At 73.4% G+C, this 56,200-nt stretch carries 50 protein-coding genes (2 of these 50 running past the window's edge); 16 read left to right on the top strand and 34 right to left on the bottom strand.

The annotated features are described in order from the left end of the window. On the bottom strand, positions 1-139 hold the beginning of the coding sequence (locus ACSUPT_RS17615) for an NADH-quinone oxidoreductase subunit A (protein WP_351963254.1). Its footprint begins 254 nt before the window's first position; the window shows 139 of its 393 coding nt (coding positions 1-139); its start codon is at positions 137-139; its stop codon lies beyond the left edge, outside the window. Positions 140-414: 275 nt separating this feature from the next. Here ACSUPT_RS17615 and ACSUPT_RS17610 point away from each other — a divergent pair, with 275 nt between their 5' ends. From ACSUPT_RS17610 to rarD, 6 genes are all read left to right on the top strand, one after another. After that, positions 415-1,524: a sensor histidine kinase gene (locus ACSUPT_RS17610; protein WP_361658297.1), complete on the top strand. Its 1,110-nt coding sequence runs from the start codon at positions 415-417 to the stop codon at positions 1,522-1,524. Positions 1,525-1,726: 202 nt separating this feature from the next. After that, positions 1,727-3,052, top strand: a complete 1,326-nt coding sequence (locus ACSUPT_RS17605) for a sensor histidine kinase (RefSeq protein WP_436944900.1) — start codon at positions 1,727-1,729, stop codon at positions 3,050-3,052. Between the two features lie 108 nt (positions 3,053-3,160). Further along, positions 3,161-3,832 (top strand): response regulator transcription factor, encoded by a 672-nt coding sequence (locus tag ACSUPT_RS17600; protein ID WP_361658294.1) that lies wholly within the window; start codon positions 3,161-3,163, stop codon positions 3,830-3,832. 319 nt (positions 3,833-4,151) lie between these two features. Then, complete coding sequence (locus ACSUPT_RS17595; RefSeq protein WP_436944898.1) at positions 4,152-6,206, top strand: 2-oxoacid:acceptor oxidoreductase subunit alpha; 2,055 nt, start codon at positions 4,152-4,154, stop codon at positions 6,204-6,206. Further along, positions 6,196-7,248, top strand: a complete 1,053-nt coding sequence (locus ACSUPT_RS17590) for a 2-oxoacid:ferredoxin oxidoreductase subunit beta (RefSeq protein WP_351963251.1) — start codon at positions 6,196-6,198, stop codon at positions 7,246-7,248. Before ACSUPT_RS17595 ends, ACSUPT_RS17590 begins: the two co-directional genes overlap by 11 nt. A gap of 208 nt (positions 7,249-7,456) precedes the next feature. Next, positions 7,457-8,518: an EamA family transporter RarD gene (gene rarD, locus ACSUPT_RS17585; RefSeq protein ID WP_365726635.1), complete on the top strand. Its 1,062-nt coding sequence runs from the start codon at positions 7,457-7,459 to the stop codon at positions 8,516-8,518. Between the two features lie 72 nt (positions 8,519-8,590). Here rarD and ACSUPT_RS17580 read toward each other — a convergent pair whose 3' ends face one another. After that, complete coding sequence (locus ACSUPT_RS17580; protein ID WP_351963249.1) at positions 8,591-9,184, bottom strand: CGNR zinc finger domain-containing protein; 594 nt, start codon at positions 9,182-9,184, stop codon at positions 8,591-8,593. A gap of 21 nt (positions 9,185-9,205) precedes the next feature. Between ACSUPT_RS17580 and ACSUPT_RS17575 the strand changes: the two genes are divergently transcribed. Then, entirely contained in the window at positions 9,206-9,661 is a 456-nt protein-coding gene (locus ACSUPT_RS17575; RefSeq protein ID WP_351963248.1) for a VOC family protein, read from the top strand. 208 nt (positions 9,662-9,869) lie between these two features. Continuing rightward, positions 9,870-11,219, top strand: coding sequence for a M28 family metallopeptidase (locus ACSUPT_RS17570; RefSeq protein ID WP_365726631.1), 1,350 nt, complete (start codon positions 9,870-9,872; stop codon positions 11,217-11,219). 177 nt (positions 11,220-11,396) lie between these two features. Here ACSUPT_RS17570 and ACSUPT_RS17565 read toward each other — a convergent pair whose 3' ends face one another. Beyond that, positions 11,397-12,674, bottom strand: coding sequence for a LolA family protein (locus tag ACSUPT_RS17565; protein ID WP_436944896.1), 1,278 nt, complete (start codon positions 12,672-12,674; stop codon positions 11,397-11,399). 137 nt (positions 12,675-12,811) lie between these two features. After that, the gene (locus ACSUPT_RS17560) at positions 12,812-13,822 is read right to left on the bottom strand and encodes a polyprenyl synthetase family protein (protein ID WP_351968499.1); all 1,011 of its coding nucleotides are present in this window, start codon (positions 13,820-13,822) and stop codon (positions 12,812-12,814) included. Between the two features lie 393 nt (positions 13,823-14,215). On the opposite strand from ACSUPT_RS17560, the gene fahA reads away from it, so the two are divergent. Further along, complete coding sequence (gene fahA / locus ACSUPT_RS17555; RefSeq protein WP_351968498.1) at positions 14,216-15,451, top strand: fumarylacetoacetase; 1,236 nt, start codon at positions 14,216-14,218, stop codon at positions 15,449-15,451. Positions 15,452-15,661: 210 nt separating this feature from the next. Here the strand turns inward: fahA and ACSUPT_RS17550 are convergent, their stop codons facing one another. Next, positions 15,662-16,492 carry a carbohydrate-binding protein gene (locus ACSUPT_RS17550; RefSeq protein ID WP_436944894.1) on the bottom strand — a complete coding sequence of 277 codons (831 nt, stop codon included), beginning with the start codon at positions 16,490-16,492 and terminating at the stop codon, positions 15,662-15,664. Between the two features lie 196 nt (positions 16,493-16,688). Continuing rightward, positions 16,689-17,591: an AraC family transcriptional regulator gene (locus ACSUPT_RS17545; RefSeq protein WP_436944892.1), complete on the bottom strand. Its 903-nt coding sequence runs from the start codon at positions 17,589-17,591 to the stop codon at positions 16,689-16,691. A gap of 430 nt (positions 17,592-18,021) precedes the next feature. On the opposite strand from ACSUPT_RS17545, the gene ACSUPT_RS17540 reads away from it, so the two are divergent. Continuing rightward, positions 18,022-18,570, top strand: coding sequence for a hypothetical protein (locus ACSUPT_RS17540; RefSeq protein ID WP_351968505.1), 549 nt, complete (start codon positions 18,022-18,024; stop codon positions 18,568-18,570). A gap of 112 nt (positions 18,571-18,682) precedes the next feature. Here the strand turns inward: ACSUPT_RS17540 and nuoN are convergent, their stop codons facing one another. The 14 genes from nuoN to ACSUPT_RS17470 are packed head-to-tail and all read right to left on the bottom strand — an operon-like array spanning position 18,683 to position 34,700. Continuing rightward, entirely contained in the window at positions 18,683-20,332 is a 1,650-nt protein-coding gene (gene nuoN, locus ACSUPT_RS17535; protein WP_351966742.1) for an NADH-quinone oxidoreductase subunit NuoN, read from the bottom strand. Continuing rightward, positions 20,329-21,900, bottom strand: coding sequence for an NADH-quinone oxidoreductase subunit M (locus ACSUPT_RS17530; protein ID WP_436944890.1), 1,572 nt, complete (start codon positions 21,898-21,900; stop codon positions 20,329-20,331). The genes nuoN and ACSUPT_RS17530 overlap by 4 nt, the downstream gene beginning before the upstream one ends. Positions 21,901-21,905: 5 nt before the next feature. After that, the gene (gene nuoL / locus ACSUPT_RS17525; RefSeq protein WP_361663635.1) at positions 21,906-23,846 is read right to left on the bottom strand and encodes an NADH-quinone oxidoreductase subunit L; all 1,941 of its coding nucleotides are present in this window, start codon (positions 23,844-23,846) and stop codon (positions 21,906-21,908) included. Positions 23,847-23,861: 15 nt separating this feature from the next. After that, positions 23,862-24,161, bottom strand: coding sequence for an NADH-quinone oxidoreductase subunit NuoK (gene nuoK / locus ACSUPT_RS17520; RefSeq protein ID WP_189529769.1), 300 nt, complete (start codon positions 24,159-24,161; stop codon positions 23,862-23,864). Further along, on the bottom strand, positions 24,158-24,985 hold the full coding sequence (locus tag ACSUPT_RS17515; protein ID WP_351966739.1) for an NADH-quinone oxidoreductase subunit J: 828 nt from the start codon (positions 24,983-24,985) through the stop codon (positions 24,158-24,160). The genes nuoK and ACSUPT_RS17515 overlap by 4 nt, the downstream gene beginning before the upstream one ends. Continuing rightward, positions 24,982-25,635: an NADH-quinone oxidoreductase subunit NuoI gene (gene nuoI, locus ACSUPT_RS17510; protein WP_351966738.1), complete on the bottom strand. Its 654-nt coding sequence runs from the start codon at positions 25,633-25,635 to the stop codon at positions 24,982-24,984. Before nuoI ends, ACSUPT_RS17515 begins: the two co-directional genes overlap by 4 nt. Further along, complete coding sequence (nuoH, locus tag ACSUPT_RS17505) at positions 25,625-26,995, bottom strand: NADH-quinone oxidoreductase subunit NuoH (protein ID WP_436944887.1); 1,371 nt, start codon at positions 26,993-26,995, stop codon at positions 25,625-25,627. Before nuoH ends, nuoI begins: the two co-directional genes overlap by 11 nt. Then, the gene (locus tag ACSUPT_RS17500; RefSeq protein WP_436944885.1) at positions 26,992-29,499 is read right to left on the bottom strand and encodes an NADH-quinone oxidoreductase subunit G; all 2,508 of its coding nucleotides are present in this window, start codon (positions 29,497-29,499) and stop codon (positions 26,992-26,994) included. The genes nuoH and ACSUPT_RS17500 overlap by 4 nt, the downstream gene beginning before the upstream one ends. Then, positions 29,496-30,845, bottom strand: a complete 1,350-nt coding sequence (nuoF, locus tag ACSUPT_RS17495) for an NADH-quinone oxidoreductase subunit NuoF (protein ID WP_351966735.1) — start codon at positions 30,843-30,845, stop codon at positions 29,496-29,498. The genes ACSUPT_RS17500 and nuoF overlap by 4 nt, the downstream gene beginning before the upstream one ends. Continuing rightward, complete coding sequence (gene nuoE / locus ACSUPT_RS17490; protein WP_361663672.1) at positions 30,845-31,684, bottom strand: NADH-quinone oxidoreductase subunit NuoE; 840 nt, start codon at positions 31,682-31,684, stop codon at positions 30,845-30,847. The genes nuoF and nuoE overlap by 1 nt, the downstream gene beginning before the upstream one ends. Before the next feature lie 17 nt (positions 31,685-31,701). Beyond that, on the bottom strand, positions 31,702-33,036 hold the full coding sequence (locus tag ACSUPT_RS17485; RefSeq protein ID WP_351966734.1) for an NADH-quinone oxidoreductase subunit D: 1,335 nt from the start codon (positions 33,034-33,036) through the stop codon (positions 31,702-31,704). After that, positions 33,033-33,770: an NADH-quinone oxidoreductase subunit C gene (locus ACSUPT_RS17480; protein ID WP_351966733.1), complete on the bottom strand. Its 738-nt coding sequence runs from the start codon at positions 33,768-33,770 to the stop codon at positions 33,033-33,035. The genes ACSUPT_RS17485 and ACSUPT_RS17480 overlap by 4 nt, the downstream gene beginning before the upstream one ends. Further along, positions 33,767-34,321 carry a NuoB/complex I 20 kDa subunit family protein gene (locus tag ACSUPT_RS17475; protein ID WP_351966732.1) on the bottom strand — a complete coding sequence of 185 codons (555 nt, stop codon included), beginning with the start codon at positions 34,319-34,321 and terminating at the stop codon, positions 33,767-33,769. The genes ACSUPT_RS17480 and ACSUPT_RS17475 overlap by 4 nt, the downstream gene beginning before the upstream one ends. Positions 34,322-34,340: 19 nt before the next feature. After that, a complete protein-coding gene (locus ACSUPT_RS17470) occupies positions 34,341-34,700 on the bottom strand; it encodes an NADH-quinone oxidoreductase subunit A (protein WP_010470881.1) in 360 nt (119 codons plus the stop codon). Positions 34,701-35,420: 720 nt separating this feature from the next. On the opposite strand from ACSUPT_RS17470, the gene ACSUPT_RS17465 reads away from it, so the two are divergent. Beyond that, a complete protein-coding gene (locus ACSUPT_RS17465) occupies positions 35,421-36,254 on the top strand; it encodes a C40 family peptidase (RefSeq protein ID WP_351966731.1) in 834 nt (277 codons plus the stop codon). Between the two features lie 243 nt (positions 36,255-36,497). On the opposite strand, the gene ACSUPT_RS17460 is transcribed toward ACSUPT_RS17465, so the two are convergent. Then, positions 36,498-37,373 carry an NAD(P)-dependent oxidoreductase gene (locus ACSUPT_RS17460; protein ID WP_436944882.1) on the bottom strand — a complete coding sequence of 292 codons (876 nt, stop codon included), beginning with the start codon at positions 37,371-37,373 and terminating at the stop codon, positions 36,498-36,500. A 122-nt stretch (positions 37,374-37,495) separates the two neighbouring features. On the opposite strand from ACSUPT_RS17460, the gene ACSUPT_RS17455 reads away from it, so the two are divergent. Continuing rightward, a complete protein-coding gene (locus ACSUPT_RS17455) occupies positions 37,496-38,554 on the top strand; it encodes a GlxA family transcriptional regulator (RefSeq protein ID WP_436944881.1) in 1,059 nt (352 codons plus the stop codon). 77 nt (positions 38,555-38,631) lie between these two features. Here ACSUPT_RS17455 and ACSUPT_RS17450 read toward each other — a convergent pair whose 3' ends face one another. Further along, positions 38,632-39,918, bottom strand: a complete 1,287-nt coding sequence (locus ACSUPT_RS17450; protein ID WP_351966728.1) for a geranylgeranyl reductase family protein — start codon at positions 39,916-39,918, stop codon at positions 38,632-38,634. Positions 39,919-40,014: 96 nt separating this feature from the next. On the opposite strand from ACSUPT_RS17450, the gene ACSUPT_RS17445 reads away from it, so the two are divergent. Then, positions 40,015-40,560, top strand: a complete 546-nt coding sequence (locus tag ACSUPT_RS17445) for a GNAT family N-acetyltransferase (RefSeq protein WP_351966727.1) — start codon at positions 40,015-40,017, stop codon at positions 40,558-40,560. A gap of 6 nt (positions 40,561-40,566) precedes the next feature. Here ACSUPT_RS17445 and ACSUPT_RS17440 read toward each other — a convergent pair whose 3' ends face one another. The 5 genes from ACSUPT_RS17440 to ACSUPT_RS17420 all read right to left on the bottom strand — a co-directional run bounded on the left by ACSUPT_RS17440 (position 40,567) and on the right by ACSUPT_RS17420 (position 47,902). Then, positions 40,567-43,134, bottom strand: a complete 2,568-nt coding sequence (locus ACSUPT_RS17440) for a hypothetical protein (protein ID WP_436944878.1) — start codon at positions 43,132-43,134, stop codon at positions 40,567-40,569. 128 nt (positions 43,135-43,262) lie between these two features. Continuing rightward, on the bottom strand, positions 43,263-43,964 hold the full coding sequence (locus tag ACSUPT_RS17435) for a demethylmenaquinone methyltransferase (RefSeq protein WP_436944877.1): 702 nt from the start codon (positions 43,962-43,964) through the stop codon (positions 43,263-43,265). Positions 43,965-44,205: 241 nt separating this feature from the next. Continuing rightward, positions 44,206-44,805, bottom strand: coding sequence for a hypothetical protein (locus tag ACSUPT_RS17430; RefSeq protein WP_436944875.1), 600 nt, complete (start codon positions 44,803-44,805; stop codon positions 44,206-44,208). 7 nt (positions 44,806-44,812) lie between these two features. Then, positions 44,813-46,012, bottom strand: coding sequence for a cyclic dehypoxanthinyl futalosine synthase (gene mqnC / locus ACSUPT_RS17425; protein ID WP_436944874.1), 1,200 nt, complete (start codon positions 46,010-46,012; stop codon positions 44,813-44,815). Between the two features lie 63 nt (positions 46,013-46,075). After that, the gene (locus ACSUPT_RS17420) at positions 46,076-47,902 is read right to left on the bottom strand and encodes a serine/threonine-protein kinase (RefSeq protein WP_436944873.1); all 1,827 of its coding nucleotides are present in this window, start codon (positions 47,900-47,902) and stop codon (positions 46,076-46,078) included. Between the two features lie 386 nt (positions 47,903-48,288). Here ACSUPT_RS17420 and ACSUPT_RS17415 point away from each other — a divergent pair, with 386 nt between their 5' ends. Then, positions 48,289-49,335, top strand: a complete 1,047-nt coding sequence (locus ACSUPT_RS17415; protein ID WP_351966722.1) for an alpha/beta hydrolase — start codon at positions 48,289-48,291, stop codon at positions 49,333-49,335. Between the two features lie 11 nt (positions 49,336-49,346). On the opposite strand, the gene ACSUPT_RS17410 is transcribed toward ACSUPT_RS17415, so the two are convergent. Further along, positions 49,347-50,207 (bottom strand): menaquinone biosynthetic enzyme MqnA/MqnD family protein, encoded by an 861-nt coding sequence (locus ACSUPT_RS17410; RefSeq protein ID WP_351966721.1) that lies wholly within the window; start codon positions 50,205-50,207, stop codon positions 49,347-49,349. 302 nt (positions 50,208-50,509) lie between these two features. Here ACSUPT_RS17410 and ACSUPT_RS17405 point away from each other — a divergent pair, with 302 nt between their 5' ends. Together ACSUPT_RS17405 and ACSUPT_RS17400 are read left to right on the top strand one after the other, a co-directional pair. Next, positions 50,510-50,713 (top strand): cold-shock protein, encoded by a 204-nt coding sequence (locus tag ACSUPT_RS17405; RefSeq protein ID WP_003967102.1) that lies wholly within the window; start codon positions 50,510-50,512, stop codon positions 50,711-50,713. A 141-nt stretch (positions 50,714-50,854) separates the two neighbouring features. Then, positions 50,855-51,262: a DUF1992 domain-containing protein gene (locus ACSUPT_RS17400; protein WP_436944871.1), complete on the top strand. Its 408-nt coding sequence runs from the start codon at positions 50,855-50,857 to the stop codon at positions 51,260-51,262. A gap of 137 nt (positions 51,263-51,399) precedes the next feature. Here the strand turns inward: ACSUPT_RS17400 and ACSUPT_RS17395 are convergent, their stop codons facing one another. The 6 genes from ACSUPT_RS17395 to mqnE form a co-directional block, all read right to left on the bottom strand. Next, positions 51,400-51,957, bottom strand: coding sequence for a TetR/AcrR family transcriptional regulator (locus tag ACSUPT_RS17395; RefSeq protein ID WP_351966744.1), 558 nt, complete (start codon positions 51,955-51,957; stop codon positions 51,400-51,402). Positions 51,958-52,212: 255 nt separating this feature from the next. Further along, complete coding sequence (locus ACSUPT_RS17390) at positions 52,213-53,547, bottom strand: dicarboxylate/amino acid:cation symporter (protein ID WP_436944870.1); 1,335 nt, start codon at positions 53,545-53,547, stop codon at positions 52,213-52,215. Positions 53,548-54,004: 457 nt separating this feature from the next. Further along, a complete protein-coding gene (locus tag ACSUPT_RS17385; RefSeq protein ID WP_399217126.1) occupies positions 54,005-54,253 on the bottom strand; it encodes a DUF4229 domain-containing protein in 249 nt (82 codons plus the stop codon). Between the two features lie 118 nt (positions 54,254-54,371). Next, a complete protein-coding gene (locus ACSUPT_RS17380; RefSeq protein ID WP_436944868.1) occupies positions 54,372-54,911 on the bottom strand; it encodes an N-acetyltransferase family protein in 540 nt (179 codons plus the stop codon). Between the two features lie 68 nt (positions 54,912-54,979). After that, positions 54,980-55,630: a UdgX family uracil-DNA binding protein gene (locus ACSUPT_RS17375; RefSeq protein WP_361661055.1), complete on the bottom strand. Its 651-nt coding sequence runs from the start codon at positions 55,628-55,630 to the stop codon at positions 54,980-54,982. A 168-nt stretch (positions 55,631-55,798) separates the two neighbouring features. After that, positions 55,799-56,200 carry the 3' portion of an aminofutalosine synthase MqnE gene (mqnE, locus tag ACSUPT_RS17370; protein WP_351966713.1) on the bottom strand. Its footprint extends 762 nt past the window's final position, so 402 of the gene's 1,164 nt are visible here — the last part of the coding sequence; its start codon lies off the right edge, out of view; its stop codon occupies positions 55,799-55,801.

Genomic DNA, 56,200 nt, shown 5'->3' with positions numbered 1-56,200 from the left:
CCGGCGTCGGCACGACGGGCCGCAGCAGCCGCCCGGCGGCGAACGCGACCGCGACGAAGAGCACGCCGAGCACGGCGAGGAGTCCGACGGCCGAGTAGCTCTGGAAGTAGTCGGCCGCGAGTCCGGTCTGTTCCGGCACGTCCGTCCCTCTCTCTTCCTGCCCCCGCGGGCGCCGGTCCGGCGATCCGGCGATCTGTACGCACGGGAGTCTAGGCCCTGGCAAAGGCCGGGTAATCAGCCGTGCCCGGCCCGGGGGTGGGGTTATCCCCACCGGGCGCCACCCATGTACCCCATGGCGCCGCCGGGTCACGGACCGGCAGGCTTGGCGCCATGACCACGTACAGCGACCGGCCGGGCCCGGCCTCCTCCTCCCGCACGGCGGCGTCCGCGGGCCGCGTCGGGTTCGGGGCGGCCATGTGGAAGGAGGTCGCCCATCTGCTGGCGAACCTGCCATTGTCCCTCCTCGCGTTCGTCTATGTGACGGTCGCGGTGGCCGTCGGTGTCGCCCTCTCCGTGACGGTCGTCGGACTGCCGCTGCTGGCGGCCGGGCTGGCGGGGGCGCGGCTGGTGGGGCGGGCGGAGCGGGCGCGGGCGCGCGGGCTGCTGGGCGTGCGGGTCGACGAGCCGAGCCGGCTGCCGCACCGGCCGGGCGGCGGCGCGGTGGGCGCGGTGTGGACGGCGCTGCGGGACCCGGTGGCGTGGCGGACGGTGCTGTACGGGTTCGTGCGGCTGCCGTGGGGGGTGCTGACGTTCGCGGTGACGCTGGTCGCGCTGGTGGCGCTGTGGCCGGCGCTGCCGTACCTGGTCCGGGCGATGGCCAACGCCGACCGGGCCATGGTGCGGGGGCTGCTGGGTCCCTCGGACGAGCTGGAGCGGCGGGTCGCCGAGCTGGAGTCGGACCGGGGCGTCGTGGTGGACGCGGCGGCGGCGGACCTGCGCCGCATCGAGCGGGACCTGCACGACGGGGCGCAGGCCCGGCTGGTGGCGCTGGCGATGGGGCTCGGCCTCGCGAAGGAGAAGGCGGCCGAGGACCCGGACGCCGCCGCGCGGATGGTGGAGGAGGCCCACGGGGAGGTGAAGCTCGCCCTGCAGGAGCTGCGGAACCTGGCGCGCGGCATCCACCCGGCCGTGCTCACGGACCGGGGCCTGGACGCGGCGCTGTCCGCCGTCGCGTCGCGCTGCACGGTCCCGGTGACGGTGACGGTGGACCTCCCGGAGCGGCCGGCCGAGGCGACGGAGGGCATCGCGTACTTCACCGTCTCGGAGCTGCTGCAGAACGTCTCGAAGCACGCCCGCGCCACCCGCGCCACGGTCGACGTGTGGCGCAACGGCGACCGGCTGCTCATCCAGGTCACCGACGACGGGTGCGGCGGCGCCGACCCGGCGCACGGCACGGGCCTCGCCGGGCTGGCGGAGCGCCTCGACGCCGTGGACGGGTTGTTCGACGTGTACTCGCCGCCCGGCGGCCCGACGACGGCGACCGCCGAACTGCCCTGGCGCAGCCGCACCCCGGTACGGCGCTGAAAGCCCCCGGGTACGGCGCTGAAGCCCCCGGTCCGGCGCGCTGAGCCCCCGTACGCCGCCGGACACCCCCCGACGCCCCGCCGTCCCCGTACGCCGCCCGACACCCCCTACGCCCCGCCGCCCCGTACGCCACCCGACGCCCCGGCCGCCCCCGGACCCTCCGGGGCCGCGCGCCTCACCGAGCAGAAACGGAAACCCTGCCATGGCCCTGACCCACGGCCTCGACTCCGGCCGTCCGCGTCGTGTCCCGCGCCCCCTCGCCCGGCTGGCCGTCCCGCTGGCCGGGCGGACATGGCGGGAGTTCGGCCATCTGGTCCTCGGCATGCCGCTGAGCGTCGTGTACTTCGTGCTGTCGGTGACGGCCCTCTCGGTCGGCGCCGGCCTCGTCGTCACGTTCGTCGGCATCCCCGTCCTGGCCCTGGGGCTGGCGATGTGCCGGGGGATCGGCACCGTCGAACGGGCCAGGGCGCGGGCCTTCCTGGGCGTGCGGGTCGGGGCGCCCGATCCGGCGCGCGCCGAGCCGGGCTCCGGGCTGACGGGCGCGATGTGGGCGCTCCTCAAGAGCGGCGCGTCCTGGCGGCACCTGCTGTACGCGCTGCTGCACATGCCGTGGGCGGTGCTGGCGTTCTCGCTGGCGGTGACGTTCTGGAGCCTGGCGTGGGGCCTGGCCACGTATCCGCTGTGGCAGTGGGCGCTGCCCGTGCACGCCGGTGTGCACGGCATCCAGCTGTACGGGGACGGGGCGCACAGCTACGTGCTGGACTCGGCCGGCGAGCTGGCGCTGACCGCGCTGGCGGGGGTGCTGCTGCTGTACCCGGCGGCGGCGCTGGTGCGGGGCCTCGCGGCCGTGGACCGGGCCATGGTGCGGGGCCTGCTGGGCCCCTCGCGGCTGGCCACGCGGGTGGTGGAGCTGGAGTCGGACCGGGGCGTCGTGGTGGACGCGGCCGCGGCGGACCTGCGCCGCATCGAGCGGGACCTGCACGACGGGGCGCAGGCCCGGCTGGTCGCCCTCGCCATGGACCTGGGCTTGGCCAAGGAGAAGGCCGCCGAGGACCCGGACGCCGCCGCGCGGATGGTGGAGGAGGCCCACGACGAGGTGAAGCTCGCCCTGCAGGAGCTGCGCGACCTCGCGCGCGGCATCCACCCGGCGATCCTCACGGACCGGGGCCTGGACGCGGCGCTGTCCGCCGTCGCGTCGCGGTGCGCCGTGCCGGTCGCGGTGAGCGTGGACCTGCCGTCGCGGCCGGCCGCCGCGATCGAGGGCATCGCGTACTTCACCGTCTCGGAGCTGCTGCAGAACGTCTCCAAGCACGCCCGCGCCACCCGCGCCACCGTCGACGTGTGGCGCACCGGCGACCGCCTCCTCATCCAGGTCGCCGACGACGGACACGGCGGCGCGGACCCCGCGCGCGGCACGGGCCTCGCCGGTCTGGCCGAACGCCTCGACGCCGTCGACGGGGTCCTCGCCGTCCACTCCCCCGACGGCGGGCCGACGACGGTCGCCGCCGAGCTGCCCTGGCGGGCCTGATCACACTTGGCCCGTGTCCGCCCGCGCGGCCCGCGATGCTGGGATGCTGGTGGCGACGGCGGGGCTCCGCCGTCCGAGCCGGATCGGGACATGGGGGGTCGCAGGGCCGTGGACGACAGGGTGCGGGTGGTCATCGCGGAGGATTCCGTACTGCTCAGGGAGGGGCTGACCCGGCTGCTGACCGACCGCGGGCACGAGGTCGTCGCCGGGGTGGGGGACGCGGACGCCCTGCTGAAGACGGTGGACGTGCTCGCCGCCGACGCCGCCCCGCCGGACGTGGTCGTGGCGGACGTGCGGATGCCGCCCACCCACACGGACGAGGGCGTCAGGGCCGCCGTGCGGCTGCGCAGGGACCATCCGGGCGTCGGGGTGCTGGTGCTGTCGCAGTACGTCGAGGAGCGGTACGCGACGGAGCTGCTGGCCGGCAGCAGCCGGGGCGTCGGCTACCTGCTGAAGGACCGCGTCGCGGACGTGCGGGACTTCGTGGACGCCGTCGTGCGGGTCGCGCGGGGCGGGACGGCGCTGGACCCCGAGGTGGTGGCGCAGCTGCTGGGGCGCAGCCGCCGCCAGGACGTGCTGGCGGGGCTGACGCCGCGCGAGCGGGAGGTCCTCGGTCTGATGGCGGAGGGCAGGACGAACTCGGCGATCGCGCGGCAGCTGGTGGTGAGCGACGGGGCGGTGGAGAAGCACGTCAGCAACATCTTCCTGAAGCTGGGGCTGTCCCCGAGCGAGGGCGACCACCGCCGGGTGCTCGCCGTGCTGACGTACCTGAACTCCTGATCCGCCGGCGTCCCCGCGGCCGGCCGCCCCCGCCGCCGCGGGCTCACGGGAAGGCCGGTGCCGGTGTGCCGCCCCCGGGAGGGCCTAGGACCAAAGACCGGGCTCGGGGAGTGCCGTTCCGGTGGAACACAGGGGGACGAAGCATGATGATCCAGGACAACGGGGCGTCTCATCAGGGCGTCCAATATGCGAGCTGTCCAAGGAAGGGAACCCTTACCGACGTAGGGTGGGCCTTGGGACGGCCGGTCGTCCGGCTGTCTACCGAGCGTTCTCCCGCCGACGGCGGGGAGACCCCTTGTCTCGAGGGAGGTCCAGTTCAGTGACCAGCCAGGTCAGTAGCCCGGCCGAGCAGACAGGCGAGGCGGCGCGCGGGACCCGTGGGGCCGTGGAGGCCCCGGGGGCCGACGAGGCCGCCGTCGGAGAACAGCGCGACGGGGAGAGGCACGCGTCGGTGCCGGAGGCCGGGGCGGCGGAGGCCGCCGGGCCGCACGGCGCCCCCGCGCAGCGCGTCCCCGAGAAGGAGATCCGCCGTCTGGACCGGGTGATCATCCGCTTCGCGGGTGACTCGGGTGACGGCATGCAGCTCACGGGCGACCGCTTCACGTCGGAGACGGCGTCGTTCGGCAACGATCTGTCGACGCTGCCGAACTTCCCCGCGGAGATCCGGGCGCCCGCCGGGACCCTGCCGGGTGTGTCGTCGTTCCAGCTGCATTTCGCGGACCACGACATCCTCACCCCGGGCGACGCGCCGAACGTGCTGGTCGCGATGAACCCGGCCGCCCTGAAGGCGAACATCGGGGACGTACCGCGCGGCGGCGAGATCATCGTCAACACGGACGAGTTCGCCAAGCGCGCCATGGCGAAGGTCGGCTACGAGACGTCGCCGCTGGAGGACGGCTCGCTGGACGGCTACCGCGTCCACCGCGTGCCGCTGACCACCCTCACCATCGAGGCGCTGAAGGACTTCGGCCTGTCCCGCAAGGAGGCGGAGCGGTCGAAGAACATGTTCGCGCTCGGCCTGCTGTCGTGGATGTACCACCGGCCGACCGAGGGCACCGAGCAGTTCCTGCGGCGCAAGTTCGCCAGGAAGCCGGAGATCGCGGAGGCCAATGTCGCCGCGTTCCGCGCGGGCTGGAACTTCGGCGAGACGACGGAGGACTTCGCGGTCTCGTACGAGGTCGCCCCGGCCACCGCCGCGTTCCCGCCCGGCACGTACCGGAACATCTCCGGGAACCTGGCCCTGTCGTACGGGCTGATCGCGGCCGCGCACCAGGCGGACCTGCCGCTGTTCCTCGGCTCGTACCCGATCACGCCGGCGTCGGACATCCTGCACGAGCTGTCGAAGCACAAGAACTTCGGGGTGCGGACCTTCCAGGCGGAGGACGAGATCGCGGGGATCGGCGCGGCGCTGGGCGCGGCGTTCGGCGGCGCGCTGGCGGTGACGACCACCTCGGGTCCCGGTGTGGCGCTGAAGTCCGAGACGATCGGCCTCGCGGTCTCCCTGGAGCTGCCGCTGCTGATCGTGGACATCCAGCGCGGCGGCCCCTCCACGGGCCTGCCGACCAAGACGGAGCAGGCCGACCTGCTCCAGGCGATGTACGGGCGCAACGGCGAGGCGCCGGTGCCGGTCGTCGCGCCGCGCACCCCGGCGGACTGCTTCGACGCCGCCCTGGAGGCCGCGCGGATCGCGCTCGCCTACCGGACGCCGGTGTTCCTGCTGTCGGACGGGTACCTGGCGAACGGCTCCGAGCCGTGGCGGATCCCGGACCTGGAGGACCTGCCCGACCTGGGCGTCACCTTCGCGACGGGCCCGAACCACACGCTGGAGGACGGCACGGAGGTCTTCTGGCCGTACAAGCGCGACCCGCGGACCCTGGCGCGGCCCTGGGCGGTGCCCGGCACGCCCGGCCTGGAGCACCGGATCGGTGGCATCGAGAAGCAGGACGGCACGGGCAACATCTCGTACGACCCGGCCAACCACGACTTCATGGTCCGCACCCGGCAGGCCAAGGTCGACGGGATCGACGTCCCGGACCTGGAGGTGGACGACCCGAGCGGCTCGGCGCGCACGCTGGTGCTGGGCTGGGGCTCCACCTACGGGCCGATCACCGCCGCCGTACGCCGGCTGCGCGCGGGCGGCGACGCGATCGCGCAGGCCCATCTGCGGCATCTGAACCCGTTCCCGGCGAACCTGGGCGAGGTCCTGAGGCGGTACGAGACCGTCGTCGTCCCGGAGATGAACCTGGGGCAGCTCGCCCTGATGATCCGCGCGAAGTACCTCGTCGACGCGCGCAGCCACACGCAGGTCAACGGCATGCCGTTCAAGGCGGAGCGGCTGGCCGCGGCTCTCAAGGAGGCCATCGATGCCCGGTGAAGCCCTGACCCTGGTGCCCAAGGCCGAGGGCAAGCAGTCCATGAAGGACTTCAAGTCGGACCAGGAGGTCCGCTGGTGCCCGGGCTGCGGCGACTACGCGATCCTCGCCGCCGTGCAGGGCTTCATGCCCGAGCTCGGCCTGGCGAAGGAGAACATCGTCTTCGTCTCCGGCATCGGCTGCTCCTCGCGCTTCCCGTACTACATGAACACCTACGGGATGCACTCCATCCACGGCCGCGCCCCGGCCATCGCGACGGGTCTCGCCGCGTCCCGGCGCGATCTGTCGGTGTGGGTGGTCACCGGTGACGGCGACGCGCTGTCCATCGGCGGCAACCACCTGATCCACGCGCTGCGGCGCAATGTGAACCTGAAGATCCTGCTGTTCAACAACCGGATCTACGGGCTGACGAAGGGCCAGTACTCCCCCACCTCCGAAGTCGGCAAGATCACCAAGTCGACGCCGATGGGGTCGCTGGACGCCCCGTTCAACCCGGTGTCGCTGGCGCTGGGTGCCGAGGCGAGCTTCGTCGCGCGGACCGTGGACTCGGACCGCAAGCACCTCACCGAGGTGCTGCGCCAGGCCGCCGACCACCCCGGTACGGCGCTGGTGGAGATCTACCAGAACTGCAACATCTTCAACGACGGCGCCTTCGACATCCTGAAGGACAAGGAGCAGGCGGAGAGCGCGGTGATCCGGCTGGAGCACGGCGCGCCGATCCGCTTCGGCGCCGACGGCTCGAAGGGCGTCGTGCGCGACCCGGCGACGGGCGACCTCCAGGTGGTCGCCGTGACCCCGGAGAACGAGGCGCGGGTGCTGGTGCACGACGCGCACGCCGCCTCGCCGACGACGGCGTTCGCGCTGTCCCGGCTGGCCGACCCGGACACGCTGCACCACACGCCGATCGGCGTCTTCCGCAGCGTGGAGCGGCCCGTCTACGACACGCTCATGTCCGAGCAGCTCGACACGGCCGTGGAGCAGCGCGGCAAGGGCGACCTGGCGGCCCTGCTCGCGGGCGGCGACACCTGGACGGTCGTCGGCTGACCCGTACGCGGCCCTCCCGGCGAGGCCCGGTCCCGGAACCCCGCGCGGGTCCGGGACCGGGCCTTTTGCCGCCGGGTGGCTCCCGTGACGGACGCGTCATGACCGTATGGCGATACGCGCATGACATGCCGCCCGCCCGGCGTTACCGTCGATCGGACAGGGCGGCACGGGGCGCCGGCGTCCCGGAGAGTAGGAAGTGGAGCTGCGGGTGGCGACGAGGAGCGGCGGCACGGGCGACCAGAAGACGGGACTTCTCTACGGGATCGGCGCCTACGGCATCTGGGGGCTGTTCCCCCTGTACTGGCCCCTGCTGGAACCGGCGGGCGCGGTGGAGATCCTCGCCCACCGCATGGCGTGGTCGCTGGTGGCCGTGGCGCTCGCGCTGGTCGTGGTGCGGCGCTGGGCGTGGATACCGGCGCTGCTGCGGCAGCCGCGGAAGCTGGGGCTGATCGCGCTCGCCGCCTCGGTGATCACGCTGAACTGGGGCGTCTACATCTGGGCCGTGAACGCCGGGCACGTGGTCGAGTCGTCGCTCGGCTACTTCATCAATCCGCTGGTCACCATCGCCATGGGCGTCGTCCTGCTGAAGGAGCGGCTGCGGCCCGCGCAGTGGGCGGCGGTGGGCATCGCGTTCGCCGCGGTGGTGGTGCTGGCGGTCGGATACGGCAGGCCGCCGTGGATCTCGCTGGTGCTGGCGTTCTCGTTCGCGACGTACGGGCTGGTGAAGAAGAAGGTCAACCTCGGCGGGCTGGAGTCGCTCGGCGCCGAGACGGCCATGCTGTTCCTGCCGGCCGTGGGCTACCTGGTGTGGCTGGGCTTCACCGGCAAGGCCGCGTTCGGCACGGCGGGGGTGGGGCACATGGCGCTGCTCGCCTCGACGGGCCTGGTCACGGCCGTGCCGCTGGTCTGCTTCGGGGCGGCGGCGATCCGGGTGCCGCTGTCGACGCTGGGGCTGCTGCAGTACCTGGCGCCGGTCTTCCAGTTCCTGGTGGGCGTGCTGTACTTCCGGGAGGCCATGCCGCCGGAGCGCTGGGCCGGCTTCGCGCTCGTCTGGCTGGCGCTGACGCTGCTGACGTGGGACGCCCTGCGCACGGCGCGGCGGACCCGCGCGGAGGCGCTGAGGCTGGCGGCCGTGGCCGCTTCGAAGGCCCCCGAGACGGTCGCGGCCGAGACGGCCGCCCCCGGGGCCGTGGCCGCCGAGACGGCCGTTCCGGGCCCGGTCGCGGCGGAGGCGGGCCCCGCGTCCCCGGCGGAAAAGCCCCGCCCCTGAGCCACCGGCCACCGGTGAGCCACCGGCCGCCGGCCCGGCCACCACGAGGCCGTACGGCTCCGGCGCCCGCCGTCAGGAGGCCGTACGGCCCCGGTGCGCCCGGACCTTCTCGCGGTTGCCGCACCGCTCCATGGAGCACCAGCGGCGGCGGCCCGGCCGGGAGGTGTCGACGAACAGCAGGTGGCAGTCGTGGGCGCCGCACTCGCGCACGCGGTGCCCGTACGGGCCGGTGAACAGGGCTGTCGCGTCCCGCGCCACGGTGGACAACAGGCCCGCCACCGTCGCGCCCGGCGCCCACGCGCGGCCGCCCTGCGCCGTCAGCAGCTCGACGAGCGGGGCCGCGGCCGCGGCCTCGTTCACGACGGCGACGTCCCCGGCCGGCAGCGGCCTCGTGTGCGCGCGGGCGGCCGCGAGCCCGTGCAGCGCGTCGCGCAGCCGCCGTACGGCGGGGAGGTCGTCCTCCTCGACGGCGAGCGGCAGCCCGGGGGCGAGACGGCTCGCGGCGACCCAGGCGTACAGCCCGTCGGGGGTGTCCAGCACCTCGTACCGGGCCAGCGGGCCCGGACCCCCGGTCGGCAGCAGCTCCAGGCAGAGCGCCCCCGGATCGAAGCGGTAGGGGCGGCCCTCCGGCGTGTACAGGGTGAGACCCGTTGCGGACTCCGTCATGTAACCACTATGAACAGTTACATGACCGCACTCCACTGGAAACTCGTGATCGACGCGTCCGACCCGCACGCCCAGGCCGACTTCTGGGCCGCGGCCCTGGGCTACACGGTCGAGGACAACAGCGCCTTCATCGACCGGCTCGTCGACGCGGGCCGGGCGCCGGCCGGACTGACCGTCGAGGTGCGCGGCCGGCGGGCCTGGCGGGATCTGGCCGCCGTCCGGCATCCGGACGACCCCTTCGACGAGGCCACGGGCATCGGGCACGGCCGCCGCCTGCTGTTCCAGCGCGTGCCGGAGGCCAAGACGGCCAAGAACCGGCTCCACATCGACGTCCACGCGGGCCCGGACCGGGACCGGGCGGAGGAGGTCGCCCGGCTCCGCTCCCTGGGCGCGTCCGTCCTGCGCGACGTGGACGAACCGGGTGGCCGGTGGACCGTCATGGCCGATCCCGAGGGGAACGAGTTCTGCGTGCAGTAGCCACATCGCGTCCGATATGCGGACCCCGGTGACCGGAAGGCGCCCTTGACGCGCGAATGAATTGTCGCTGTACATTCAATCCCGCACAGGCGGACGTCCGATGACTCCGGACCGTCCGACGCACCACAGCTCCAGCGCCCCGCGACCAGCCCTCGCGGGGCGTCTCGCACGTTCCGTCCCATCCCCGTACGGAATCCGGAGCCCCCACATGACACACTCCGTGTCCCGCATACCCAGACGCACCGCCGCGGCCGCCCTGCTCGCCCTCACCGGCCTGCTCGCCACCGCCGCGCCCGCGACCGCCGGCCCGGCCGCCGCACCCGCCGCGGCCCACATGGCGCCCGCCACCGCGGCCGCCGCGCCCGACATCCCCCTGGCGAGCGTCAAGGCGCACCTCACCCAGCTCCAGTCGATCGCGACGGCCAACGGCGGCAACCGGGCCCACGGCCGCCCCGGCTACAAGGCGTCCATCGACTACGTGAAGGCCAAGCTCGACGCCGCCGGCTTCACCACGACCGTCCAGCAGTTCACCTCCAACAGCGCCGTCGGCTACAACCTGATCGCCGACTGGCCCGGCGGCGACCCCGACCAGGTCCTCATGGCCGGCGCCCACCTGGACTCCGTCTCCTCCGGGCCCGGCATCAACGACAACGGCTCCGGCTCGGCCGCCGTCCTGGAGACCGCCCTCGCCGTGTCCCGGGCCGCGTACAAGCCCGCCAAGCACCTGCGGTTCGCCTGGTGGGGCGCCGAGGAGCTGGGGCTCGTCGGCTCCAAGTACTACGTGGCGAACTTGCCGGCCACCGAGCGCGCCAAGCTCGACGGGTACATGAACTTCGACATGATCGGCTCCCCCAACGCGGGCTACTTCGTCTACGACGACGACCCGGTCATCGAGAAGACCTTCAAGGACTACTTCGCCGGCATCGGCGTCCCCACCGAGATCGAGACCGAGGGCGACGGACGCTCCGACCACGCGTCGTTCAAGAACGCCGGCGTCCCCGTCGGCGGACTGTTCACCGGCGCCAGCCGTACGAAGACCAGCGCGCAGGCGCAGAAGTGGGGCGGCACGGCCGGGCAGTCCTTCGACCGCTGCTACCACTCGTCGTGCGACACGACGTCCAACATCAACGACACGGCGCTGGACCGCAACAGCGACGCCCTGGCACACGCCGTGTGGACCCTGTCCGCCGGGACGACCGAGCCGCCGGCTGGCGACACGTACGAGAACACCGCCGACGTGCCGATCCCCGACGGCGGAGCCGCCGTCACCTCGCCCGTCGCGGTCACCGGCCGCACCGGCAACGCCCCGGCAGCCCTGCGCGTCGCCGTCGACATCGTCCACACCTGGCGCGGCGACCTCGTCGTGGACCTGGTCGCGCCCGACGGGACCGCGTACCGGCTGAAGAACTCCAGCGGCAGCGACTCGGCGGACAACGTCCGCGAGACGTACACCGTGGACGCGTCGAGCGAGCCCGCGAACGGCACCTGGCTGCTGCGGGTCCAGGACGTGGCGCGGTACGACACGGGCTACATCAACAGCGTCTCGCTGACCTTCTGAGGCACCGGCCCGGCTGACCCGCAGGCCCGAACGAGGCACCGGCCCCCGACGGGGCCGCCCTCCGCGCGGCGCCCGCGCGGGGCGCCCCGGGACGGAGGCACACGTCGGAAGTACGCGTCGGAGGTACGCGTCGGGGCCCACCGCCCTGTACGGCGGTGGGCCCCGACGCGCGTCCCGCTACTCCGACGCGTCGTTCGCGGCCGCGACCAGCGCCTTCTCGGTCACCGCGCCGACGTAGACCCGGCCGTCGTCGGTCATCAGGGCGTTGACCAGGCGGGTCTTGAAGACCATGCCCGAGCCGAACTCGCCGCTGACCCGCGTGCCCAGGCCGTCCAGGAACTGCTGGGCCTCCTTCGGCAGCTCCTCCGGCGTGGCGCCGGCCTCCGGCTTCGCGCCCTGCGGCTTGCCCTTGGGCGCGTCCGCCGGGGCGCCCGGTCCGGCCAGCTCGACCACGGTGGTCCAGCCCTCGCCGATGACGTTCACGCCCTGCCCGCCGGCTCCGCCGGCCAGGTCCTCCAGGCCGCCGAGCTCCTGCTCCAGCGCCTTGCGGTCCTTCTCCTTCAGCCCGGCGGCCGGTCCTTCGTCCCCGGCGCCCTCACCCTCGACGACCTTGGCGCCCTTCGGCGGGGTGAAGGTGAACTCCGAGGCGGCCGGCTTGCCGAAGTCGACCTTGGTGAAGCCGACGTCGACCGCCGCCGCTCCCCCGGCGCTCGGGGTGAGGGTGAACTTCAACGGCACGCCGTTCTCCGCGTCCACGGCGACCTTCACCGCGCCGATGGTGGAACCGCTCTGCTCGGGCCGCACGACCAGCTGGTACGCGTCGCGCCCGGCGACCCGCGCGGAGCCCTCGACGGTGACCGACGTGGTCCCGTCCACCGCGGCCAGCGCCTGCGCCGCCAGCTCCTTGGGGGTGACCGGCAGGTCGTCGCCGCCGGTGCCGCGGCCGTGCCCGTCGCGGTCCTCCGGGGCCGTGCCGAGGCCCTTCTCGTGGTGGACCTCGCCGGACGCGGAGTCGTAGGCCCAGGCCTGGTCGCCGTTGCGTACCAGGGTGTACTCGCCGTCGCCGTCCTGGACGGTCAGCCGCTGCCGGTCCGGGCCGTCCGCCGCGACCTTCAGCGTGTGCGTGCCGGACGCGAGCCGCATCAGCTGCGCGTCGGCGGACTTCGCGGCGGCGTCGCCGCCCATCAGGTCGCCGAGGCCCGCGATCGACGGCAGGCCCAGGTCCGTGGTGACCTTGACCGTGCCGGACAGCTGCTGCACGTCCGACGCGGCGATCTTCTCGACGAGCTCCTGGGCGGTGATCTTCGGCAGGTCCGGGTCGCCGGCCGCCGCGAGGGCCGGGACGAGCCCGATGGTCGCCGCCGCCACCCCCGCCACCGCGACCGGGACCGCGTACCGCGCGAGGGTCCGGCGCGCGGGCCGCGGGGTCTGTGCGTCGCTGTCGTTCGGTGCCATGTCCGCTCTACCTCCGTGGTCTGGTGGTCCCATTCCACCCGCACGGAGCCGGAAAAGCGTCAGCCCGCGGAATCAACCGGCCGTACCTCTCTGGTATGACCCGGCATCAGGGGCTTCCCCCATGCGGAGGCGGCCGGTCAGCCCGCCCGGTGCACCACGAGGTCGCACAGCTCGGCCAGCGCCGACTTCGCGTACCCGTCCGGCAGCGGGTCCAGCATCGCCCGCGCCTCCTGCGCGTACCGCACCGTGTCGCGGCGGGCCAGCTCCAGCGCCGGGTGGACGCGCAGCCGCCGCAGCACCTCGGCGTGGCGGGCGTCGTCCGCGAGGTCGCCCTCCAGCAGCTCGACCAGCTCCACGTCCTCGGCGCGGCCGTGCTGCTCCGCCAGGGCCCGCAGGTGCAGGACCGGGAGGGTGGCGATGCCCTCGCGCAGATCCGTGCCCGGCGTCTTGCCGGACTCGTGCGAGTCGGAGGCGATGTCCAGCACGTCGTCGGCCAGCTGGAACGCGACGCCCAGCCGCTCCCCGTACTGGGTGAGCACCTCGGTGAACCGCTCTCCCGCGCCCGCCATCATCGCGCCGAAGCGGCCGGAGACGGCGACCAGCGAGCCGGTCTTGCCGGCGATGACGTCCAGGTAGTGCTCGACCGGGTCGTTCCCGTCGCGGGGGCCCGCCGTCTCCAGGATCTGCCCGGTGACCAGCCGCTCGAACGCCTCCGCCTGGATCCGCACCGCCTCGGGGCCGAGGTCGGCCAGGATGTGGGAGGCGCGCGCGAAGAGGAAGTCGCCCGTGAGGACGGCGACCGAGTTGCCCCAGCGCGTGTTGGCGCTGTCCACGCCGCGCCGCACCAGCGCCTCGTCCATCACGTCGTCGTGGTACAGCGTGGCCAGATGAGTCAGCTCGACCACCACGGCCGCCGGGACGACGCCGGGCGCGTGCGGGTCGCCGAACTGCGCCGCGAGCATCACGAGGAGCGGCCGGAACCGCTTGCCGCCCGCCCGCACCAGGTGCTGCGCCGCCTCCGTGATGAACGGCACGTCGCTCTTGGTGGCGTCGAGCAGCCCGGCCTCGACGGCCGCCAGTCCGGTCTGGACATCGGCTTCGAGAGCCTGGTCCCGCACGCTCAGCCCGAACGGCCCGACTGCGGTCACGAGGGGGTCTCCTGTCTGCGGACGATCACACGGATTGTCGATGTGTCGCTGGATTCACTCACGTCAGCGTATCCGGTCCCCTTTCGATCGCCGTGGGCACCTTCCCGCCACCCGGCGATGTTCACGGTCGGCGTGTCCGGCCGGAACGCGCCCCTCGGAAGGGCCCGCTCCGGACGGCCGGGACCCCTGCGCGTATGACCGGGATCACACGGGCCCGTCCCCGGACGACCCCGCCCCCCGCGGCCGCGGCCGCGCCTCCGGGGCGCCGCTCGCCGGGGCGTCCGGCCCCGTCCGCCGGGCCGCGGGCGGCCCCCTCGCCGACCGCACCTGGGAGAAGGGCGCGCCTCGGTCGTAACGTGTCCCCCACACACGTGGAAAGCGAGGCAAGCACCGATGCCCGAGCAGCCCGAACCGAGCCCGCTCGACCTGGCCGAGGGGGACCCCTTCGGCCCGCACAACCTCCCGTACGGCGTGTTCTCCACCGCCGGCGAACCGGACCGCCGCAGGGTCGGCGTCCGGATCGGCGGCCACGTCCTGGACGCCGGGGCGGCCGCGCACGCGCTCGGCTCTCCGTACGCGAGCCTGCTCGCCCAGCCGTCGCTCAACCCGCTGATGGCGGCGGGCCGTACGGTGTGGCGCGATGTGCGCCGGGCCCTCACGGCGTGGCTGACGTCGCCCGCGCACCGCGCGGACGTGGAGCCGCTGCTGCACCCGCTGGACGCGGTGACGCTGCACCTGCCGTACGAGGTGGCCGACTACGTCGACTTCTACGCGAGCGAGCACCACGCGTCCAACGTGGGCCGGATGTTCCGCCCGGACGGCGAGCCGCTCACGCCCAACTGGAAGCACCTGCCCATCGGTTACCACGGCCGCTCCGGCACCGTCGTGGTGTCGGGCACGGACGTGGTGCGCCCCTCCGGGCAGCGCAAGGCCCCGGCCGACCCGGCTCCGGTCTTCGGCCCCTCGACGAAGCTGGACATCGAGGCGGAGGTCGGCTTCGTCGTCGGCACGCCCTCCGAGCACGGCCGTCCGGTCGCGCTCGGCGACTACCGCGAGCACGTCTTCGGCCTGACGCTCCTCAACGACTGGTCGGCGCGCGACATCCAGGCGTGGGAGTACGTGCCGCTGGGCCCGTTCCTCGGCAAGTCCTTCGCGACCTCCGTCTCGGCGTGGGTGACCCCGCTGGAGGCGCTGGACGCGGCGCGCGTGGCCCCGCCGGCCCGCGACTTCCCGCTGCTGCCGTACCTGGACGACTCGGGCGAGGACGAGCCCGGCGGGTACGAGCTGCACATCACCGTGAGGATCAACGGCGAGGTGGTGGCCGAGCCGCCGTTCTCCACCATGTACTGGACGGCCGCGCAGCAGCTGGCGCACATGACCGTCAACGGCGCGTCCCTGCGCACCGGCGACCTGTACGGCTCCGGCACGGTCAGCGGCCCCGAGGTGCACCAGCGCGGCTCGCTGCTGGAGCTGACGTGGAACGGGCGGGACGCGCTCGACCTGTCGACCGGCAAGCGGACGTTCCTGGAGGACGGCGACGAGGTCACGCTGACCGCGTGGGCGCCGGGCCCGGACGGCGTCAAGGTCGGCCTGGGCGAGGTCACGGGCCGGATCGTCCCGGCGGTCTGACGCCCTCCTCCCGTACGGCAGGCGCCGGCCGGCCCCGCCCGTGGCTCACGGGCGGGGCCGGCCGGCGCGCGGCGGCGGAAGTCGGGGGCCCGGCACCCCGGCTCCGGGTGCCGGGCCCGTGCGGCTCCCCCTTCGGGTCGGCCGCACCACACGGTGGTCTTCGGGCCCGCCGGCGGGCGGGCTCAGGTCAGCGCGCCCGGGGCGGCGCGGTCACTCGGCGCGCCACAGGGCGGGCGCGTTCGGGGGCTCCCAGCCGGGCTGCGCGGTGTGCGCCTGGAGGCACACGTAGCCGCGGCCGCCGTACGTGGCCCGGTCGCCCGCCCGGTAGGCCGTGCCGACGGTCCAGGTGCCGCCGCCCGGCGGCGGGGTCGTCGGGGTGGGGCTGGGGCCGGGCGACTGCGGCACGTTCAGCACGAAGTCGAACGAGGCCGTCCGCGCGCCGCCCGCGTCCTGGACGGTCATCAGCAGGCGCGGGTCGAACAGGGCGTCCGTCGCGTTGCGCGGCTCGTTCGGGAAGTACAGCTGCGTGGTCAGCACCGGGCGGCCGGGCGCCTGCGCCTTGACGTGGATGTGGCGGGTGCGCCCCGGGTAGAGCCCGGGCACGATCGTGGTGAGCTGGAAGGCGCCGCGCGCGTCGGTGAACTGGTGGCCGCGGAAGCGGAACCCCGTGTTGTCGTACGCGCCGTTGTTGTCGGCCTGCCAGAAGTCGAGCAGCACCCCGGACATCGGCTGGCAGCCGAGCCCGAAGACGTACCCGGAGACGGTCAGGCGCACCCCGGGCGTGCTTCCCTCCAGCAGCGAGGTGCGGCGCGGGGAGTTGGGCTTGAAGTACGGGCCCTCCATCTGCGGCGGCGTCGGGTCGTCTCCGTCGTCGCAGGTGGGCGTCAGCTCCGGGACCGCGCCGGGGGACGCGGCGCGGGTGCGGGCCAGCGCCGGTACGCCCAGCAGCACCGCGGGGGCGGCGGCGCCGGCCGCGAGGGCCGCCCGCAGCACGGTCTTGCGCGACGGGTGGGCGGTACGGGGCTCGTCGTGGTCGTCCATGCCTGCTCCTCGTGGGGAGAGGGGGGTCAGGGGAACGCCACCGAACCTACGCACCCCGCGACGGCCGGGCGATGGACTGGACCCGGTCGTCGTGGTGAATATCCCGGACGCCTCATGCCCCTCCCCCGGCCGCGCGCGCCCGCGCGCCGGCACGCGCCGCCGGGCGGGCCCGCGCGTCCGCGCGCCGCGCGTGTGGTCAGGCGGCCCCGCCGCGCCGGAAGTCGCCGGGGCTCACCCCGGTCTCGCGGCGGAAGAAGCGGCAGAAGTACGCCGCGTCCTCGAAGCCGACCCGGCCCGCCACCTGCCGTACGGTCAGGTCGGTGCGGGCCAGGAGGCGTTTCGCCTCGTGCGCGCGGGCCTCGCGGACCAGCTGGCCCGGAGTTCGGCCGGTCGCGGCCTTGACGGCGTCGGTCAGATGGCCCGGGGTGACCCCGATGCGCGCCGCGCACGCCCGCACGGACCACAGGGCCGGGTCGCCGCGGCCGATGAGCCGGGTGAACTCCTCCGCGACGGCGCCGGGCCGGGCTCCCGGCGGCCGGGTGTGCGCTCCCGGCCCGATGCCGTAGAGGCGGGCCGCGCGGACGACGAGGACGTGCAGCAGCGCGCGGAGCACGGACGGGCAGGCGTCGGGGCCGCGCCGGTACTCGTCGTGGAGGTCGGCGACGAGCCGCCCGGCCTGGGCGGCGGCCGGCGGGTCGAGGGTGGGCCAGGGGCGTTCGGCGAGCAGCCTCAGCACGGCGCGGTCGCCGGGGTGGTCGATCAGGAAGTCCTCGGTGAACAGCACGACGAAGCCGTCCACCCCGGCCGCGTCCTCCCAGTGGTGGACCTGGCCGGGGGCGAGGAACCCCAGGTGGGGCGGGCGCAGCGGCCAGTGGGCGAGGTCGGTGACATGGGTGCCGCACCCGTGGGTGACGTGCACGATCTCGTAGAAGGTGTGGCGGTGCGGGAAGGCCGCGCGGGCCATGGGGCCGATCGTGTCGAACGTGCCGATCGCGAACGGCACCGCGCCGGGCATGGGGATCTCCAGGCGGTGCATCGGCAGCGCCCCCGGCCGTCCCGCCGCCTCGTCCTCCCCGGGTAACACCGTCGTGCCGCGCATGGTCGCCCGCGCCCTTCCTCGCTCCGCCGCCGTCCTGCCGCCGGTACCCGCCCGGCGGTCCCGCCCCGGGGACCGCCCCGGTCGGCCGGGTCGGCCCGGCCCGTCTCCGGTCCGGCCGTACGGGCCGGCGTGGTGCGGTCCTCCGGCTGGTCCGTACCGGTTACGTACGGTGCCACGGGCGCGTGCGGGAGGACAGTGCGCTTTCCGCCCGATGGCCGACTCCGGGTGCGGGCCCCGGTCCGGCGGCGGAAGCTGCTGGGGGCGGCACGAGGGGAGCGCCCGCCCGTATCCGCCGGCGCCCCGCGCGCCCGGCGGCCCCCGTCCCACCGGGCGCACGGCGCGTCCCCGGTCCCACCGGGTGCCCGACCGCGTGCCCGGCCCCGTCGGCTGTCCGGCCGGCGGGGGCCCACCGCCTCCCGAGGAGCACCGCATGACATTGAAAGGGCCCGTATCCGCCGTCGCCTTCGCCGCCCTCGTCCCGCTGGCCCTGCTGGCCGGACCCGCGGCCCCGGCCGCGGCCGGCACCCGCGACGACACGGCCGTCCGCGCGGACCTGATGACCGCGTACGCCGCCACGCTCAAGTACCACCGGCTCGAAGAGGCCCTGGAGGACGGCTATCTGCCGATGCGCGGCTGTGTCGCCCTCGCCGGCGAGGGCGCGATGGGCTACCACTACGTCAACACGGCGCACTACAACCTCACCGACCCCGCGAAGCCCGCCGCCCTCATGTACGAGAAGGCCGACGACGGGTCGATGCGGCTGGTGGGGGTGGAGTGGTTCGTCGAGGACGCCGACCAGGACCTGGCGACCGACGAGGACCGGCCGACCATGTTCGGGCAGCCGTTCCTCGGCCCCTCGCCGGGCGCGGAGGCGGGTATGAAGACCCACTACGACCTGCACGCCTGGCTGCACAAGCCCAACCCGAAGGGCATGTTCCACGAGTGGAACCCGGACGTCCGCTGCCCCTCGGAGGACTGACCGCCCCGGAGCCGGACATGGCGCGGCCGGGCGGGGCGCGCGTCGCGCCCCGCCCGGCCGTACGGCCCGCGCCCCGCCGCCCGTCCCGGGGACGGCCGGCGGGGACGGCGCCCTACCGGACGAACACCCCCGCCTGGCCCGCGAGGTCCAGGAAGTACTGCGGGGCGAGGCCCAGGACCAGGGTCACCGCGACCCCCACGCCGATCGCCGTCATCGTCAGCGGCGACGGCACGGCCACCGTCGGGCCCTCCGGGTGCGGCTCGCTGAAGAACATCAGCACGATCACCCGGACGTAGAAGAACGCGGCGATGGCGGAGGCGATCACACCGACCACGACCAGCGCGCCCGCCCCGCCCTCGGCCGCCGCCTTGAACACGGCGAACTTGCCGGAGAACCCGGAGGTCAGGGGGATGCCGGCGAAGGCCAGCAGGAACACCGCGAAGACCGCGGCGACCAGCGGCGACCGCCGCCCCAGGCCCGCCCACTTGGACAGGTGCGTGGCCTCGCCGCCCGCGTCCCGCACCAGCGTGACCACGGCGAACGCGCCGACCGTCACGAAGGAGTACGCCGCCAGGTAGAACAGCGTGGACGAGACGCCGGACGGGGTCGCGGCGATCACACCGGCCAGGATGAAGCCCGCGTGCGCGATGGACGAGTAGGCGAGGAGCCGCTTGATGTCGGTCTGCGTGATCGCGACGATCGCGCCGGCCAGCATCGTCAGGATCGCGACGCCCCACATGACGGGCCGCCAGTCCCAGCGCAGCCCCGGCAGGACGACGTACAGCAGCCGGAGCATCGCGCCGAACGCCGCGACCTTCGTGGCCGCCGCCATGAAGCCGGTGACCGGTGTCGGGGCGCCCTGGTACACGTCGGGCGTCCACATGTGGAACGGGACGGCGCCGACCTTGAACAGCAGCCCCATCAGCAGCATCGCGAAGCCGATGAGCAGCAGCACGTCATTGCCCATGGTCGCGGCGAGCGCCGGGTCGACCGAGGCGACCGCGCCGTCCACGACGTCCGCGATCCGGGCGTACGAGACGGAGCCCGCGTAGCCGTACAGCAGGGCGATGCCGAACAGCAGGAACGCGGAGGCGAACGCGCCCAGCAGGAAGTACTTGACCGCGGCCTCCTGCGACAGCATCCGCTTGCGGCGGGCGACGGCGCACAGCAGGTACAGCGGCAGCGAGAAGACCTCCAGGGCGATGAACAGCGTCAGCAGGTCGTTGGCGGCCGGGAAGACCAGCATGCCGGTGATGGCGAACAGCACCAGCGGGAAGACCTCGGTCGTGGTGAACCCGGCCTTCACGGCGGCCTTCTCGTGGTCGCTGCCGGGCACGGCCGCGGCCTCGGCGGCGAACGAGTCGACGCGGTGGCCGTGGTGGGCGGGGTCGAGGCGCCGCTCGGCGAAGGTGAACACCGCGACGAGCGAGGTCAGCAGGATCGTCCCCTGGAGGAACAGCGCCGGTCCGTCGACGGCGATGGCGCCCATCGCCGCGATCTGCGCCTTGGTCGTGCCGTGCCCGGTCAGCGCCAGGCCCACGACCGCGGCGAACGCGCAGGCCAGCGCCACGACGCTGAGGAACAGCTGGGTGGCGTAGCGGGCGCGGCGCGGGACGACGGCCTCGACGAGGACGCCGAGGACCGCCGCGCCGACCACGATGAGGACCGGGGCCAGCTGGACATACTCGATCTTCGGCGCGGGGATCCTGCCGAGCGGCTCGGCCGCCGTCGTCCACAGGCTGTGGAAGTCCGTAGTGCTCACTTGGCCGCCTCCACATCGGGCCGGGGGTCCTTCTGCTGGACGTCGGACATGGTGTGCCGCACCGCGGGGTTGACGATGTCGGTGAGCGGCTTCGGGTAGACGCCGAGGAACAGGAGGAGCGCGATCAGCGGGGTGATCACGGCCAGTTCACGCGGCCGGAGGTCGGGCATGGACCGGACCTCCTCCTTGACCGGGCCGGTCATCGTCCGCTGGTACAGCACCAGCGTGTACAGCGCGGCCAGGACGATGCCGGTGGTGGCGACGATGCCGGCGGCCGGGTAGCGGGCGAAGGTGCCGACCAGGACCAGGAACTCGCTGACGAACGGGGCGAGTCCGGGCAGCGACAGCGTGGCCAGGCCGCCGACGAGGAACGTGCCGGCGAGGACCGGGGCGACCTTCTGCACGCCGCCGTAGTCCGCGATGAGGCGCGAGCCGCGCCGGGTGATCAGGAACCCGGCGACCAGCATCAGCGCGGCCGTCGAGATGCCGTGGTTGACCATGTAGAGCGTGGCGCCGCTCTGGCCCTGGCTGGTCATCGCGAAGATGCCGAGGATGATGAAGCCGAAGTGGGAGATCGACGCGTACGCGATCAGGCGCTTGATGTCCCGCTGGCCGACCGCGAGCAGCGCACCGTAGACGATGCTGACCAGGGCGAGGACGATGATCGCGGGCGTGGCCCACCGCGACGCCTCCGGGAAGAGGCCGAGGCAGAAGCGGAGCATCGCGAACGTGCCGACCTTGTCGACGACGGCCGTGATGAGCACCGCGACGGGAGCCGTCGACTCCCCCATGGCGTTGGGCAGCCAGGTGTGCAGCGGCCACAGCGGGGCCTTCACCGCGAAGGCGAAGAAGAAGCCGAGGAACAGCAGCCGCTCGGTTTGGGTGGCCATGTCCAGCTCGCCGCTCGCGCGGGCCGCGGCGATGTCGGGGAGCGAGAAGTTCCCCGCGACGACATACAGCCCGACCACGGCGGCGAGCATGATCAGCCCGCCGGCCAGGTTGTAGAGCAGGAACTTCACCGCGGCGTACGACCGCTGCGCGGCCGCCTTGGTGTCGTCGCCCGCGTGGGCGCGGTCCCCGAAGCCGCCGATGAGGAAGTACATCGGGATCAGCATGGCTTCGAAGAGGATGTAGAAGAGGAAGACGTCGGTGGCCTCGAAGGAGAGGATCACCATCGCCTCGACCATGAGGATCAGCGCGAAGAAGCCCTGCGTGGGCCGCCAGCGCTTCGACGCGGTCTCCAGGGGGTCGGCGTCGTGCCAGCCGGCGAGGATGACGAACGGCACGAGCAGGGCGGTCAGCGCGAGCAGCGCCACACCGATGCCGTCCACGCCCAGCTCGTACCGCACGCCGAAGTCCTCGATCCAGGCGTGCGACTCGGTGAGCTGGTAGCGCTCGCCGCCCGGGTCGAAGCGGACCAGGACGGCCACGGCGAGGCCGAGCGTGCCGAGCGAGAACAGCAGGGCCAGCCACTTGGCGGCGGTGCGCCGGGCGGCGGGCACGGCGGCGGTGGCGATGGCGCCGATCGCCGGGAGCGCCGCCGTGGCGGTCAGGAGGGGAAAGGACATCGCGGTCACACCGCCCTCATCAGCAGGGTCGCGGCGATCAGCACCGCAGCACCTCCGAACATCGAGACCGCATAGGAGCGGGCAAAGCCGTTCTGCAGCTTGCGCATCCGGCCGGAGAGGCCGCCCATCGCCGCCGCCGTGCCGTTGACGACCCCGTCCACCAGGGAGTGGTCGACGTAGACCAGCGAGCGGGTCAGGTGCTCGCCGCCGCGCACCAGCACGACGTGGTTGAAGTCGTCCTGGAGGAGGTCGCGGCGGGCGGCGCGGGTGAGCAGCGAGCCGCGCGGCGCGACCACCGGCACGGGCCTGCGGCCGTACTGCGCGTACGCGATGCCGACGCCGGTCAGCAGGACGACGACGGTCGCGGCGGTGACGACCCCGGCGCTGATCGGCGGGTGGCCGTGCTCGAAGTCCGTGACGGGCTTCAGCCAGTTGACGAACGCGCTGTTCAGGGAGAACAGGCCGCCCGCGAAGACGGAGCCGAAGGCCAGCAGGATCATCGGGACGGTCATGGACTTCGGGGACTCGTGCGGATGCGGCATCGCACCGGGCGCCGCCTCGGCGCCGGGCTCGACGCTCGCCGCCTTGTCCGGGTCCGGGGCGGGCTGCCAGCGCTTCTCCCCGAAGAACGTCATGATCATCACGCGGGTCATGTAGTACGCGGTGATCCCGGCGCCCAGCAGCGTGACCGCGCCGAGGATCCAGCCCTCGGTGCCGCCCTTCGCGAAGGCCGCCTCGATGATCCGGTCCTTGGACCAGAAGCCCGACAGGCCGGGGAAGCCGATGATCGCCAGATAGCCGAGGCCGAACGTCACGAAGGTGACCGGCATGTACTTCCGCAGGCCGCCGTACTTGCGCATGTCGACCTCGTCGTTCATGCCGTGCATCACGGACCCGGCGCCGAGGAACAGCCCGGCCTTGAAGAAGCCGTGGGTCACCAGGTGCATGATCGCGAACACGTACCCGACCGGGCCGAGGCCGGCGGCGAGGATCATGTAGCCGATCTGCGACATCGTCGAGCCGGCGAGGGCCTTCTTGATGTCGTCCTTGGCGCAACCGACGATCGCACCGAACAGGAGCGTGACGGCGCCGACCACCACGACGGCGAGCTGCGCGTCCGGCGCGCCGTTGAAGATGGCGCCGGAGCGGGTGATCAGGTACACGCCCGCGGTCACCATGGTCGCCGCGTGGATGAGCGCCGACACCGGGGTCGGGCCCTCCATCGCGTCGCCGAGCCAGGACTGCAGCGGCACCTGGGCGGACTTGCCGCACGCGGCGAGCAGCAGCATCAGCCCGATCGCCGTCAGCATGCCCTCCGAGGTCTCCCCGGCGGAGCCGAGGACCGGCCCGAAGGCGAACGTCCCGAACGTGGTGAACATCAGCATGATCGCGACGGACAGGCCGATGTCGCCGACCCGGTTGACCAGGAACGCCTTCTTCGCGGCCGTCGCCGCGCTCGGCTTGTGCTGCCAGAACCCGATCAGCAGGTACGAGGCGAGGCCCACGCCCTCCCAGCCGAAGTACAGCAGCAGGTAGTTGTCGGCGAGGACCAGCAGCAGCATGGCCGCGAGGAACAGATTGAGATAGCCGAAGAAGCGGCGGCGGCGCTCGTCGTGCTCCATGTACCCGATGGAGTAGACGTGGATGAGCGTGCCGACACCGGTGATGAGCAGGACGAACGTCATCGACAACTGGTCCAGCTGGAAGGCGACGTCCGCCTGGAAGCCCTCGACGGGCACCCAGCTGAACAGGTGCTGGTGCAGGGCCCGGTCCTCCGCGCCCTTGCCCAGCATGTCGGCGAAGAGCACCGCGCCGACGGCGAAGGAGACGGCGGCGAGCAGCGTGCCGAGCCAGTGCCCGGCCCGGTCCAGCCGCCGGCCGCCGCACAGCAGGACGGCCGCTCCGAGCAGAGGCGCCGCGACGAGCAGCGCGATCAGATTCTCCACGATTCTCCCGACCCCCTACAGCTTCATCAGGCTGGCGTCGTCGACCGAGGCCGAATGGCGGGCACGGAAGAGGGACACGATGATCGCCAGTCCGACCACGACCTCCGCCGCGGCGACGACCATCGTGAAGAAGGCGATGATCTGGCCGTCCAGGTTCCCGTGCATCCGGGAGAACGCGACCAGCGCCAGATTGCAGGCGTTGAGCATCAGCTCCACGCACATGAACAGGATGATCGCGTTGCGCCTGATCAGCACCCCGGCGGCGCCGATGGTGAACAACAGGGCGGCGAGATACAGGTAGTTGACGGGATTCACTTGGCCGCCTCCTCTCCGTCCCGCGGGCGGCCCAGCCGCTCGTCGGCGCGCTGCTCCAGCGCCCGCAGGTCCTCCAGGGCCCGCGCCGACACATCACGGATCTGGCCGCGCGCCCGCAGCGTGCGGTTCACGGTCAGCTCGGACGGGGTGCCGTCCGGCAGCAGGCCGGGGATGTCCACGGCGTTGTGCCGGGCGTACACACCGGGTGCGGGCAGCGGCGGGATCTGCTTGCCCTCGCGCACCCGCTGCTCCGCCAGCTCCCGCTGGGTGCGGGCGCGTTCGGTGCGCTCCCGGTGGGTGAGCACCATCGCGCCGACCGCCGCCGTGATGAGCAGCGCGCCGGTGATCTCGAACGCGAAGACGTACTTGGTGAACAGCAGCGTCGCGATGCCCTGGACGTTGCCCCCGGCGTTCGCCGCGCCGAGCCCGTTGAACGTGTCCAGCGAGGCCCGGCCGATCCCGGCGATCAGCAGCGCGCCGAACCCGAGCCCGCACAGCAGGGCCAGCCACCGCTGGCCCTTGATGGTCTCCTTCAGCGAGTCGGCGGCGGTGACGCCGACGAGCATCACGACGAAGAGGAACAGCATCATGATCGCGCCCGTGTAGACGACGACCTGCACGATGCCCAGGAAGTAGGCGCCGTTGGCGAGGTAGAAGATCGCCAGGATGACCATCGTCCCGGCCAGGCACAGCGCGCTGTGCACGGCCTTGCGCATCAGTACGGTGCACAGCGCGCCGATCACCGCGACCGTGCCGAGCAGCCAGAATTGCACGGCCTCGCCGGTCGACGTGGTGTAGGCGGCGGCCAGTGTGCTCGCGGTCATGCCCCGACCACCTTCCCGGACGCGGGTTCGCTCTCCCCGAAGTCCGACGCGGCCTCCTGCGGGGGCTGCTCGCCCTTGCTGACCGCGGTCTGCCGGACCGTCCCGGGCGCCGCCTCGTGGACCAGGCCCCGGTAGTAGTCCTGCTCGTCCATGCCCGGGTGGATGGCGTGGGGCGTGTCGACCATGCCCTCCGTCAGGCCCGCGAGGAGCTGCTCCTTGGTGTAGATCAGGTTCTCGCGGGAGCTGTCGGCGAGCTCGAACTCGTTCGTCATCGTCAGCGCCCGCGTCGGGCACGCCTCGATGCACAGCCCGCACAGGATGCAGCGGGCGTAGTTGATCTGGTAGACGCGGCCGTACCGCTCGCCGGGCGAGTAGCGCTCCTCGTCGGTGTTGTCCGCGCCCTCCACGTAGATGGCGTCGGCGGGGCAGGCCCAGGCGCACAGCTCGCAGCCGACGCACTTCTCCAGCCCGTCCGGGTGGCGGTTGAGCTGGTGCCTGCCGTGGAAGCGGGGCGCCGTCGTCTTGCGCTGCTCCGGGTACTGCTCCGTCAGCCGCTTCTTGAACATGGCCTTGAAGGTCACGCCGAAGCCGGCCACCGGGTTCTGGAAGGGGGTCCGTGGGGTGTCCCCCCGGGATGACTCAGTAGACACCGTCCGTCTCCTTTCCTTCACTCGCCGCGTCCCCGGGGCCGCTGGCGATCAGCTCGCGCTCGCCGCGCGGCCGCCGCCTGGGCACCGGGGGCAGGGTCTGTCCGGGCAGCGGCGGCACCGGGAACCCGCCGGCCATCGGGTCGAACTCGCCGGTCCCCGCGCTCTCCGGGGGCGCGGCCGCGGCCTCCTTCGCCTTCCGGTCGCGGAACATGTCGGCGACGAAGGAGAGCAGCAGCACCGCGAGGACGGCACCGGCGACGTACAGGACGATCGACTGGAACTCCACGTTCTCGTTGCGCAGCGCGCGCACGGTGGCGACGAGCATCAGCCACACGACCGAGACGGGGATGAGGACCTTCCAGCCGAGCTTCATCAGCTGGTCGTAGCGGACGCGGGGCAGCGTGCCGCGCAGCCAGACGAAGAGGAACAGCAGGGCGACGACCTTGCCGATGAACCAGAGCATCGGCCACCAGCCGTGGTTCGCGCCCTCCCAGAACGCCGAGACCGGGTACGGGGCGCGCCAGCCGCCGAGGAACAGCGTGACGGAGACGACCGAGACGGTGACCATGTTGACGTACTCGGCCAGCATGAACATCGCGAACTTGATCGAGCTGTACTCGGTGTTGAAGCCGCCGACCAGGTCGCCCTCGGACTCCGGCATGTCGAACGGGGCCCGGTTGGTCTCGCCGACCATCGTCACCATGTAGATCAGGAACGACACCGGGAGCAGCACCACGAACCAGCGGTCCGCCTGCGCGTCCACGATCGCCGAGGTCGACATGGACCCGGAGTAGAGGAAGACCGAGGCGAAGGCCGCGCCCATGGCGATCTCGTACGAGATCATCTGCGCGCAGGCGCGCAGGCCGCCCAGGAGCGGGTAGGTGGAGCCGGACGACCAGCCGGCGAGGACGATGCCGTAGATGCCGACCGAGGCGACCGCGAGGATGTAGAGCATCGCGATCGGCAGGTCGGTCAGCTGCATCGTGGTCCGCTGGCCGAAGATCGAGATCTCGTTGCCCGCGGGGCCGAAGGGGATCACGGCGATGGCCATGAACGCGGGGACGGCGGCGACGATCGGGGCCAGGACGTAGACGACCTTGTCGGCCCGCTTGACGACGACGTCCTCCTTCAGCATCAGCTTGACGCCGTCCGCGAGGGACTGCAGGAGGCCCCAGGGGCCGTGCCGGTTGGGGCCGATGCGCAGCTGCATCCACGCGACGACCTTGCGCTCCATGACGATGGAGATCAGCACGGTGACCATGAGGAAGGCGAAGCAGAAGACCGCCTTGATCAGCACGAGCCACCAGGGGTCGCGGCCGAACAGCGAGAGGTCCTCGGCCGCGAGGAGGGCCGTGTTCATGCGCGCACCTCCGACGAGTCCGTCGAGTCCGTCGAATGGGGGGAAGCGGCCGGGGCGATGCGGACCAGGCGGCCGGGCACGGTGCCCAGGTCGGACAGGACGCCGTCGCCGGTGGACCGCAGCGGCAGCCACACCACGCGGTCCGGCATCGCGGTCACCCGCAGCGGCAGCGTCACGGACCCGGCCGGTCCGGTCACCCGCAGCGGGTCGCCTTCCTTGACGCCCGCCTCGGCGGCCGTCGCGGGCGAGAGGCGGGCCACGGCGGCGTGCCGGGTCCCGGCCAGCGCCTCGTCGCCCTCCTGCAGCCGGCCCAGGTCGAGCAGCATCCGGTGACCGGCCAGCACGGCCTCGCCCTCGCCGGCCCGGGGCAGCGGCAGCCGCGCCTCGGCCGGGTCGTCGGCCCGCTCGCCGTCCCACGCGCCGAGCCGGTCCATCTCGCGCCGCACGGCCCGTACGTCCGGCAGCCCGAAGTGCACGTCCATCGCGTCGGCGAGCATGTGCAGCACCCGCGCGTCGGACGGCGGCAGGGCACTGGTCATGTGCTGCGGCTTCAGCGCCGCCTCGAACATCCGGACCCGCCCCTCCCAGTTGAGGAACGTGCCCGCCTTCTCGGCGACCGCGGCGACCGGGAGGACCACGTCGGCCCGCTCGGTGACCTCGCCGGGGCGCAGCTCCAGCGACACGACGAACGCCGTGTCCAGCGCCTCGCGGGCCCGCGCGGGGTCCGGGAGGTCCGCCACGTCCACGCCGCCGACCAGCAGCGCGGTCAGCTCGCCGGTCGCGGCGTCCTCCACGATCCGGCCGGTGTCGCGCCCGTAGCGGTGCGGCAGTTCCCGTACGCCCCACACGGTGGCGACCTCGTCGCGGGCGCGCGGGTCGGTGGCGGGGCGCCCGCCGGGCAGCAGCGACGGCAGCGCGCCCGCCCAGACGGCGCCCGGCTCACCGGCCCTGCGCGGCACCCACACCAGGAGGGCGCCGGTCGCCGTGGCGGCGCGCACGGCGGCGGTCAGCGCGCCCGGCACGGCGGCCAGGCGCTCGCCGACGACGATGACCGCGCCCTCGGCGCGCAGGGCCTCAGCGGCCGCGGCTCCCGGCCCGTCGAGCCCGGCGCCCGCGGCGAGCGCGTCCAGCCACTCGGTCTCCGTGCCGGGCGCGGCGGGCAGCAGCGTGCCGCCCGCCTTCTCCAGGCCGCGCGTGGCGTACGGGGCGATGGCGTACGTGCGCTGCCCGTGCTTGCGCCAGGCCTTGCGCAGCCGCAGGAAGACGCCGGGCGCCTCCTCCTCGGCCTCGAATCCGGCGAGCAGCACGGCGGGCGCCTGCTCCAGGGACGTGTACGTGACGCCCGTACCGTCCAGGTCCCGGCCGCGCCCGGCGACGCGGGCGGCCAGGAAGTCGGCCTCCTCGGCGCTGTGGAGGCGCGCGCGGAAGTCGATGTCGTTCGTGGCGAGGGCCACGCGCGCGAACTTGGCGTACGCGTAGGCGTCCTCCACGGTGAGCCGCCCGCCGGTCAGCACACCGGTGCGGCCGCGGGCCAGCCCGCGCGCCGCCGCCTCCAGCGCCTCGGGCCAGGACGCGGCATGCAGCGCCCCGTCGTCGCCGCGCACCAGGGGCGTGGCGAGCCGGTCGCGGGCCTGTGCGTACCGGAACGCGAAGCGCCCCTTGTCGCACAGCCACTCCTCGTTGACCTCCGGGTCGTTGGCGGCGAGGCGGCGCATGACCTTGCCGCGCCGGTGGTCGGTGCGGGTGGCGCAGCCGCCGGCGCAGTGCTCGCACACCGACGGGCTGGAGACCAGGTCGAAGGGGCGGGAGCGGAACCGGTACGCGGCGGAGGTGAGCGCCCCGACCGGGCAGATCTGGATGGTGTTCCCGGAGAAGTACGACTCGAAGGGGTCGCCCTCGCCGGTGCCGACCTGCTGGAGGGCGCCCCGCTCGACCAGTTCGATCATCGGGTCGCCGGCGATCTGCGTGGAGAAGCGGGTGCAGCGGGCGCACAGCACGCACCGCTCGCGGTCGAGGAGGACCTGCGTGGAGAGGGGGACGGGCTTCTCGTAGGTGCGCTTGCGGCCCTCGAAGCGGGATTCGGCCTGCCCGTGCGAGACGGCCTGGTTCTGCAGGGGGCACTCGCCGCCCTTGTCGCAGACGGGGCAGTCCAGGGGGTGGTTGATGAGCAGCAGCTCCATCACGCCGACCTGGGCCTTCTCGGCGACCTTGGAGGTGAGTTGAGTCCTCACCACCATCCCGTCCGTACAGGTGATCGTGCAGGAGGCCATGGGCTTGCGCTGGCCCTCGACCTCGACGATGCACTGCCGGCAGGCGCCGGCCGGGTCGAGGAGGGGGTGGTCGCAGAACCGGGGGATCTCGATGCCGAGCTGCTCGGCGGCGCGGATGACCAGCGTCCCCTTGGGGACGGACACCTCGATGCCGTCGATGGTCAGCGTGACCAGGTCCTCCGGCGGCACCGGGGCGGCCCCGCCGCCGGCGGGGTTCGATGCCATGACGGTCATGCCGTCACCTCCACGTGGTTGTCCGCCCAGGCGGTCGACTTGGCCGGGTCGAAGGGGCAGCCCCTGCCGGTGATGTGCTCCTCGTACTCCTCGCGGAAGTACTTCAGGGAGGAGAAGATCGGGGAGGCGGCGCCGTCGCCGAGGGCGCAGAAGGACTTGCCGTTGATGTTGTCCGCGATGTCGGCGAGCTTGTCGAGGTCGGACGGCTTGCCCTTGCCCGCCTCGATGTCGCGCAGCAGCTGGACCAGCCAGTAGGTGCCCTCGCGGCAGGGGGTGCACTTGCCGCACGACTCGTGGGCGTAGAACTCGGTCCAGCGGGTCACGGCGCGCACCACGCAGGTGGTCTCGTCGAAGCACTGGAGCGCCTTGGTGCCGAGCATGGACCCGGCGGCGCCGACGCCCTCGTAGTCGAGGGGCACGTCGAGGTGCTCGTCGGTGAACATCGGCGTGGAGGAGCCGCCGGGCGTCCAGAACTTGAGGCGGTGCCCGGGCCGCATCCCGCCGCTCATGTCGAGCAGCTGGCGCAGGGTGATGCCGAGCGGCGCCTCGTACTGGCCGGGGGCGGCGACGTGGCCGCTGAGCGAGTACAGCGTGAAGCCGGGGGACTTCTCGCTGCCCATGGAGCGGAACCACTCCTTGCCCCGGTGGAGGATGGCGGGAACCGACGCGATGGACTCGACGTTGTTCACGACGGTGGGGCACGCGTACAGGCCGGCGACCGCGGGGAAGGGGGGCCGCAGCCGGGGCTGGCCGCGGCGGCCCTCCAGCGAGTCGAGCAGGGCGGTCTCCTCGCCGCAGATGTACGCCCCGGCTCCGGCGTGCACGGTGAGGTCGACGTCGAGTCCGCTGCCGAGGACATTCCGCCCGAGGTAGCCGGCGGCGTACGCCTCGCGGACCGCCTCGTGGAGGCGGCGCAGCACGGGGACGACCTCGCCGCGCAGGTAGACGAAGGCGTGCGAGGAGCGGATCGCGTAGCAGGCGATCACGATGCCCTCGATGAGGGAGTGCGGGTTGGCGAAGAGGAGGGGGATGTCCTTGCAGGTGCCCGGCTCGGACTCGTCGGCGTTGACGACGAGGTAGTGGGGCTTGCCGTCGCCCTGCGGGATGAACTGCCACTTCATCCCGGTCGGGAAGCCGGCGCCGCCGCGGCCGCGCAGCCCGGAGTCCTTGACGTACGCGATGACGTCGTCGGGCGACATGGCGAGGGCCTTGCGCAGCCCCTCGTACCCGTCGTGGCGCCGGTAGGTGTCCAGCGTCCAGGAGCGGGGCTCGTCCCAGAAGGCGGACAGGACCGGCGCGAGCAGCTTCTCGGGGCTGGTCTCCCCGATTTCGGGTGCCAAGGTCATCACTCCCCCTCCTCGCTGACCGGGCCCGCCGGGTGCTTCGGGTCGGACGCGGAGGTCTGTTGCGGTGCGTCGTGCGAGCTGAGGTGGCGGGCGCCCGGCGTGGGGGCGTCCTGCGGCGCAGAGCCGCGCTGGTCGCTGCCGGCCGCCCCGCCGCGCGGGTGGACGACGCGCGGCGGGAGCGCCTCGCCCTTGGCGAGCTTCAGGCCGACGAGGGAGGCCGGCCCCGCGCCGCCGCCGGCCTCGACCGCGCCGGGCCGCTCGTCGGGGAAGCCGGCGAGGATGCGGGCGGTCTCCTTGAAGGTGCACAGGGGCGCGCCGCGGGTCGGGGTGACGGGGCGGCCGGCGCGCAGGTCGTCGACGAGGCGCTTGGCGCTCTCGGGCGTCTGGTTGTCGAAGAACTCCCAGTTGACCATCACCACGGGGGCGAAGTCGCAGGCGGCGTTGCACTCGATGTGTTCGAGGGTGACCTTGCCGTCCTCGGTGGTCTCCTGGTTGCCGACGCCGAGGTGCTGCTTGAGCTCCTCGAAGATGGCGTCGCCGCCCATGACGGCGCACAGGGTGTTGGTGCAGACCCCGACCTGGTAGTCGCCGCTGGGCTTGCGCCGGTACATCGAGTAGAAGGTGGCGACGGCGGTGACCTCGGCGGTGGTCAGCCCCAGCACCTCGGCGCAGAAGCGCATTCCCGTGCGGGTGACGTGCCCTTCCTCGGACTGGACGAGGTGCAGCAGCGGCAGCAGCGCGGAGCGCGAGTCCGGGTAGCGGGCGATCACCTCCCGGGCGTCCGCTTCGAGCCGGGCGCGTACGTCGGCGGGGTAGTCGGGGGCGGGGAGTTCGGGCATCCCCAGCTGGACGTCGGTCACCGGTCGACGCCTCCCATCACGGGGTCGATGGACGCGACGGCGACGATGACGTCGGCGACCTGGCCGCCTTCGCACATCGCCGCCATGGCCTGGAGGTTGGTGAAGGACGGGTCGCGGAAGTGGACCCGGTACGGGCGGGTGCCGCCGTCGGAGACGACGTGCGCGCCCAGCTCGCCCTTGGGGGACTCGACGGCGGCGTACGCCTGGCCGGGCGGGACCCGGAAGCCCTCGGTGACCAGCTTGAAGTGGTGGATCAGGGCCTCCATGGAGGTGCCCATGATCTTCTTGATGTGGTCGAGGGAGTTGCCCAGGCCGTCGGGGCCGAGGGCCAGCTGCGCCGGCCAGGCGATCTTCTTGTCGGCGACCATGACCGGGCCGGGGGCGAGCCGGTCGAGGCACTGCTCGATGATCCGCAGCGACTGGCGCATCTCCTCCAGCCGGATCAGGAACCGGCCGTAGGCGTCGCAGGTGTCCGCGGTCGGCACGTCGAACTCGTACGTCTCGTAGCCGCAGTACGGCTCGGCGCGGCGCAGGTCGTGCGGCAGGCCGGCCGAGCGCAGGATGGGCCCGGTCGCGCCGAGGGCCATGCAGCCGGCGAGGTCCAGGTAGCCGATGTCCTGCATGCGGGCCTTGAAGATGGGGTTGCCGGTGGCGAGCTTGTCGTACTCCGGCAGGTTCTTCCGCATGGTCCGCACGAACTCGCGGATCTGCTCGACGGCGCCGGGCGGCAGGTCCTGGGCGAGGCCGCCGGGGCGGATGAACGCGTGGTTCATGCGCAGGCCGGTGATCAGCTCGTAGAGGTCCAGGATCATCTCGCGGTCCCGGAACCCGTAGATCATGATCGTGGTGGCGCCCAGCTCCATGCCGCCGGTGGCGATGCACACCAGGTGCGAGGAGAGCCGGTTGAGCTCCATGAGCAGGACGCGGACGACGGTGGCCCGGTCGGGGATCTGGTCCTCGATGCCGAGGAGCTTCTCCACGCCGAGGCAGTACGCCGTCTCGTTGAAGAACGACGTCAGGTAGTCCATGCGCGTCACGAACGTGGTGCCCTGGGTCCACGTCCGGTACTCGAGGTTCTTCTCGATGCCGGTGTGGAGGTAGCCGATGCCGCAGCGGGCCTCGGTGACGGTCTCGCCGTCGATCTCCAGGATGAGCCGGAGCACGCCGTGGGTGGACGGGTGCTGGGGGCCCATGTTGACGACGATCCGCTCGTCGTCGGCCTTCGCCGCGGACTGGACGACCTCGTCCCAGTCGCCGCCGGTGACGGTGTAGACGGTGCCCTCGGTCGTCTCCCGGGGCTCGGCCTGGGGGGTTGCCTTGGGAGTGGTCACGAGTACGACCTCCGCTGGTCCGGAGCCGGGATCTGGGCGCCCTTGTACTCGACGGGGATGCCGCCGAGGGGGTAGTCCTTGCGCTGCGGGTGGCCCTGCCAGTCGTCCGGCATCATGATCCGGGTCAGGGCGGGGTGCCCGTCGAAGACCAGCCCGAAGAAGTCGTACGTCTCGCGCTCGTGCCAGTCGTTGGTCGGGTAGACGGCGACGAGCGACGGGACGTGCGGGTCGCTGTCGGGGGCGCTGACCTCCAGGCGCAGGCGGCGCCCGTGGGTGAGCGAGCGCAGGTGGTAGACCGCGTGCAGCTCGCGGCCGGTGTCGCCGGGGTAGTGGACGCCGCTGACGCCCGTGCACAGCTCGAAGCGCAGGGCGGGGTCGTCGCGCAGGGTGCGGGCGACGCGGACGAGGTGCTCGCGCGCGATGTGGAAGGTGAGCTCGCCCCGGTCGACGACGGTCTTCTCGATCGCGTTCGAAGGGACGAGGCCCTGCTCCTCCAGGGCGCCCTCCAGCTCGTCGGCGACCTCGTCGAAGTAGCCGCCGTAGGGCCGGGTGGACGGTCCGGGGAGGCGGATGGAGCGGACGAGGCCGCCGTAGCCGGAGGTGTCCCCGCCGCTCGCGGCGCCGAACATGCCGCGCTGGACGCGGATCTCCTCCCCGAGGTCGCCGCGCTGGCCGGGGAGGTTCTGCGCGCCGAGGTCCTTCTCGGGGTTCGGCTGGCTGGACTGGTCGGTCACCGGAGCAGCCCCTTCATCTCGATCGTCGGGAGGGCCTTGAGCGCCGCCTCCTCCGCCTCGCGGGCCGCTTCGCGCGCGTTGACGCCGAGCTTGGACGACTGGATCTTCTGGTGGAGCTTGAGGATCGCGTCCAGCAGCATCTCGGGACGGGGCGGGCAGCCGGGCAGGTAGATGTCGACCGGTACGACGTGGTCGACGCCCTGCACGATCGCGTAGTTGTTGAACATGCCTCCGGAGGAGGCGCAGACGCCCATGGAGATCACCCACTTCGGGTCGGGCATCTGGTCGTAGACCTGGCGCAGCACCGGCGCCATCTTCTGGCTGACCCGGCCGGCCACGATCATCAGGTCGGCCTGGCGCGGCGAGCCGCGGAAGACCTCCATCCCGAACCGGGCCAGGTCGTACCGGCCGGCGCCGGTGGTCATCATCTCGATGGCGCAGCAGGCGAGGCCGAAGGTCGCGGGGAAGACGGACGCCTTGCGCACCCATCCCGCGGCCTGTTCGACCGTCGTCAGCAGAAATCCGCTCGGCAGCTTCTCTTCGAGTCCCATGAGTGTGCCCTTCAGCCCCTCAGTCCCATTCCAGGCCGCCGCGCCGCCATACGTACGCGTAGGCGACGAAGACCGTGAGCACGAAGAGGAGCATCTCCACGAGCCCGAAAAGCCCCAGGGCGTCGAAGGTGACGGCCCAGGGGTAGAGGAAGACGATCTCGATGTCGAAGACGATGAAGAGCATCGCCGTCAGGTAGTACTTGATCGGGAAGCGGCCACCTCCGGCCGGCGTCGGGGTCGGCTCGATGCCGCACTCGTACGCCTCGAGCTTCGCCCGGTTGTACTTCCTCGGGCCGATGAGCGTGGCCATGACCACGGAGAAGATCGCAAACGCTGCCCCGAGGGCGCCGAGCACGAGGATGGGCGTGTACGCATTCACGCTCCTCGCTCCTTCCAGTCGTCCTTGACCGTTGGACCGCAGCGGGCTTCCGTCGCACCGTCTCGAAGGGTCTCCGGGTGATCGGTGACCCCCGGAAGATCGCTTCCATGTGAGGCAGTTCACAAGCCCGACTGCAACGCATCCTATGCCCGTCGATCTGTGATCTGCGACACGGGGGTTGCCAAGGACTTTGTGATCTCTGCCACCTGTCGAACGATCATGAACTCGGATGAACGCCGATCTTCACACCAGACGTGACCGAGTGGCGACGATACGTGACATTCTGGCCGATCAGCGCTGGTCGGAGGGGCCCTGCACTATCAAACCCTGGCACGTACACGCAAATTCGAGTTGGACGCATCCGGGTGATAAAGGAGGTCACCCCACTCGTGCGGGGGGCCCGGCGGGACGGAGGTGGACGCGTGCGCCGGTTCACGAACGGCGGGCGCAAGCGACGCGGCGTCAAAAGTGACCTGCATCACTTCCCCCGAGCGGCCAGAAAAGCGGGGTTGGCCATCTGCGCCAACCAGTGGTAGGCGGGCGGCAATTCGGACGTTTCGCGGAAAACCCATGATCACGGGCGTGATCACCTCGGCCTGAAATGTCCGTTACGGCGTCAATAAAGGCCCTCGCCGGGCGGATTCAGCGCCTCCGCACGCAACTGTGGCGCACCACACGTTTCTTGAAGGGAACCGTGGAGCCCTGATACCGGTTGTTCTCATGTCCCACACCGCTCCCATACCCAGCCACCGGAAGCCCCGCCGCAGCTCGTCGAAGCTCGCGCTGCGCGCCGGAGTTGCCGGTGGCGTCCTCAGCACCATCGCGGTGGCCGCGTCGCCCGCTCAGGCCGAGCCGGTGACCGAGACCATCGAGATGCCCACGCTCACCAACGTGGACCTGTCCGGCGCGCTGTCCAACGCCGTCGCCGCCTCCGCCGAGGCGACCGAGCAGCACGCGCTCGCCCAGGACCTGCGGGCCCAGGAGGACGCGGCGGCCGCCAAGGCGGCGAAGGACGCCAAGAAGGCCAAGGCGGAGGCGGAGCGCAAGGCCGAGGCCGAGCGCAAGGCCAAGGAGGCCGAGGAGAAGGCCCGCGCCGAGGCGGAGCGCGCCTCGCGCACCTCCGAGCGCACCACGCTCTCCGCCTCGTCCGACAGCGACGGCGGCGGCGACAGCGACTCCTCCTACAGCGCCCCCGCGAGCGGTTCGGCCGCCGCCATCGTGGCGTTCGCGCGCGCCCAGGTCGGCGACGCGTACGTCATGGGCGCCACGGGCCCCAACGCCTGGGACTGCTCCGGCCTCGTCCAGGCCGCCTACCGCCAGGCCGGCATCGACCTGCCGCGCGTCTCCAGCGCGCAGTCGAGCATGGGCACCTCCGTCTCGCTGGACAACCTCCAGCCGGGCGACATCCTCTACTGGGGCAGCCGCAGCGGCTCGTACCACGTCGCCATCTACGTCGGCGGCGGCAACTTCGTGGGCGCGCAGAACCCCAGCAAGGGCGTCGTCGAGCAGTCCCTCGACTGGGACCGGCCGTCCGGCGCCGTCCGCATCCTCTGACGCGGCAGCACCGCAACACGCCTGAAGGGCCGTCGCTCCCCCGCTCGGGGTGGAGCGACGGCCCTCGGCGTACACCGGTCACGCGGAGCGGCGCCGTACCGGTGCGTCCCCCGTCGTACGGACCGCGCCCGGGCCCGGTCGTACGGCCGCGCCCGGCCGTCCGCCGCAACGGCAGCCGGGCGCTACGGCAGCCGGGCGCTACGGGCGCTTTGGGCGCCTTTGGCTCACCGGACCCGCCGGGCGCTACGGCCGCTCCGGGCCGCGGAACGCCTCGATGAGCCGCCCGTAGCTGTCGCCGCCGTGCCCGTCGGCGGCGGCCTTCGCCATCAGCTCCCGGTGCAGTTCGGGCAGCCGCCCGTCGACGCCCCGCGCGCGGCCCGCGTGCAGCAGGTGCTCGATCGCCGCCAGCTGCACGTCGATGGTGGCGTCGTCGCCCGGGTACTCGCCCTCGTCGATCTGGCCCGCGTACCGCTCCATGAACAGCCCGACCGTCGACAGCCAGCGCACCGCCACCGGCGTGAACGCCCGCGCCGCCACGCCGTCCGCGCCCGCCAGCGCGGTGGCGTGCAGCCAGCCGCCGAACACCGACCACATCAGCCCCAGCAGCCCCGTGTCGTACAGCGAGGCGAGCCCCGCGTCCTCACCGAGGTCGATCGGGTCGCCCAGCACCGCGAGCGTCTCCCGGTGCGCCGCGAACGCCTCGGGCGAACCGCTGTACAGGAACATGCTGTCCCGGCTGCCGACCCCCGGCGGCGTCGTCATGATCCCGCCGTCCAGGTACCGCGCCCCGAGCCCGGCCGCCCACGCGGCGGTCTCCCGCGCCTGCTCCGGCGAGCCCGACGTCACATTGACCAGCGTCCGGCCCGCCAGGCCGCCGGCCACCGGGTCGAGCAGCTCGCGCACCGCCGCGTAGTCCAGCACGCACACCAGGACCAGCTCGCTCGCCTCGACCGCCTCCGCGACCGTCGCGGCCCGGCACGCGCCCCGCCCGGCCAGGGCGTCCGCCTTGGCGGCGGTGCGGTTCCAGACGGTCGTCGGGTGACCGGCCGCCAGGAACGCCTCGGCCAGGGCCGTTCCCATCTGCCCCAGTCCGAGCACGGTGACGCTTTCACGGCTCATCGCCTTGTTTCTCCCTCTGCGTACGGATTGCCTGTGCGCTGTCCACCCTCGCAGCGGGCGCCGGGCGGGGACAGGGGCAGGACTGCCCGCCTGCGCACGATTCCTGCCGTACGCTCCGGTGCATGAGCGCCGGAACCGTCGCCGTGGCCGTCCTCCAGGACGCCGGGATATCACCGTGGGAGATGTACGAACTGTCCATCGCGCTCGCCGTGTTCGGCATCCCGCACGAGGACCTCGCGAACCCCTGGTACCGCCTGCGCCTGTGCACCGACGAGCCCCGGGGCGCGTCGGGCCGGGACGCCGGGGAGCCGTACGGGCCGGGCTTCTCCCTGCGTACGGCGCACGGCCTGGACGCGCTCGTGGGCGCGGACACGGTCATCGTGCCGTCCGTGCCGGAGGAGTGCGTCGACGGCGGACGGGAGATACCCGCCGCCCTGGTGGAGGCGCTGCGGGAGGCGGCGGCCTCGGGGTCCCGCATGGTGTCGCTGTGCACGGGGGCGTTCGCGCTGGCGGAGGCCGGGCTGCTGGACGGGCGCCGGGCGACGGCCCACTGGCAGCACACCGCGGAACTGGCAGCCCGCCACCCGTCGGTGACCGTGGACGACTCGGTGCTCTACACCGACGACGGCTCCGTCCTGACCAGCGCGGGCGCCACCGCCGCCCTGGACCTGTGCCTGCACCTGGTGCGCCGCGACCTCGGGGCGCACGTCGCCAACCAGCTGGCGCGGCGGCTCGTCGTGCACGCCCACCGCGCGGGCGGGCAGGCGCAGTTCATCGAGGCCCCGCTCCCCCCGGCCGGCGACGAGGGCCTCGGCCCGGTCCTCCAGTGGGCGGTCGAGCACCTGGCGGAGCCGCTCACCGTCAACGACCTGGCCCGCCGCGCCCGGATGAGCCCGCGCACCTTCCACCGCCGCCTCCTGGAGGCCACCGGCACCACGCCGATGCGGTGGCTGCTCCAGCAGCGCATCGCCCGCGCGCAGATGCTGCTGGAGTCCACGGACCTGCCGGTGGAGCGGATCGGCGAACGCAGCGGTCTGGGCACGGCGGCGAACCTGCGCCGCCACTTCACCCGCGCGGTCGGCGTCTCCCCCACCGCGTACCGCCGCTCGTTCCCGACGCCCCAGGCCCCTGCCGCGAAGGCCGGGGCCCCGGCGGGCGGCGCGGGGACGGCGGTGCGCTGACGCGAGGGGCGGTGACTGGACGGCCGGCCACGGGACGCCGGCCGTCGGGCGGCGCGCGGGAGGGGACGGCCGGGCCGTCAGGCCTTCGGGGCCACCTTCGACAGGCCGTTGATGATGCGGTCCATCGCGTCGCCGCCCGTCGGGTCCGTCAGATTGGCCAGCATCTTCAGCGTGAAGCGCATCAGCATCGGGTGCGTCAGGCCGCGCTGGGTGGCGATCCGCATGACCTTCGGGTTGCCGATGAGCTTCACGAACGCGCGGCCCAGCGTGTAGTAGCCGCCGTAGGTGTCCTTCAGGGCCTGCGGGTAGGCGTGCAGGGCGCGCTCGCGCTGGGCGTCCGTCGCGCGGGCGTGCGCCTGGACGATCACGTCGGCGGCCAGCTGCCCGGACTCCATGGCGTAGGCGATGCCCTCGCCGTTGAACGGGTTGACCAGGCCGCCCGCGTCGCCGACGAGCAGCAGCCCCCGTGTGTAGTGCGGCTGCCGGTTGAACGCCATCGGCAGGGCGGCCCCGCGGATCGGCATCGTCATGTTGTCCGGCGTGAAGCCCCAGTCCTCCGGCATGGACGCGCACCAGGCCTTGAGGACCTCCCGCCAGTCCAGCTCCCGGAACGCGGAGGAGGAGTTGAGGATGCCGAGGCCCACGTTGGACGTGCCGTCGCCCATGCCGAAGATCCAGCCGTAGCCGGGCAACAGCCGGTCCGGGCCGGGACCGCGCCGGTCCCACAGCTCCAGCCAGGACTCCAGGTAGTCGTCGTCGTGGCGGGGCGTCGTGAAGTACGTGCGGACGGCGACGCCCATCGGCCGGTCCTCGCGCCGGTGCAGCCCCATCGCGAGGGACAGCCGGCTGGAGTTGCCGTCGGCGGCGACGACCAGCGGCGCGTGGAAGGTGACGGGCCTCTTCTCCTCGCCCAGCTTGGCGTGGACGCCCGTGATCCGGCCCGTGCGGGGGTCGGTGACCGGCTCGCCGACGTTGCACCGCTCGTACAGCCGCGCCCCGGCCTTCTGCGCCTGCCGGGCGAGCTGCTCGTCGAAGTCGTCGCGCTTGCGGACCAGTCCGTAGTCCGGGTACGAGGCGAGCTCCGGCCAGTCCAGCTGGAGGCGGACGCCGCCGCCGATGATCCGCAGGCCCTTGTTGCGCAGCCAGCCGGCTTCCTCGGAGATGTCGATGCCCATGGCGACGAGCTGCTTGGTGGCGCGCGGGGTGAGGCCGTCGCCGCACACCTTCTCGCGCGGGAACGCGGTCTTCTCCAGCAGCAGCACGTCGAGCCCCGCCTTCGCGAGGTAGTACGCGGTGGTGGAGCCCGCCGGGCCCGCCCCGACGACGATCACATCTGCGGTGTGCTCGGAGGGGGTCTCGGTCACGGCGGCTTCTCCCGGAGCTCGAAATGGCGTGCCGAAAGCACGGGACATGGGCAGTCTATGGTCACCCGCCGTTCCCCGAGCCGAAGGGCACCCTCGATGACCGACCTGCTCCACGCCGCCGACACCCGGCCCGCCGAGGGGCCGGCCTTCCGCCTGCGCGTGCCGACGGAGGAGGACGCGTACGCGTGGCACCGCGTGTTCGACGACCCGGAGGTGATGGAGTTCCACGGCGGCCGGTCCGCCGAGCTCTCGGTCTACCAGGAGTTCACGGCCCGGCAGCGGCGCCACGACGCCGAACTGGGCTTCTGCCTGTGGACGCTGCTGGACGACGAGGGCGAGGTCGTCGGCTTCACCGGTGCCCAGCCGTGGCCGCACCCGTGGGGCCCGGTCGGGGAGATCGAGATCGGCTGGCGGCTGGCCCGCCGCGCCTGGGGCCGGGGGTACGCGACGGCCGCCGCCCGCGAGACGCTGGAGCGGGTGCGGGCGGCGGGCGTGGAGCGCGTCGTCGCCATGGTGAACGCGCGCAACGAGCGCTCCATCGCCGTCACCCGCCGCCTCGGCATGGCCCTTCAGGACACGAGCCCCCTCCCGGGCCGCGCGGACGAGCTGGGCCACCGCTTCGGGCTGGAGCTGCGGGCCTGAGCGCGGTCAGTCCACGTCGTTCAGCGTCCAGGTGGCGAGCGCGGTGTCGAACGCCTCGCGGGCCTCGGACCAGTCGCGCTCGCGGGCGGTGAAGTAGACGGCGTACTCGGTGCCGTCGTCGGCGATGTACGACTGGTCGGCGGCGTGGACCGTCTCGCCCGCCTCGTCCGTGTACGTGTACTCCCAGATCGCTCCGGGCCGCCCCTGGAAGGTGTTCGCCTCCAGCCGCACCCGCTGGTAGTCGGCCCGGTTCTTGCGGGAGTTGGCCTCCAGGGAGGTGAGGTTCTCCAGCGGCGTGTAGGGGGCGTCGTGGACGACGCCGACCAGGAAGTGGCTCATTCCGGTCGGCCCCGCGTAGGTGATCTGGCCCTGCTTCTCGGAGACGCGCTCCCACCCGGCGGGCACCGCGAACGCGAACCCGGCCGTGTCCACGGCCATTTCGTACCCCTCCGGCACGGTCGGCGCGGTGGTGGGCGCGCCGGCGGCGGCTCCGCCGGGCGCGGGCGTGGCCTCCGGGACCGGTGCCGACTCCGGCGCGGTGGGCGTCTGCGGGGCGGGGGTCGTGCGGGGGGTGGCGGCGCCGGCGGCGGGGTCGGCGACCGGTTCGGCGCCGGGGCGCGGGTGGACCGTGATGCCGGGCCGCGTCTTGTCCTTGAGCATCAGGATGCCGGTGGTGACCCCGCCACCCACGGCGAACGCCACGACGAGCGCCCCGCCCCAGAGCAGCACCCCCCGCCCGCGCCGGGGAGCGCGGGCGGCCTCCGGGGCGCCGGGGTGCGGCGCGCCGGGCCGCTGTGCGTCCGGGTGCCGTACCGGCTCCTGTGCGTCCGGGTGTGGCACGTCGGCGGTGGGCCCGCCCGGTGCGGGGCCCGTGGGCGCGGGACCTGCGGGCGCCGGGCCTGCCGGCGCGGGACCTGCGGGCGCCGGGCCGCCCGGTGCGGGGCCCGTGGGCGCGGGACCTGCCGGCGCGGGGCCGCCCGGTGCGGGGAACGGGGGCGTCGTCGGAGCGCCCGGCTGCGGCGGCACCCGGGGCGGCACCGTCCCGCCCCGGCCCGGCCCGCCGGGGCCGCCCGTACCGCCCGTCAGGCGCAGCAGGTACGGCGCCGCGAGGACCGCGCCCGCCACCCACAGCAGCCCGAACAGCAGCGCGTCCGGGACGCTCGGGGCCACCTCGAAGTACCCGTCGGCGCCGAAGTCGTCGTACTCGCCCGCCAGTCGGATGCCGATCCCGCTCGCCCCCGTGACGAGCAGGTACAGCGCGAGGAACAGTCCGCCGGCCAGCGCCTGCCCGCCCCGCCCCGCGACCCGGCGAGCGGCCCACAGCCCGGCCGTCAGCGCGCAGACGGCGCCCAGGGCGAGCAGCCCGGCCACCGCGCCGCCACCCCATTCGTCGCCGACCTCGCCGAGGCCGACCGTGCCGTGCTCCGCGCCCGAGCCGAGCAGCCCGAACCGGCCCCGCAGGTCGTACTCGACCGGCGCGCCCCAGGCGATGGCCAGGACGGTGGCGCCGAGGTTCGGCAGGATCGTCAGGGCCAGCAGGAGCGCGGTGCCGTCGACGCCGTCGGTGTTGGCGTACACGACGAAGCCGACCAGCGCGCACAGCGCCAGCACGACGCCGAGGGCGCGGGTCGCCGCCCCCAGGGCGCGTACCGCCGCGAGGGCTCCGGGCCGTACGGCCAGCCGGCGGGCCAGGTCGTCGCGCTGGAGCACCCCGGCCGTCACCGCCAGGGCCAGGGCGAGGGCCACCAGGGCGGCCGTCACGGGCGAGGCCGACACCGCGACCCCGGCGATCTCCGGCTGGGCGAACAGCCCGAGCAGCAGGACGGCGCCCGCCGCGGGCAGCGCGACCCGCACGGCCGCGTCCGCCCCGGCGCCCCGCGCGCGCAGCCTCCGGGCGGCGAGGTACAGCGCGCCGATCCACAGGAAGGTCACCGTCAGCGGGACGAGGGACAGTTCGGCGCCGCCCCGCGCGAGCGCGGCGTCGGAGCCGTACCCGTAGCCGCCGTCGTGGAAGCCGGACCCGTCGCCGTCGTCGTACCGGAAGCCGGGCGTGGCCGCCTCGAGCGCGAAGCCGCCGCCGAACGCCTGGAGCAGCAGCGCCAGCGCGATCCGCAACCGGGCGCTCCATCCGACGAAGACGTCGTCGCCCGGGTCCTGGCCGTACGAGGGGACCGCCAGGGCGACCGCGAGCGCGAGGAGCAGCCCGGTCGGCCAGGCGGCGGCCCGCAGGGCGGGCGCCCAGGCGCCCCGGAACGCGCGGCGCAGGAACACGGCGGCGGGCGAGGGCGGTACGGGTCCGGGGGCGTATCCGGGAGGCGGCCCGGCCGGTCCGCCGGGCGGAGGGACGGGCACCTGGCCCGGCGCGTACGCGGGCGCGGGGCCGCCCGGCGCGTACGCGGGGGCCTGTCCGGGGCCGTACGCGGGCGGGGCGGGCGCACCGGCGGGCGGAGGGCCGGCGGGGCCACCGGTGGGCGGCGGGCCGGCGGGCGGGGGCGGGGCGGCGGGTGCGGCGGGGGCATCCGGCGGTGCGGCGGGCCCGGACGCCGGGGCGCCGCGCTCCCGGCCGCAGTTCATGCAGAAGCGGGCCTCCTCCGGGGAGGAGGTCCCGCAGTGAGGGCAGGGCGACGCCATGGGCTGCTCCGGATGCCGGGAGACGGGGTCGGGCCCCTATCCTCCCCGCTGGCGACGCCCCGTCAAATCCCTTACCCGTCCAGCGGCTTGTAGCCCCGGTGCAGGGCGACGATGCCGCCCGACAGGTTCCGCCAGGCCACCTTGGACCAGCCGGCCTTCTGGAGCAGCCCGGCCAGCTCCCGCTGTCCGGGCCAGCTCTGGATGGACTCGGCGAGGTACACGTACGCGTCCGGGTTGGACGACACGGCGCGCGCGACCGGCGGCAGCGCCCGCATCAGGTACTCCTCGTACACCTTGCGGAACGGCGCCCAGGTCGCGTGCGAGAACTCGCAGATCACGACGCGTCCGCCCGGCCGGGTCACCCGGTACAGCTCGCGCAGCGCCGCGTCCGTGTCCTGGACGTTGCGCAGCCCGAAGGAGATGGTCACCGCGTCGAAGGCGCCGTCGCGGAACGGCAGCCGCATCGCGTCGCCGGCCGTGAGCGGCAGCCAGGGGTGGCGCTTCTTGCCCTCGCGGAGCATGCCGAGGGAGAAGTCGCACGGCACGACGTACGCGCCCTCCTCCACGAACGGCAGCGAGGAGGTGCCGGTGCCGGCCGCCAGGTCGAGGACCCGCTGGCCCGGCCGGGCCTCGACGGCCCGCGCCACCTCGCGGCGCCAGCGCCGGTCCTGGAAGAGGGAGAGCACGTCGTTGGTGAGGTCGTAGTTCGCCGCGACGTGGTCGAACATCGTGGCGACTTCGTGCGGCTGCTTGTCCAGCGTTGCTCGGGTCACGCGCCCCATTCAAGCAGGCGGCCCGGCACGGCCGGCGCCCGGTCGGCCGCGCGTCGGGGACGCGGTACGGGCCTTGGTGGGGGGCCTTGGTGGGTTTCGGTACGGGCCGCCTGGTCCGGTCCTAGGGCCGGGCGGCGGACCGGGGCGCGGGCCGGGGCGCGGGGCCGGGCGGCAGGCCGGGGCGCGGGCCGGGCGGCGGACCGGGGCGCGGGGGCCGAAAGGGCGGCGCCGGGGCCGCCGTTCACGCCGCGCGGTAGACCAGCCGCCCGTCCAGGACGGTGGCCACGCAGGCGGAGGCCCCCCGCGCGGGCAGCTCCGCGAGGTCCGGTACGTCGAAGACGGCGAACCGGGCCGGTCCGCCCGCCCGCAGCGGCCCCGCCCACACGACGGGCCCGCCCGAGGCGAACGGGTCCGGCGACGGCACCCCCTCCGGCCGCCCGTCGCGCGGGACGACGCCGAGACCGGCGCGGCGCACCGCGTCCCGTACGGCAGGGGTGCGGGGCTCGCCCGCGACGGCGACCGTGCCGTGGGCGAGGAGCCGCTGCACGCCGCGCCGGGCGCTGCCGCCCCTGCGCGCCTCGGCCGGGGCGAGCGCCGCGAGGGCGGCCCCGGTGATCGGCTCGGTGCCCAGCTCGTCCGCCTCGCGCGGGTCCGGGTGGTACGCCTCTTCGAGCAGCTCGGGGCCGTACGGGTTGATCAGGCCGGGGGTGAGCACACCGGGCCAGCGCCGGACGCGGGCGCCCGGACGGGCGGCGATCAGCTCCTCGTACGGGCCGACGGCGGCGATCAGGGCGCCGTCGACGGCGACGCCCCGCCCACCCGCCGTGTGGATCGTCAGCACGCGCGGATCAGTTGGCGTCGAGGAGCTTCAGCTCGGGGTGGGCCGTGCCGCCCTCGATGGCCGTGGACGAGATGTGCGAGACGACGCGGTCGTCCACCGGGTCGTTCGCCGGGTCGTCGTGGACGACGATGTGCTCGTACGTCGTCGTCCGCTGCGCCGGGACGCGGCCGGCCTTGCGGATCAGGTCGATGATCTCCAGCCGGTTGGATTGGTGCCGGGCGCCGGCGGAGGAGACGACGTTCTCCTCCAGCATGATCGAGCCGAGGTCGTCGGCGCCGTAGTGCAGCGACAGCTGGCCGACCTCCTTGCCCGTGGTGAGCCAGGAGCCCTGGATGTGGGCGACGTTGTCGAGGAACAGCCGCGCGATGGCGATCATGCGCAGGTACTCGAAGAGCGTGGCCTGCGTGCGGCCCTTCAGATGGTTGTTCTCCGGCTGGTACGTGTACGGGATGAACGCGCGGAAGCCGCCCGTCCGGTCCTGCACGTCGCGGATCATGCGCAGGTGCTCGATGCGCTCGGCGTTCGTCTCGCCGGTGCCCATCAGCATCGTGGAGGTGGACTCGACGCCCAGGTTGTGGGCGATCTCCATGATCTCCAGCCAGCGCTCGCCGGACTCCTTGAGCGGGGCGATCGCCTTGCGCGGCCGCTCCGGCAGCAGCTCGGCGCCCGCGCCCGCGAACGAGTCGAGGCCCGCGGCGTGGATGCGGCGGATGGCCTCCTCGACGCTCACGCCGGAGATCCGCGCCATGTGCTCGACCTCGGACGCGCCCAGGCTGTGGATGACGAGCTGCGGGAACGCCTCCTTGATGGCGGCGAAGTGCTTCTCGTAGTACTCCACGCCGTAGTCCGGGTGGTGGCCGCCCTGGAACATGATCTGCGTGCCGCCCAGCTCGACCGTCTCGGCGCAGCGGCGCAGGATGTCGTCGAGGTCGCGGGTCCAGCCCTTGGCGGTGTCCTTGGGCGGGGCGTAGAAGGCGCAGAACTTGCAGGCCGTCACGCAGACGTTGGTGTAGTTGATGTTGCGCTCGATGATGTACGTCGCGATGTGCTCCGTACCGGCGTAGCGGCGGCGCCGGGCGGCGTCGGCGGCCGCGCCGAGGGCGTGCAGCGGCGCGGAGCGGTAGAGGTCGAGCGCCTCCTCCGGTGTGATCCGCCCCCCGGCGGCGGCGCGGTCGAGAACGGACTGGAGGTCGGCCTTCTCGGTCACCGGTTGCGTACCTTTCGCCTGCTTGCGGACGGACCGGACCAGCCTACGCCAGCGCCCTGACGGCTATTCCGCGCGGTCCAGGGTGGCGCGGGGCCGCCCGGCGGCGGCGTCGTCGGACACGTAGTGGAGCTTGCCGTCCTCCAGCCGCAGGGTCACGGTGTGGGTGCCGCCGGTGCACACGCCCGTCGAGGCGTCGCTCGCGGAGCCCTTGGTGACGAGGGTGTCGGCGGTGGCGGTGCGCAGGACGAGGGTGTCCTCGCAGATGAAGTTGCCGAGGATGTCGTGCTGGCGGACGCGGCCGACCTCCTGCCCGGCCCGGCCGCCCTTGAGCGTCACGGTGAAGGTGCCGGCCGGGATGTCCCCGATGGCGCCGGTCCCGGCGGTGGCCCGGCCCTTCCACGTGCCGAGGAACGCCCTGGGGACGCCGGCGCCCGCGGGGGCGGTGGAGGCGGCGGTCGTCCCGCCGCCGGCGGCGGGCGGCTGCTGGGCGGTGTCGTCGGTGCCGCCGCCCGGCAGGAGGTCGAACAGGACGGCGGCGCCCACGGTCACGGCGGCCAGCGCGCCCGCCACGGCGAGGGCGACGGTGCAGCTCAGCCGCCGCCCGCCGCGGGGCCCGGCGGGCTCGGAACCGGCGGTGACGGACACCGAGACGGGGTGCCTGCGGGGCGGCGGGACGGCGTCCATGGTCGGCACGGAGGCGTCGTCGGCCCGCCCGGCTGGGGCCCGCCCGGCTGCGGGCTGCCCGGCGGGGGCGGGCGGGTTGCCGGGGACGGGCGGGGTGCCGGGGACGGGCGGTGCCGCTGCGGCCGCAGGGGCCGGGACGGCCGGGTCGGGGGCCGCGGCCGGGTCGGGGGCCGCGGCCGGGGCGGTGGGCGCGGGCCGGGCGGTGGGCGCGGGCGGGGCCACGGCGGCGCTGCTGAACGGCACGGGGCCCGACGCGCCCCCGTCCACCGCCTCCCGCGCCGGCTCCAGGTCGAGGAGCCGTACGGCCGCGCGGCTGACCTCCTCCACCACCACCGCCGGCAGCCATCCGCCGCCCGGGGTCCCGCCCGGCTCCGCCCCGCCGGCGTCCGGGCGCGGGGCCAGGCGCGCGGCCAGCTCGGCCGGGGCGGGGCGCGCCGCCGGGTCCTTGGCGAGGCACGCGGCGACGGTGTCCCGCAGCGGTCCGGTCAGCGCCGGGTCGAGCTCGGGTTCCTCGTGGACGACCTTGTACAGCAGCGCCGCCGACGAGTCGCCCGAGAACGGCGCGGTGCCCGTCGCCGCGTACGCGAGGACCGCGCCCAGCGAGAAGACGTCGGACGCGCCGGTCACCCCGGTCCCGCCGGCCTTGCCGAGGATCTGCTCCGGCGACATGTAGCCGGGCGAGCCGACGGACACCCCCGTGGAGGTGAGCGACGCGGTGCCGTCCAGGGCGCGGGCGATGCCGAAGTCGATGAGCCGGGGGCCGTCGAGGGCGAGCAGCACGTTGGAGGGCTTGACGTCCCGGTGGACCAGGCCGTGCGCGTGGACGGCGGCGAGGGCCTCGGCGAGACCGGCGCCCAGCACCCGCACGGACCGTTCGGGCAGCGGCCCGTGGGCGGTCACGGCCTGGGTGAGGGAGGGCCCGGCGACGTACCCGGTGGCGATCCAGGGCACCGGAGCGTCCGGGTCGGCGTCCAGCACGGGCGCGGTCCACCGGCCGCCGACCCGCCGGGCGGAGTCGACCTCGCGGCGGAACCGGGCGCGGAACTCCTCGTCCAGCGCGAAGTGCGGGTGCACGGCCTTCACGGCCACCGTGCGGCCGCCCTCGCTGCGGGCCAGGTAGACGCGGCCCATGCCGCCCGAACCCAGCCTGCCCAGCAGCCGGTACGGGCCGATCGCCCGCGGCTCGTCCGCCTCCAGCGGTCGCATCCGCCCGCTCCCCCCGCTCCGGTGCCCGTACTCGTCCCCGTACCGCCACGCCCGCACGACGGCCCGCGGCGCCACGCCCGCACGACGGCCCGCGGCGCCACGCCCGCACGACGGCGCGCGGCGCCACGCCCGTACGGCGGCCCGTGCCGCAACACCCGCACGTACGGCGGCCCGTGCCGCACCACCCGCGCGTACCGCGGCCGCCCGCCCGTACCGCGTGCCGGACAGCAGCGTAGAGCCCCCGGTGGGCGGGATCACGGGGATTGGCCGCGCCGCCGGGCCAACCGGTCCGCCCGCGGCGCCATCTATCCGGCCGTAGTCCGGAAGAGCCCCCGCACCTGCCGGAGACCGCAAGCACCGCCCACCCGAACCCGGAGTGCACCACCATGAAACGTCCGCTCACGCCCCTCGTCGCCGCCGCCGTCCTCGGCTCCCTCGCGCTGACCGCGGGCTGCTCGGGGGAACCCGTCTCGTTCGACACCCCGCCCGCGGGCGCCTCGGCGCCCGCGCGGGCGGACGGCGCCCCGCCGGCCGGGCCGTCCGCGCGGCCGGGGCAGCCCCCAGTCCCGGCGACGCTGATGCCGACGGGCCCGAAGGCCGAGTTCACGACCGAGAACACCGTCGACGACGGCACGAAGATCGGTGTGACGACCCTGGAGGGCCGCAAGTCCGGCTTCACCGGCAAGGTGTGGGTGTGGGCGCCGCCGCAGTATTTCGAGCCGCGGTACGCGAACAGCGGCTTCCCCGTGCTGATCGCCCTGCCCGGCGGCAACGGCTACCCGAAGAATTACTGGATGGGCACCGACCTGAAGCTGCAGAGCAGCATCAGCAGGTGGTCCAGGGAGGGAAAGAGCCTGCCGTTCATCGTCGTGATGCCCGTGCTCAACCCGGACGACAAGCACTACTACGACGGCAGCGACATCCCGGGCCACGAGAAGATGGGCACCTGGATGACGGAGGACGTTCCCGATTTCGTCAGGGCGAATTTCCGTACCTTCGACTCACGTGACGGCTGGGCGTTCATGGGCTCGTCGTCCGGCGCGTTCGTGGGGCTGAAGTCGGTGCTGAAGCATCCGGAGAAGTTCAAGGCGGTGATCGCCTCGGGGCCGGACACGGTGCCGGACTCGCCGCTGTGGGCCGGGCACGAGGCGGAAAAGGCCGCGAACAACCCGGAAAAGCTGGCCGCGGCCCTCGCCGCGCGGCCCTCGTCACCCGACAAGGACGTGTATCTGGCGTTCCAGATCGGCACGGAGGAGTCGGGCCTGGCGAACCTGCGGTCGTTCATCCGGAACTACGGCAAGGGCCCGGTGAAGACCCGGCTGGAGATCATCGAGGGCGGCGGCCACAACGCGCGGACGTATGTGAAGGGCATGGGCGACGGCTCCGTCCAGTGGATCAGCGAGCACATGCAGGGCCCCGTCCCGTCCTCCTGACCGCCCCCGCGTCACCCCTCCCCGCCGCCGAGCAGCTCCACCCGCACGTCGGCGGGGAACCCGGTCGTCGGTCCGGTCCTGCGGGCGAACTCCCGCACGCCGGCCAGCTGGTCGGTGCCGAACCGGAAGTCGAGCGTGGTGAAGTACCGTTCCAGCAGTTCGGCGTCGAACGCCTCCCAGCGCGCGGCCTGCTCGGCGACCTTGCCGACCTCCTCCAGCGACAGGTCCCGCGACGCCAGGAACGCCTCGTGGACCTTCCGTACGACGGCGGGCTCCCGCTCCAGGTAGTCGCGGCGCACGGCCCACACGGCGAACACGAACGGCAGTCCGGTCCACTCCTTCCACATCAGCCCCAGGTCGTGGACCTGGAGGCCGAGCCGCGGCGCGTCGTGCAGGGAGGCGCGCAGCGCGGCGTCGCCGATCAGCACGGCCGCCTCGGCCTCCTGCATCATCACGCCCAGGTCGGGCGGGCAGGTGTAGTAGTCGGGGGCGACGCCGTACCGCTCGGCGAGCAGCAGCTGCGCGAGGCGCACGGAGGTGCGGGAGGTGGAGCCGAGCGCGACCCGGGCGCCGTCCAGCCGCTCCAGGGGCAGCTGGGAGACGATCACGCACGACATGACGGGCCCGTCGCAGCCGACGGCGAGGTCGGGGAAGGCCACCAGCCGGTCGGCGTGGCGGAGGTACTCCACGAGGGTGATCGGCCCGATGTCGAGGTCCCCGTCGACGAGCTGCTCGCTGAGCCGCTCGGGCGTGTCCTTGGTCAGCTCCAGGTCGAGCAGCGTGCCGGTGCGGGCCAGTCCCCAGTAGAGGGGCAGGCAGTTCAGGAACTGGATGTGCCCGACGCGCGGCCGGGTCCGCCGAGATTTGTCCACATCGCGAGGCTAGTCCCCGCCCGGCCCGCGCCGTCTCACCGGGTGGACATGCCGGGGGCCCGGACCCGCTTCCGCCGACCCGGACCCACTTCCGCCGACTTCAAACATCCTGACGACTTCTCGATGGGGTGATCTTTACCTCTACCCATCCGCCGAGACAGCGTGCTAGGCTCGACGCAAGTTGCAGTTTGGTTTCCCTTGCAGTACAGAGCCTGCGGAGCATGTGACCCGCAGGCTTTTGTAGTTTTCAGACTTCTTTGCAGGTTCTGGAGCAGGGCAACCCTTTGGCCCAAGGAGGGCTTATGGCTACCGGAACCGTCAAGTGGTTCAACGCTGAAAAGGGCTTTGGCTTCATCGCCCAGGACGGCGGCGGCCCGGATGTCTTCGTCCACTACTCCGCGATCAACGCGTCTGGCTTCCGCTCCCTCGAGGAGAACCAGGTCGTGAACTTCGACGTCACGCAGGGCCCGAAGGGCCCGCAGGCGGAGAACGTCACCCCGGCCTGATTGGGCAGGGTCGGCGATCGCGCACGACTTAGCAGTACCTAAGGGGTCCGCCTTCCGCATTTCGATGCGGAAGGCGGACCTCTGCCTTTGTTTCCAAGAATGTCCCCTCGCGCTGCGCCCCGGTCGGCCTACCCTGGCCGTATGACGGACCGCAAACCCCCCGGGGTGTCCTTCGAGTCCTGGGTCGACAAGCAGATCCGCGAGGCGACCGAACGCGGCGAGTTCGCCCGGCTCTCGGGCCTGGGCAAGCCCCTCCCCGACGACACGGCGCCGTACGACGAGCTGTGGTGGGTGAAGGGCAAGATGAACCGCGAGGGCCTGTCCGCCCTCCCGCCCACCCTGGCGCTCCGCAAGGAGGCCGAGGACGCCCTGGAGGCGGTCGGCCGCGCGGTGTCCGAGTCCCAGGTGCGCCGCATCGTCGCGGAGATCAACGAGAAGATCGACGCGGCCATCCGCCGCCCGCCCCCGGGCCCGCCCCTGAACCTAACCCCCTTCGACGTGGAAGCCCTCCTCACCGACTGGCGCGCGTCCCGCGACGCGGGATCCTGACCGGCTTTCCCCGCTGTCACCCGATGAGCGCCACAGGTGCGAGCCCGGCCCCGTCCGGCTACACGGCGGCTGACCTCGCGGCCCGCGCGGCCCCGTTCAGCTGGGCCGGGCGGGCCCGCGCGTAGGGCCGCCGGGGGTCAGTCGTGCGGGGGCAGGGACGGGTGGGTGAGGCGGAGGAGGGTTCGGGCGGCTTCGTGGGCTGTGGCGTCCGGGGTGGTGTTGGCCCAGTCCGCCAGCGACTCCGCCGCGCCCACCAGGGCGTGGGCCAGGGCCGTCGCCGCGCGGGGCGTGCGGGGCCCGGTGGACGCCGTGGTGATCAGGGACGTGACGTACCGCGTGAGTTCCGCCCGCAGCGCCGCCACCTCCGCGGCGAACGGCTCGCCGTGGGTGCGGGCCTGGCGGTGCAGCAGCGCCCAGCCGTCGGGGTTGCCGGTCGTGTGGGTGAAGAACGCCATCAGCACCGACCAGATCCGCCGCTCCACCGGACCGCCCGGTTCCGCGTCGGCCGCGCCGGACAGGACGGCGGCCTTCAGCGCGGCGGCCTCCCGGCGCAGGCACACCGTGAACAGGTACTCCTTGGAGTTCAGGTAGAGGTACACCAGCGGCTTGGACACGCCCGCCAGTTCGGCTATCTCCTCCATGGACGCCGCCCGGTAGCCGCGCCGGCCGAAGACCCGCACGGCCGCGTCCAGCATCTGCCGCTCCCGGATCGCCCTCGGCAGCCGCTTCGGCGCGGGTGGCGGCGGGGTCGCCGTGCCCGCTCGTGGTGAGGCCGCCGTCCCCGCTCCGCGCCCGTGGCCGTATCCCGTGCCGTCGCTCGCCTTGTTCAAGCCCCCGCCCTTCCCGTACGCGGCGCCGCGCTCCCGCGGCGCCGCTGATCAACGACCGGACGCCCGTGCCCCCGCCGGGATCCGGCGGGGGCACGGGCGACGCGGGGAGGGCGGCCTGCGTCAGGCCGCGGCGGTGGCCGTGGCCTTGGCCGGGGACGCCTCCCGCGTCTCGTACCCGTCGACCGGAGAGGCCGACGCCGAGTTGTACGCGTCGAGGTCGAGGATCTTCTCACGCGCGGCGACGATCACCGGGACGAGCGCCTGGCCGGCGACGTTCGTGGCCGTGCGCATCATGTCGAGGACCGGGTCGATCGCCATGAGCAGGCCGACGCCCTCCAGGGGCAGGCCCAGCGTGGACAGGGTCAGCGTCAGCATGACCGTCGCGCCGGTCAGGCCCGCCGTGGCGGCCGAGCCGATCACCGACACCAGGGCGATGAGCAGGTACTCCTTGACGCCGAGCTGCACGTCGAAGATCTGCGCGATGAAGATCGCGGCGAGGGCCGGGTAGATCGCGGCGCAGCCGTCCATCTTGGTCGTCGCGCCGAACGGGACGGCGAACGACGTGTACTCCTTCGGCACGCCGAGCCGCTCGGTGACCTTGACGGTGACCGGCATGGTGCCGACGGACGAGCGGGAGACGAAGGCCAGCTGGATCGCGGGCCAGGCGCCCTTGAAGAACTGGAGCGGGTTGACCTTGGCGACGGTGGCCAGCAGCAGCGGGTACACACCGAAGATCACGAGCGCGCAGCCGATGTAGACGTCGGCGGTGAACGTGGCGTACTTGCCGATGAGGTGCCAGCCGTACTCGGCGATGGCGTAGCCGATGAGGCCGACGGTGCCGATCGGGGCGAGGCGGATGACCCACCACAGGGCCTTCTGCAGCAGCTCCAGGACGGCCTCGGCGAAGGTGAGGATCGGCTGGGCCTTCTCGCCCAGCTTCAGCGCGGCGATGCCGGCGACGGCCGCCATGAAGACGATCTGCAGGACGTTCAGCTCGGTGAACGGCGTGATGACGTCCGTCGGGATGATGCCCGTCAGGAAGTCCAGCCAGGAACCGGCGTTCTCCGGCTTCTTGCCGTCCTTCGGGGTGAGGCCGGTGCCGGCGCCCGGGTCGGTGAGCAGGCCGAGGACCAGGCCGATGACGACCGCGATCAGCGACGTGATCATGAACCAGAGGAGGGTGCGGGAGGCCAGCCGGGCGGCGTTGTTGACCTTCCGCAGATTGGTGATGGACACCAGGATCGCGAAGAAGACCAGCGGGGCGACGGCCAGCTTCAGCAGCTGGACGAAGATGTGGCCGACCTTGTCGAGCGTGGTGTACAGCCACTGGACGTCGTAGCTGCGGGTGATCCAGCCGAGGATCACGCCGAGGACGAGGCCGGCGACGATCTGGGCCCAGAAGGGCACCTTGGGTATGCGGCGCGGGGACGCGGACGCGGGCGCGGACACGGACACACTCCTGGAGGGCGTGAGGGGGTACGGATTGCGGGCTTCTCGCTGGGGCCTACCCGGACGGGGCGCGGCTTACGGCGCCGGCGCACGGCGCCCGCCCCACGCGGGGGGCGGCGGCGCGGCCGGGCGGGCCCAGGGGGCTGAGCGGGCGGAGGCTCAGACCTCGCGGCGGCGACAGGCCGCGGACGCGCAGAGGCACAGATCGACGTGCAGGCGCGCCACGAGCGGGACGCTCGCGGTCGTGTGGCGGTGGCGCACTGCGGTCTTCATGGGAGAAACGTTAACACCTGAACTTTGAGAACCTCAAAGGCATTCTTTGACAGGCGGGCGCGGGCGGATGCCTGCGAAAGACAACACCCCGGCCGGGAACGAGTGTTCCGGTCCGGGGTGGTGGCGGTGGTGCGGGGTGTTGTGACGTACGCGACAGGCCGCCGCGGGGGCGGCGGGGCCGGTGGCGTCGTCACACGCCGTCCTCCCGCGTGCGGTTGGCCTCCAGGCGGGCCTTGGCGGTGCCGACCTTCTCGACGATCTGCTCCGACATGGCGTCGCGCTGCCGCCGCAGCAGGACGAAGCTGAGGGGCGCCGACACGACGATGGAGAGCAGGAGCACCCACAGCGCGTTGGAGTCGCCGAGCCCGCGCGGGATGAGGCCGAAGTACACCAGCGCGTAGAGGACGACGAAGCAGCCGGCGAAGACGCCGAGGCGCATGAGCGTGTACTTGAGGGTGGCGCTCGACCTGGTGGTGGCGGTCACGATGGGCCTTCTTCCTTCTCCGTACTCCGTACCGCGTGTTCTGCCCGACTAGTGAAGCACGGGCCGGAATGGATCAGTTCAAGGGGAGCAGCATGAGGATGTCGTCCCGGTACTCGCCCTCGCCGAGCCGGATGGCGTCCGGGGCGCGGCCGATCTCCTTGTAGCCGCACGAGGCGTAGAACCGCTCCAGGCCGAGGCCGCCGCGGCAGGTGAGCCGGATCGCCTCGATCCGGCCGCCCTCGCCGTTGTCCAGGCCCCGTACGGCGTCCTCGCAGGCGGCGAGCAGGGCGCGGCCGTACCCCTTGCCGTGGTGGCGGGGGTGGACCATGACCGTGTACAGCCACACCCAGTGGGTCATGAGGCGGTGGGTGTTGAAGGTGATGAACGCGGTGGCGGCGACGGTGCCGTCCGGCTCGAAGCCCGCGAGCAGCCGCATGCGGCCCGCCTCCAGCGCGGCCTGGTGCTCGCGCCACTGCGGGCGGATGTCGTCGGGGGTGACGGGCGGTACGAAGCCGACGGCGCCACCGGCGTTGGTGACGTCCGTCCACAAGCCGAGGACGCCGTCGCGGAGGTGCCGGTCGACGGGCGGGTCCAGTACGAAGGTGAGCGCCATGCCTCCGACGATAGGGCGCCTGCGGCCCGGCGGCGGACGCGGGCGGCGGTCCCGGGGGCGCGGGCGGTTCAGCCGAGGACGCGGGCGGCGACCCGGAGGTCCGTGACGAGGCCGTCGTACAGGGCGTCGCGGTCGTCGGCGCGGAGGACGGCGGAGGGGTGGATGGTGGCGACGAGGCACTCTCCGCGCTCCTCGTACGGCAGGAGCACGCCGCGCTGCTCCGTCACCCGGAACCGGGATCCGAGCAGGGCCTTTCCGGCGGTCGCGCCGAGGGCGACGAGGACGTCCGGGTCCAGGAGGCGCAGCTCCGCGTCGAGCCAGGGCTTGCAGGCGGTCATCTCGCGGAGCGTGGGCGACTTGTGGATGCGGCGCTTGCCGCGCTCGGGGACCTGGGTGAACTTGAAGTGCTTGACGGCGTTGGTGGTGTACGTGTCGTCCGGGTCGATGCCGGCGTCTTCGAGGGCCCGGTCGAGGAGCCGGCCGGCCGGGCCGACGAACGGCTTGCCCTGGCGGTCCTCCTGGTCGCCCGGCTGCTCGCCGATGAGGAGGACGCGGGCGTGGGGGTTGCCCTCGCCGAAGACGGTGCGGGTGGCGGGGGCGTGCAGGGGGCAGCCCTCGCAGGCCGCGGCGGCTGTGCGCAGGGCGTCGAGGTCTTGGGCGTCGTCCGGCACGAAGGGGGTGGCGTCGTACGCCTCCTCGGGGCTGCTGCTCCTGGCCATGCCCGCCGGGTACCCCCTCCCCCGGGCCCCTCACGCCCCTGCCGGCACGCCCCTGGGCCTGCGGCCGCGTCCGTCCCGTCGCGGGCGGTCGTTTCGCCCCGGCGGAACGACTGCCCGCGACGTGGCGGGGCGCCAGGCCCCACACCTGTCGACGGGCCGCCCGGGAGGTCAGAGGCGCATCGGCTGGGGGGACTCGCGGCGGGACTCGTCGGGGCCCGGGTACTCCCGGATGATCTCGTACCGCGTGTTCCGCTCCACCGGCCGGAAGCCCGCGTCGCGGATCAGCTCCAGCAGGTCGTCCCGCGTCAGCTTGTTCGGCGTCCCGTAGTTGTCCGCGTCGTGCGTGATCTTGTACTCGACCACCGACCCGTCCATGTCGTCCGCGCCGTGCTGCAGCGCGAGCTGCGCGGTCTGGAGGCCGTGCATGACCCAGAAGACCTTCACGTGCGGGACGTTGTCGAACAGCAGCCGGGAGACCGCGAAGGTCTTCAGCGCCTCGGCGCCCGTCGCCATCGTGGTCCGCGCCTGGAGCCGGTTGCGGATCTTGCCGTCCTTCATGTCCACGAAGTC

The sequence above is a fragment of the Streptomyces sp. SudanB25_2051 genome (genome assembly GCF_964272635.1).
Taxonomy (GTDB): domain Bacteria; phylum Actinomycetota; class Actinomycetes; order Streptomycetales; family Streptomycetaceae; genus Streptomyces.
Note: the sequence above shows the minus strand (reverse complement) of the source record. Positions and strands in the feature narration are given on the sequence as shown.

What these genes read in the sequence shown, in the direction of transcription:
- ACSUPT_RS17610 (WP_361658297.1), top strand. Translation starts at nt 415, where the DNA reads ATGTGGAAGGAGGTCGCCCATCTGCTGGCGAACCTGCCATTGTCCCTC.
- ACSUPT_RS17605 (WP_436944900.1), top strand. Translation starts at nt 1,727, where the DNA reads ATGGCCCTGACCCACGGCCTCGACTCCGGCCGTCCGCGTCGTGTCCCG.
- ACSUPT_RS17590 (WP_351963251.1), top strand. Translation starts at nt 6,196, where the DNA reads ATGCCCGGTGAAGCCCTGACCCTGGTGCCCAAGGCCGAGGGCAAGCAG.
- ACSUPT_RS17580 (WP_351963249.1), bottom strand. Translation starts at nt 9,184, where the DNA reads ATGACGGAGTCCGCAACGGGTCTCACCCTGTACACGCCGGAGGGCCGC.
- ACSUPT_RS17575 (WP_351963248.1), top strand. Translation starts at nt 9,206, where the DNA reads ATGACCGCACTCCACTGGAAACTCGTGATCGACGCGTCCGACCCGCAC.
- ACSUPT_RS17570 (WP_365726631.1), top strand. Translation starts at nt 9,870, where the DNA reads ATGACACACTCCGTGTCCCGCATACCCAGACGCACCGCCGCGGCCGCC.
- ACSUPT_RS17565 (WP_436944896.1), bottom strand. Translation starts at nt 12,674, where the DNA reads ATGGCACCGAACGACAGCGACGCACAGACCCCGCGGCCCGCGCGCCGG.
- fahA (WP_351968498.1), top strand. Translation starts at nt 14,216, where the DNA reads ATGCCCGAGCAGCCCGAACCGAGCCCGCTCGACCTGGCCGAGGGGGAC.
- ACSUPT_RS17550 (WP_436944894.1), bottom strand. Translation starts at nt 16,492, where the DNA reads ATGGACGACCACGACGAGCCCCGTACCGCCCACCCGTCGCGCAAGACC.
- ACSUPT_RS17545 (WP_436944892.1), bottom strand. Translation starts at nt 17,591, where the DNA reads ATGCGCGGCACGACGGTGTTACCCGGGGAGGACGAGGCGGCGGGACGG.
- ACSUPT_RS17540 (WP_351968505.1), top strand. Translation starts at nt 18,022, where the DNA reads ATGACATTGAAAGGGCCCGTATCCGCCGTCGCCTTCGCCGCCCTCGTC.
- ACSUPT_RS17530 (WP_436944890.1), bottom strand. Translation starts at nt 21,900, where the DNA reads ATGTCCTTTCCCCTCCTGACCGCCACGGCGGCGCTCCCGGCGATCGGC.
- ACSUPT_RS17515 (WP_351966739.1), bottom strand. Translation starts at nt 24,985, where the DNA reads ATGACCGCGAGCACACTGGCCGCCGCCTACACCACGTCGACCGGCGAG.
- nuoH (WP_436944887.1), bottom strand. Translation starts at nt 26,995, where the DNA reads ATGAACACGGCCCTCCTCGCGGCCGAGGACCTCTCGCTGTTCGGCCGC.
- ACSUPT_RS17500 (WP_436944885.1), bottom strand. Translation starts at nt 29,499, where the DNA reads ATGACCGTCATGGCATCGAACCCCGCCGGCGGCGGGGCCGCCCCGGTG.
- nuoF (WP_351966735.1), bottom strand. Translation starts at nt 30,845, where the DNA reads ATGACCTTGGCACCCGAAATCGGGGAGACCAGCCCCGAGAAGCTGCTC.
- nuoE (WP_361663672.1), bottom strand. Translation starts at nt 31,684, where the DNA reads ATGCCCGAACTCCCCGCCCCCGACTACCCCGCCGACGTACGCGCCCGG.
- ACSUPT_RS17475 (WP_351966732.1), bottom strand. Translation starts at nt 34,321, where the DNA reads ATGGGACTCGAAGAGAAGCTGCCGAGCGGATTTCTGCTGACGACGGTC.
- ACSUPT_RS17465 (WP_351966731.1), top strand. Translation starts at nt 35,421, where the DNA reads ATGTCCCACACCGCTCCCATACCCAGCCACCGGAAGCCCCGCCGCAGC.
- ACSUPT_RS17460 (WP_436944882.1), bottom strand. Translation starts at nt 37,373, where the DNA reads ATGAGCCGTGAAAGCGTCACCGTGCTCGGACTGGGGCAGATGGGAACG.
- ACSUPT_RS17455 (WP_436944881.1), top strand. Translation starts at nt 37,496, where the DNA reads ATGAGCGCCGGAACCGTCGCCGTGGCCGTCCTCCAGGACGCCGGGATA.
- ACSUPT_RS17445 (WP_351966727.1), top strand. Translation starts at nt 40,015, where the DNA reads ATGACCGACCTGCTCCACGCCGCCGACACCCGGCCCGCCGAGGGGCCG.
- ACSUPT_RS17440 (WP_436944878.1), bottom strand. Translation starts at nt 43,134, where the DNA reads ATGAACTGCGGCCGGGAGCGCGGCGCCCCGGCGTCCGGGCCCGCCGCA.
- ACSUPT_RS17420 (WP_436944873.1), bottom strand. Translation starts at nt 47,902, where the DNA reads ATGCGACCGCTGGAGGCGGACGAGCCGCGGGCGATCGGCCCGTACCGG.
- ACSUPT_RS17415 (WP_351966722.1), top strand. Translation starts at nt 48,289, where the DNA reads ATGAAACGTCCGCTCACGCCCCTCGTCGCCGCCGCCGTCCTCGGCTCC.
- ACSUPT_RS17405 (WP_003967102.1), top strand. Translation starts at nt 50,510, where the DNA reads ATGGCTACCGGAACCGTCAAGTGGTTCAACGCTGAAAAGGGCTTTGGC.
- ACSUPT_RS17400 (WP_436944871.1), top strand. Translation starts at nt 50,855, where the DNA reads ATGACGGACCGCAAACCCCCCGGGGTGTCCTTCGAGTCCTGGGTCGAC.
- ACSUPT_RS17395 (WP_351966744.1), bottom strand. Translation starts at nt 51,957, where the DNA reads ATGCTGGACGCGGCCGTGCGGGTCTTCGGCCGGCGCGGCTACCGGGCG.
- ACSUPT_RS17385 (WP_399217126.1), bottom strand. Translation starts at nt 54,253, where the DNA reads ATGCGCCTCGGCGTCTTCGCCGGCTGCTTCGTCGTCCTCTACGCGCTG.
- ACSUPT_RS17380 (WP_436944868.1), bottom strand. Translation starts at nt 54,911, where the DNA reads ATGGCGCTCACCTTCGTACTGGACCCGCCCGTCGACCGGCACCTCCGC.
- ACSUPT_RS17375 (WP_361661055.1), bottom strand. Translation starts at nt 55,630, where the DNA reads ATGGCCAGGAGCAGCAGCCCCGAGGAGGCGTACGACGCCACCCCCTTC.